The organism is Cryobacterium sp. Hh7, assembly GCF_004403155.1.
Lineage (GTDB): Bacteria > Actinomycetota > Actinomycetes > Actinomycetales > Microbacteriaceae > Cryobacterium > Cryobacterium levicorallinum.
Map to the genome: position 1 here is coordinate 114076 of NZ_SOHG01000040.1, position 56457 is coordinate 170532.

The following is a 56457-nucleotide window of genomic DNA, read 5'->3' on the forward strand; positions in this document are numbered from 1 at the left end:
CTAGGCAAATTTCCAGCTTACCGGTAAAGCGTGCCGCAAAGTGGGGGCAAGAGATTTTCTTAGGAACAGGCCGACTTTTGCCGATGCACCCCTCGATCGGGGTGCCGGACCGTGTGATTATGGACCATGACCTACGACGATGTCGACGCCACCCACAATCCCGTGCACACTCTCACGGAAGAGGAATGCTGGAATGCCCTGCTTTCGGCGAGTCTGGGCCGCCTCGCGGTCGCCGTCGGCGGCGTTGCCGACATCTTTCCGGTGAATTTCGTCGCGGCCGATCGTCGGCTGCTGTTTCGCACGGCAGCCGGCACCAAACTCGTGGAACTGACCGTGAACCACACGGTGGCCTTCGAAACGGATGGCGTGGGTCGCGACGAAGCGTGGAGCGTCGTCGTGCACGGAACGGCACGGGCGCTCGACTCCCAGCACGAGATTGACGCGGCCGCCGCCCTGCCGCTTCGGCCCCTGATTCCCACGGTCAAGCCGACCTTCGTCGAAATCATGCCAACAACGATCACCGGGCGACGGTTCACCCTCGGCCCGGAACCCACAACGGCGCTGATGTAGAGCCGGTGACCGGGCGCGCTACCGTTGAGGTGCGCCCGTTGTCATCCAACCAGGGCAAACGGGAGTGCTGTGCCCGCCATGCTCAACCTGACCGTGCACGTGAAGCCGGGCAGCCGCAAAGGCCCCCTCGTGGTCGACGATGCCGAAAGCACTCCGGAACACGCCTCCGTCACCGTCTTTCTGCAGCAGCGCGCGGTAGAGGGCGCGGCCAATGACGCCCTGGTCGCTCTGCTGGCCAAGCATTTCAAGGTGGCCAAGCGTGATGTGAGCATCATTCGCGGTCATACCTCCAAGATCAAGCATTTGCGCATCGACCGGTCGTAGTCGTAGCGCCCACCCGGCAGACGAAACGGGATGCGACTGCAGCAGCCGCATCCCGTTTCGTTTAGTTTCGAGTGGCGCTTTAGCTGACGCCGAGCAGGTCAATCACGAAGATCAGGGTCTGGCCGGAGAGACGGTGGCCGGAGCCAGCCGGGCCGTAGGCGAGATGCGGGGGCACAACGAGCTTGCGACGCCCGCCAACCTTCATGCCGGGGATGCCTTCCTGCCAGCCCGCGATGAGCGAGCGCAACGGAAAGTTGATCGACTGGCCTCGGTTCCAGGACGAATCAAACTCGTCGCCGGACTCAAACTCAACACCGAGGTAATGCACGTCGACGGTCGCGCCGGCAGCCGCCTCGGCGCCGTCTCCGACGACGATATCGGTGACCTCAAGTTGCTCGGGCGCAGCGCCCTCTGGAAAGTCGATTTCGGGCTTGGAATTCATATCAGTCATGCCCCCATCCAACCGGATTTTGTGCCCGATTGCACACCGGCGAGATCCAAAAAAAATAATGCTTGCGTCCACGGCGCCGCGGGTGCACTCTAGTCGTACACCAACTCGTCGCATCGGGAGAGTCGTCGGCATTGCCACACCACCGAAGCGGCGAGTTTCTGTTGGTGCGGACTATTCGTTTTCAGCGCGGAGGCTGCTGCCCCAGCACCTCGGCCCGGTGGTTTATGAGCAAACCGAGCAGGAGTGCCTCGCGGGCGCGTAACGCGGGGGTTCCCTGGCCGCGAACGAGGCGGTCGCGAACAAAGGCGAGGCGGGTCGCATCCGCTATGAAATGGCGCATGGCGAGCTGGCGCGAGCGAGGTTGACGCGCGCTCCAGGCCAGAGCCTGACGTCGGCCGGCCCCGGTGCCGAGCATGGAAACCTCGTCCGCGGTGAACCAGCCGGCCTGCGAATATTCGTGCAGCCGTCGCAGGGTGATGCGCGCCTCCTGGCGGCGGAAAAATACCACGATGAGAATAGCGACGATGAACAGCGGCACCTGCACGACGACGTAGTAGATCAGAACGGATGCGTCACCGGCCAGCACAAAGGTGGCACCGTTCCAGAGCGCGTGCAGGCCGATTGCGGGCAGGAGGCCGAGCAGAAAGAATCCGAACGCCCCACTCTTCGAGGCGCCGCGCCGGGCGGCCAGGCCCAAGGCCAGTCCGGTGCAGATGGTGAAGGTGACGTGCGCGAACGGCGAAAAGACTCCGCGCAGCAAGAACGTGACCCCCAGGTTCCGCGCGCCGCCGTCGGCCATGGCCAGGCCAAAGTACTGAATATTCTCGGAGAAGGCAAAGCCAGCGGCGATGGTGGCGGCATACACGACGCCGTCGAGCGGACCGTCAAAATGCCGACGCACCGCCCAGAACAAGACCAGAACGCCGAACCCCTTGGCGATTTCCTCGACCAGGGGCGCCTGAATAACAGCGGATGCGAAATCGCTCCCGGCGAGTGCCCCCGAGCTCGCCGCAATCGTGATCTGCACCCCGAGGTCGAAGACGAGCGCGCTGGCGATGGAGATGCCAGCGCCCCAGAGTAAGGCGAAGATGAGGGCCGGGCGCGGCTCCGGGTTCCAGCGGTCAATCCAGCGCACCGCCAGCAGCACGACCGCGAGCGGCAGCAACGCCAGGAGAAGTCCGAGCAGCAGCGCCCCGGTGCCGAGGAATGTGGTCAGATACAAAATGACGGCCAGCAGGGCCAGCCCGGCGAGCACGATTCCGACAACGCCGAGCACGATCGCGCCGGCACGCGAGGGTCGCACCGCCCGGTTCCAGACCGGTTGAACCGGGGCCGGGCTCGCCTGCACGGGAAGGTGTTCGGGGGACGGCTGGCCAGGCGGCTGGTCGAGACTCATTATTTGAGAATACCGGGACGACCCCGCCGGCGCTCAGGCGTCGAACATGGTGCCGGCGTTGAGTATACCCAGCGGATCGAACACCGCCTTGAGCTGACGCTGCAGGTTTAGGCTGCGGTCGCCGATCTCATCGCGCAACCACCGGCGCTTGAGTACGCCGACACCGTGTTCGCCGGTGAGGGTGCCGCCCAACGCGAGCGCTGCCCGGAACATTTCGTCGGCCGCCGCCCAGATCTCTTCGGGCACCGGCGCATCCGCTGCCGCACCGGGTTGCCGCTCGATCACGAAGTTGGGGTGCAGGTTTCCGTCGCCGGCGTGGGCGACCGTTGGGATGGGAATCCCCGTGCGGGTACTGATATCGGCGATCGCGGCGAACATGTCGGCCATGCGCGAGCGCGGCACCGACACGTCTTCAATGAGAACCTGGCCCAGCTGCTCGAGGGCCGGGTGCATGGCGCGGCGGATGGCCAGCAGGCGTTCGCCGGAAGCGGCATCCGTTGAGAGGGTGGCCTCGCCGCCGGCTGCGCGCAACACGATGAGGGCGTGCTCGGCTTCAGCGAGCGCAGCCGGTCCGTCGGTCTGCACGAGTAGAAATGCGCCGCGCCCCAGCGGCAACCCGGCCGACCCGGCCGGGCCCAGGTAGGTCGCGACGTGGGCGAGGGCGACCGGGTCGATCAGTTCCATCACGGCGGGACGGATGCGAGCGGCCGTGACGGCAGCGCTCGCTGCGGCCGCCGCGGTGACGGTCTCAAAGACCGCGCCAATCGTGGCGACCGTGCCAGCGGTCAGCGCGCGCACCCGCACCGTTGCCTCGACGATGACGCCGAGGGTTCCCTCCGAGCCGGTCAGAAGTGCGGTGAGGTCATAGCCGGTGACGCCCTTAATGGTGCGGTGGCCGGTGCGCAGCAGGCTGCCGTCGGCGAGCACGACCACGAGGCCGAGCACGGCCTCCCGGGTGACGCCGTACTTGGCGCAGAGCAGCCCGCCGGCGTTCGTGGCAATGTTGCCGCCGACCGTGGAAATGGCCTTGCTCGCCGGATCGGGCGTGAACCAGAGCTGCTTTTCGGCCAGCACGTCATTGAGGTGCTGGTTGATCACACCCGCTTCAACGACGGCGAGTTCGTCGTCGGCATTGATTTCGAGGATGCGGTTCAGGCCGGCCACGCTCAGCACGATCGAGCCGTCAGTGCCGCAGGCTCCCCCGGACAGGCCGGTGCCGGCCCCGCGGGTCACCACCGGCACCCGAAACTCGGTTGCGATGCGCAGCACCGCCTGCACCTGGCCCACCTCGGTCGCGCGCACGATGGCCAGCGGTGTGCCGTCGGCGACCCAGCCGGATTTGTCGGTGCGGCTGGCCGCAAGGTCAAGCGGGTCGATGCTGACGATGTCGCCAAGCTCGGTCTGGAGGCGCGTCAGTGCGTTCATCCGTTCAGCCTAGTGAGCGGCACGATGTCTGATTTTCGCTACCGGTGCTCGTGCTGGCGTGGCGGGCTGAGGGGGTGAACCGCTCAGCTGCCGCCGACCCGCCGATGGCCGACCGGGTCTTCGCCGAGCGCTGCGGGTGCTCGGCAGCCCGGACAATCTGCTGACCAGCGACCTGGCCCTGCGGCAGGGTGCCGGCCGGCTCGGCCTGCCAATCGAACCGCGCGCGCTCGCGGCCCGCGGCGCGGATTGGGCGCCGTGGCGCAGCTACGCGGGAATGCATCTCTGGCGGGCGGCCGGGGCAATACCTCCCATATCCCCCGTTTCCTCCAAGCGGATCGAATGAGGGTTGGCGCACCCCACAGGGCGGGCCGACGCCCGGGCCGCTAGCCTAGAAGAGTGAAATTTGCGCATCTCAGAGTTGACGGCCATTCCGTTCCCCGATTGGCCGTGGTCTTTGACGACGCGGCTCTGTTCCTCGACGACGTCATGGACGACGCGCCGCGCGACCTGCAAGACCTGCTGGAACGCGGCGATGCCGGCTACGAACACGTGCGGGCGATCAGCCTGGACGCTGTTTCAGGCGGGGCGGTACTAACCCAGGTCGACGAGCTGCGGCACTCCTCCGCCGTGCTGCGCCCGCCGCAGATTATCGCCATCGGCGCCAACTACGCCGCGCACTCCTCCGAGCTCAGCCTGCGCCTCGAAACCGCCGCGACCGTGTTTTCGCTCTGGCCCAACTCGCTCACCGGACACGGCTCGACCATCACCTGGCCGCGCGACCTGACCAAACAGGTCGACTACGAGGCGGAACTCGGCGTGATCATCGGCCGTCCGGCCCGCAACGTGACGGTCGCCAACGCCCTCGACTACGTCTTCGGTTACACCGTCGTGAACGACATCACCGCGCGCGACCTGCAATTCTCCGAAGCGCAGTGGTCGCGCTGCAAGTCATTCGACGGCTTCACCCCGACCGGCCCGCTCGTCGTCACCGCCGACGAGATCGGTGACCCGCAGGACCTGTGGCTGACCACCCACGTCGACGGGCGCATCCTGCAGGATGCCTCGAGCGGCGACATGGTGCGCACCGTCGCCGAGATCATTTCCTACCTGTCGAAGACGTCGACCCTGCTGCCGGGCACGCTCATCTCCACCGGGAGCCCGGGCGGCGCCGGGTACAGCCGCAAGCCTCCCATCTTTCTGCGCGACGGCTCGACGGTGACCATTTCGATCGACAAAATCGGCATGCTCACGACGCACTGCCGCGAGATTTAGCCGAGCGGCGGCATCCGCTCGAGAAAGCGGATGCCGCCGCTCGGTAAACCGACCGGTCAGGGGCGTGGCGCGTCACGACCGTCGCTGGCGAGGAGGTCGTCTTCGACGGTGCCGCCGTAGCCTTCCTGCTGCGGGTCGCGGTGCAACCCGCCGGACACCGCGTATTCCTCTTCCGGTGAGAGCACGAGGCGCTTGCGCCCCCACAGTGCAAAGGCCGCGAGCATGACGACGTAGACCACGGCGATGGCCACGATCGCCGGCCGAGCCGGTTCATTGATGAAGAACCCGAAGAAGATGGCCAGTGAGAGGATGCCGGCGATGACCGCTCCGGGGACACCCCACGGACTGCGGTACGGTCGGCTCGCATTGGGGAACTTCTTGCGCAACAGAACGAACGACACCATCTGCAGCACGTAGGCGATCACGGCGCCCCAGACGGCGATGTTCAGCACGATGGCCCCCGCGACGCCGCCGGAGCCGCCCAGCGCGTCGACCAGCACGAGTGCCACGAAGCCGATGATCGCACCGACCAGCAGGGCGATGGCCGGGGTTTGGCGTTTTCCGGTGAGCGAGAGGAACTTCGGATAGTAGCCCGCTCGGGAGAGCGAATACATATTGCGTCCGTAGGCGAACATGATCCCCTGCAGCGAGGCCAGCAACCCGATCAGCGCGAACAGTGCCAGCACGGCCGCCACGCCGTCACCGACGATCGCCCGGAACCCGTCGAGCAACGGCTCGCCCGAACCGGCAATTTCCGACGCACCAACCACTCCCGTGTTCAGGAACAGCACGAGCAACCCGGTCACGATCAGGGTCGAGCGAGCGATGAATCCGGCCCGGGGAATATCCCGCACCGGATTGTGCGATTCTTCGGCGGCCAACGGCAGTTCCTCGATGCCGAGGAAGAACCACATGGCATAGGGCAGGGCGAACAGGATGGGGATGATGCCGTGCGGCAGGAACGCGCTCTGGCCGGCATCCGGCACGATATTGAACAGGTTGTCCCAGCTGAACAGGCCGGAGAGGGCTGCCATGGCCGAGAACACCAGCAGGATGGCGATCGAAATGATCGCGACCACGATGGCGAATTTGAACGAGATCGCAGCTCCGGCAGCGTTCAGTGCGATGAACGCGGCGTAGAGCAGCATCCACCAGAGCCAGGGCGGCAGTGAGACGCCGAGCAGTTCCGTGGTGATGAAGTCGGCGTAGGAGGCCGAGAAGTAGACGATGACGGCGGTGGTCGCGACGTACTCGATTGTTTCCGCGAGTCCCGTGACGAATCCGCCCCAGGGCCCCATCGCCGCTCTGGCGAAGGAGTAGGCACCGCCGGTGTGCGGCATGGCTGCCGCCATCTCGCCGATGCTGAAAATCATGCCGTAATACATGACGATGAGAAGCAGGAAGGCGATGAGCATCCCGCCAAAACCGGCAAATCCGATGCCGAAGTTCCAGCCGGAGAAGTCGCCGGAGATAACGGCGGCCACCGCCAATCCCCACAGGCCCCAAATGCCAGCAGTGCGTTTGAGCTTGCGTTTCTCGAAGTATCCGACCTTCGCGGTGGTGTATTTAACGCCCGAAACTTTCAAGGTGTCTTTGGACATCAGTATTCCTTTGCGCTCGTTGCGCACCCGGTCGGTAAACAAACGCAAAACACCTTCGGCCGGTGAGCACTAGTTCAGTGAGATTGGCACGATGGTATGGCCTGGAATGGTGCGGTGTATATACCTTTGAGTAAATGAAATCTGCTCAGTGTAGGCAAATTGGCCTTCCCTGTACGGCTGGGTCTGTGGTCTAATGGTTGAAAATCGCACGATTGCCGGCTTTGACCGACTCGTTTCGTTTGACCGGCTCCGAGGAGAAGCTCAATGACCACCCGTACCGGAAACCTGACCCTGGACGAGCTGGCCGCGCGGGTTGCGCTCGGCGAGATCGATACGGTGATCGTCGCGTTCACCGACATGCAGGGGCGGCTGGTGGGCAAGCGTCTCTCAGCACGGCTGTTCCTGGAGGATGCCGCGGCGCACGGTGCTGAGTGCTGCAACTATCTGCTCGCCGTCGACGTGGAGATGAACACGGTCGAGGGTTACGCCATGTCGAGCTGGGGCCGCGGCTACGGCGATATGGCGATGCGGCCCGACCTTGACACCCTCCGTCTGGCTCCGTGGCTGCCCGGAACCGCCCTGGTCACCGCCGACCTGTACTGGCCGGACAACACCCCCGTGGTCGCCTCGCCGCGGCAGATTCTGCGCCGGCAGCTCGACCGACTGGCCGCACACGGCCTCTTCCCCTTTTGCGCGACCGAGCTGGAATTCATCGTGTTCGACGATGGCTACCGCGATGCCTGGCAGAAGGGCTATCGAGGCCTGACCCCGGCCAGCGATTACAACATCGACTACTCGCTGCAGGCATCCGCTCGAATGGAGCCGTTACTGCGGGAGATCCGTCTGGCCATGGACGGCGCCGGAATGTATTGCGAGGGCGTCAAGGGTGAGTGCAACCTCGGTCAGCAGGAGATCGGGTTTCGCTACGCCACGGCGTTGGCCACCTGCGACAACCACTCCATTTATAAGAGCGGTGCCAAAGAGATCGCCGACGCACAGGGCAAGAGCATCACCTTCATGGCCAAGTACAACGAGCGCGAGGGCAACAGCTGCCATATCCATATCAGTCTGCAGCGCCCCGGCGGGGAATCAGCGTTCTATCAAGCTGATGCTGAGAACGGCATGTCGCCCGTGTTCCGACAGTTTGTGGCCGGACAGCTCGCGGTGATGCGCGAACTCACCCTCTTTTCTGCCCCCAATATCAACTCCTATAAGCGCTACGTGCCCGGTAGTTTCGCCCCGACCGCGCTCGGCTGGGGCTTCGACAACCGCACCTGTGCCCTGCGCGTGGTCGGGCATGGCCCAGGTATCCGGGTGGAGAACCGGGTGCCCGGCGGCGACGTCAACCAGTATCTCGCCGTCGCCGCCCTGATCGCGGCCGGTCTCTACGGCATCGAGCACGAGCTCGAACTGGAGCCGGCCTTCGAAGGTAACGCCTACACCAGCGACCTGCCACGGGTTCCCTCGACCCTGCGCGAAGCGGCCGACCTGTTCACCGGGTCGGCTATCGCCCGGGAGGCCTTCGGCGACGAGGTCGTCGAGCACTACGCCAACAACGCCCGCATCGAGGTGACGGCCTTCGACGCCGCCGTGACCGATTGGGAGCGGGTGCGCGGCTTTGAACGCCTCTGAAACTCCCGGACCGATCATTGGTCTGACCACCTATCTGGAACAGGCCCAGACCGGGGTGTGGGACGTGCCGGCCGCGATCCTGCCGCGGGTGTACTTCGATGCGGTCACGCGGGCCGGCGGGATCGCCGTACTGCTGCCGCCGCAGCCGGTGAATGCCGCCGTCGCCCGGCGGGTGCTCGATGGGCTCGACGGCCTGATCATCACCGGCGGCAAAGACGTCGACCCGGCCCGGTACGGGCAGGCGCCGCACGCACAGACCGACGAACCCCGGCCCGACCGCGACACCTGGGAAGATCTGCTGCTGCACGAGGCCATCGCCCGAAAACTTCCGTTTCTGGGCATCTGTCGCGGCGCCCAAATGCTCAACGTCGCCCTCGGCGGCAGCCTGCACCAGCATCTGCCCGATCTGGTCGGCGACACCAGCTACCAGGCGGGCGGCGGCGTGTTCAACGTCGTCGACGTCGTGATCGAACCGCACACGACCCTCAGCACACTGCTCGATGGCCAGACCCTGCTGCCGGCGGTGCCGGTGTATCACCACCAGTCCATCGACCGGGTCGCCGAGGGCCTCACGGTGACGGCGAAAACGGATGCCGGCATCGTGCAGGCGATCGAACTGCCGACGGTTCCGTTCGGGGTGGCCGTGCAGTGGCATCCGGAGCAGTCGCCCGATGACCTGCGCCTGTTCAGCGGGCTCATTGCAGCCGCCACCGAATACCGGGCGGCCCACATTGAAGGAGCAACCCCGTGAGCAGTTACACCATCGTCAATCCGGCCGACGAGTCGACCGCCGAGACCATCGAGCACGTCGGTGTGGACGAAACCGACGAGGCCGTCGCCCGGGCGGTCACGGCCCAGAAGCTGTGGGCGGCCGTGGCTCCGGCCGACAAGGCCCGAATGCTGCGCCGATTCGCCGCCGCTGTCGACGGCGACCGAGAGAACCTGGCCGGCCTCGAGGTGCGCAACTCGGGGCATCCGATCACGCAGGCCCGTTGGGAGGCCGGGCACGTGCGCGACGTGCTCGAGTATTATTCGGCGGCACCCGAGCGCCTGTTCGGTCAGCAGATTCCGGTCTCCGGCGGCGTCAACCTCACCTTTCACGAGCCGCTCGGCGTGGTGGGAGTGATCACGCCGTGGAACTTTCCGATGACGATCGGTGCCTGGGGTTTCGCGCCGGCCCTCGCGGCCGGCAACGCCGTGCTGCTGAAACCGGCCGAGTGGACCCCGCTCTCCAGCCTGCGGCTCGGTGAACTGGCCCTCGAAGCCGGACTGCCCGATGGGCTGTTCCAGGTGCTGCCCGGGCGCGGTTCCGTCGTCGGAAACCGCTTCGTCACCCACCCCGACGTACGCAAAATCGTCTTCACCGGATCGACCGCAGTCGGCAAGCAGATCATGGCCGGCTGCGCGGAGCAGGTGAAACGCGTCACCCTGGAACTCGGCGGCAAGAGCGCCAATATCGTCTTCGCCGACGCCGACCTTGAACGGGCCGCCGCGAGCGCGCCATCCGGCGTGTTCGAGAACGCCGGCCAGGATTGCTGCGCCCGCAGCCGCATCCTGGTGCAGGCGAGCCAGTTCGACCGCTTCCTGGAACTGCTCGAACCGGCCGTTGACGCGGTCGCGGTCGGCGACCCGACCGACCCGGCCACCGAAATGGGACCGCTCGTATCCCGCCAGCATCACGCCGCGGTGTCCGCCTATCTGCCAGTGGATGCTCCGGTGGCGTTTCGCGGCCACGCCCCGACCGGCCCCGGATTCTGGGTCGCACCAACCGTGCTCACCCCGGCAAGCCGCACCGATCGCTGTGTCACCGACGAGATCTTCGGCCCGGTCGTGGTGGTGCTGCCCTTCGATGACGAAGCCGACGCGGTGCGACTGGCCAACGACACCCAGTACGGGCTGTCCGGCTCGATCTGGACCCGCGATGTCGGCCGGGCCCTTCGCGTGGCGCGCGGTGTCGAATCCGGCAATCTGTCGGTCAACTCGCACTCCTCGGTGCGCTACTCGACCCCGTTTGGCGGGTTCAAGCAGTCGGGGCTCGGACGTGAGCTGGGGCCGGATGCCCCGCTGAACTTCACCGATACCAAGAACGTTTTCATCGCGGTCGACTAGCGCAGCACCCGCGCGAAGCATCCGCTTGTCTGAGATTGAAGGAGAAAATCGTGAGCAGCATCGCTCGAATAGACCTGACCCAGCGTCTGGCCGGCAAGGTCGCCGTCATCACCGGCGGAGCCAGCGGTATCGGGCTGGCCACGGCGAAACGGTTTGCCGCCGAGGGGGCGACGGTCGTGATCGGCGACCTCGACGAAACCGCCGGGCAGGCGGCCGCTGCGCTGGTCGGCGGGCTGTTCGTGAAGGTCAACGTCACCGATCAGGAGGAGGTGAACCACCTGTTCGACACCGCCTTCGACACCTACGGCTCGGTCGATGTGGCGTTCAACAACGCCGGTATTTCCCCGCCCAACGACGATTCCATTGAAACAACCGAGCTGCCGGCCTGGCAGAACGTGCAGGACGTCAACCTCAAATCGGTGTATCTGTGCTGCCGGGCGGCGCTTCGCCACATGGTCAGGCAGGGCAGCGGATCGATCATCAACACGGCGAGTTTCGTCGCGGTGCTGGGTTCGGCGACGAGCCAGATCTCCTACACCGCCTCGAAGGGCGGGGTGCTGGCGATGAGCCGTGAACTCGGCGTGCAGTTCGCCCGCCAGGGCATTCGGGTGAACGCGCTCTGCCCCGGCCCGGTGAACACTCCGCTGTTGCAGGAGTTGTTCGCGAAAGACCCGGCACGTGCCGCAAGGCGGCTCGTGCATATTCCGGTCGGCCGGTTCGCCGAGCCCGAGGAACTCGCGGCAGCGGTGGCCTTTCTGGCAAGCGATGATTCTTCGTTCATGACCGGCTCGACCTTTCTGGTCGACGGCGGTATCAGCTCGGCCTACGTCACCCCAGAATAATGGCCGACCCGCCCGCCGTCAGTGGCCTCGACAGTGGTCTGCTGCTGCGCCCGGTGCCGGGCGGCAACGCCTTCGAGGAGACCGTGCAGCGGCTGCTGCAGACGGTGCGACTGGGGTTGGTCGCGCCCGGGGAACGGTTGCCGGCCGAACGGGATTTGGCCGCGCAGTTGAACGTCAGCCGGGACACGCTGCGCGACGCGATCGCCTCCCTCGCCGAGGCTGGCTATCTGGTGTCCCGGCGTGGACGCTACGGCGGCACCTTCGTCACCGCGGTGATTCCCGCTTCGCCCGGCCCCGACGGTGCCGCGCCGGCGCCCGGTTCCGCCGAAATCGACGATGTGCTGACGCTGCGCGACATTCTCGAGGTCGGCGCCGCCCGGGCCGCCGCCAGCCGGGTGCTGCCAGCGGCGGAGCGCGAGCTGCTCTGGGCCAGCCTCGGTGCGGTGCGGGAGGCCAGCGCCGAGGACTACCGAAGGCTCGATGCTCGCCTGCACCTTTATATCGGGGAGTTGGCCGGTTCGCCGTCGCTCGTGCCGCTGCTGGCCGACGTACGGATGCGGGTCAACGATCTGCTCGACGCCATCCCGTTGCTGAGCCCGAATATCGCCCACTCCGACGCGCAGCACGAACAGATTGTGCTGGCGATCCTGTCCGGTCGGGCAGGTGCCGCCGCCCAGGCAATGCGTGAGCATTTAGCCGGGACAACGCTGCTGCTGCGCGGCTTTCTCGAGTAGCCGCGCTGCGGCATCCGCTTGTCGGATAACTCAGCCGATGAGCAGCTCGACCGGGCCGCGCACGAAGTAGAGCACGAAGCCGACGGCGACGACCCAGAGCAGCGGGCTAATCTCACGCGCCTTGCCGGACAGGCTGCGCACGAGCACCCAGCTGATGAAGCCGGCGCCGATGCCGTTGGCGATCGAGTAGGTCAGCGGCATCACGATGATGGTGAGGAAGATCGGCAGGGTGCTGGAGAATTCGGTGAAGTCGAGGTGCCGAATCTGCGACACCATGAGCGCTCCGACGATGACGAGGGCGGCTGCGGCCACCTCGAGTGGCACGATCTGGGTCAGCGGCGTGAAGAACATGGCGGCCAGAAAGAGGATGCCGGTGATCACGTTGGCGACGCCGGTGCGGGCTCCCTCGCCGATGCCGGCACCGGACTCGATGAAGACGGTGTTCGAGGAGGCGCTCGACGCACCGCCGGCGACGGCCCCGATACCCTCGACGATCAGGGCGGATTTCAGCCGCGGAAACTTGCCGTCCTTGTCGGCGAGGCCGGCTTCACTGGCCAGGCCGGTCATGGTGCCCATGGCGTCGAAGAAGTTCGTGAAGACCAGGGTGAAGACCAACATCACGGCGGCGAGCATGCCGATGCGTTCGAACGCGCCGAAGGAGACCTCGCCGATCAGGCCGAGGTCGGGCACGGCGACGACGCTCGTCGGCAGCACCGGGGCGTTGAGGTTCCAGCCGGCCGGGTTCGTACCGAACGAAGGCCCGACCTTGAAGATGGCTTCCAGGATGACGGCGACGATGGTGGTCGCGACGATGCCGATCAGCAGGGCGGCCTTGACCTTCCGGGCCAGCAGCACGCCCATGATGATCAGTCCGATCACGAACACCGCGGTCGGCAGGGTGGCGATCGAGCCGGCATCGCCGAGCTGCACCGGCGGCGAGTTGGCGCCGCTGGCGCGCACGAAACCGGAGTCGACCAGTCCGATGAACGCGATAAACAGGCCGATACCGACCGTGATGGCGATTTTCAGAGGGCGCGGGATGGCGTTGAAGATGAGTTCACGCAGGCCGGTGGAGGCGAGCAGCACGATAATGAGGCCGTTGATGACGACGAGGCCCATCGCTTCGGCCCAGGTGACCTGGCCGACGACGCTCACGGCGAGGAAGGAGTTGATGCCGAGGCCGGCAGCGAAGCCGTAGGGCAGGCGGGCAATGACGCCGAACAGGATGGTCATGACGCCGGCGGTCAGCGCGGTGACGGCGGCGACCTGCTCGTTGGGCAGCCAGCCACCCTCGACGTCGACGGCGGCCTGGTCGGCGCTAAACCCGCCGAGAATCAGTGGGTTCAGAATGACGATGTAGGCCATGGTGACGAAGGTGACGACTCCCCCGCGGAATTCGCGGGACCAGGTGGAGCCGCGGCTGGTGATCTCAAAATAGGAGTCGACGCGGGCCTTGAGGCTACGCGATGCCGGCTGCGGCGAGGCAGCTTGAGTGGGTGATTCAGTGCTGCTAATGGTGTGCTCCCGGTGCCGTGGCTCTAACGCAAGGTTCCAGTCTAAGACCGGGCCGCCGCTGGCTTAGACGTGCGGCACAAACCGACCCCAGGCCAAACGTCGTTCCCGATGCGGGTCGGATTCGATCGTGTCGTCCCGATCGATAATGAGCGTCTCTCTGGCACCCTCTTCATACCGCGGCCACTCGGACGATGGCACCCCGTCGAGCACGAAGCCGAGCCACCAGCCCTGCATTCTGGTTCCAATGTCCTGAAAGGCGCGGCGCCCACCGAGGGCCGTCATGCCGCGGCCGAACCAGCCATCGAGGCGGTCGAACAACGGAAACAGTTCGAGGCCGTGCGTGGCGTCGAGGCCCATCAGCCGCAGCAGGCGTGGAGCAGCATCGAAGCGGTAGAAGTACACCGGCGCATACCGGGAATGCCGCTCGGCGACCTTCACGCTCGGATACCAGAAGGAGTAGTCACCCCCAAAATCGAGCGCGGCCCGCAACGCCGGAATGCCCGGATACTGTGCCTTGAGCGCCTTCTTCGCCTTCTTCTTGGTTTTCTTGAAGATCGTGCGGATGCGCGCCGGCGTGGTGGCGAGAATGTCAATGCGACCGCTGAACAGCGAACCCTCCCGCGCATTGGTGCCGATGATCAACGGGATGCGCGCGGCCCGGCCGTCGCGAAAGGCATCGAGCGGCCGCTCCGGCAGAAAATCGCCGTCGATGACCGGGCAGAGCGGAATCGTGCCCGGATCCTGGTCCGGCGTACGCACGGTCAGCGCGGTGGTCGCGGCGGCGAGCACGTCCGGGTCAACGGTGAGCAGCAGGCTGGCCGCTTGTTCGTCGCTGTAATCTGCGGGGCCGTGCGCCAGGCTGTCCACGAATTCGCCGGCCCAGCGCGCAGTGAGCTCACTCGGATAGACCGCGTTCGGCGGAGCGCTCTGCGCGATGGCCCGGTGGAACAAGCCGGCCGCGCTCGGCACCGTCATCAACGTGGTGACGGCATTGCCGCCGGCCGACTCGCCGAACAGGGTGACGGCATCCGGGTCCCCGCCGAACGCGCGGATGTTGTCCCGCACCCACCGCAGGGCTGCGACCTGGTCGCGCAGCCCCAAATTGCTCTCAAACGGATGCTCCGGCGTGGCAAACCGGGAAAAGTCCAGATACCCGAGGGCGCCCAGTCGGTAGTTGAGGCTGACGTAGACGATACCGCCGCGGCGCACCAGTCCCTCTCCCTGGCGCGGAACCTCGCGGCTGGATCCGACGCTGTAGGCCCCGCCGTGGATGAACACCATGACCGGTCGGAGTTGCGCGCCGGCGCGCAACCGCTCATCGGGGGCGATCACATTGAGATTGAGGCAGTCTTCGCCCTGCGGAATGCGCGGGTGGGCGCCGCGAAACTGGCCCTTGTGGCTTTGCGGGGCGATCAGGCCCCACTGGCTCGCGTCGCGCACGCCGGTCCAGGCCGAGGCTGACCGCGGGGCGCGAAAGCGCAGATCGCCCACCGGAGCCGCCGCGTAGGGAATGCCGCGCCAGGCGAGCACGCCGCGTTCACGCACGCCGCGGAGCAGTCCGGTGGCCACTCGTACCTCGAGACCCTGATTGGTGGTCTGATCAGCGAGCTGGCTCATGGGCTCGAGTCTATTGCTGCGCAGGCTACGCTCAAACCTGATCACGGAACAGAAGAAACGAGAACGACATGGCACTGCCCTGGACCCTGCACGGTGACGGAAAAACGGTTGGCGCACAGGAGGTCGTCGGCCCGGGCGAACGACTGAGCTGGCCGTTGACCATAGGAATCGGCTCGCAGCACGTCGTCGCCATGTTCGGCGCAACCTTTCTGGTGCCGCTGCTCACCGACTTTCCGCCCAGCACGACTTTGCTGTTCTCCGGTCTTGGAACCCTGCTGTTTCTGCTGATCACCGGCAATAAACTGCCGAGTTATCTCGGCTCATCGTTCGCGTTCATCGCGCCGATCACCGCGGCAACGGCCTCGGCCGGCATGGGCAGCGCCCTGTTCGGAATTTTGGTCGTCGGAGCGCTGCTCGCGCTCGTCGGGGTGATCGTGCAGCTCACCGGCACCGGCTGGATCGACCGGCTGATGCCGCCGATCGTGTCGGGCGCCATCGTCGCCCTGATCGGGTTCAACCTGGCCCCGGTCGCCAAAGCCAACTTCGACAAGGCACCGCTCACCGCGCTGATCACCCTCGTCGCGGTCATTTTGTGCACGGTGCTGTTTCGCGGCATCGTAGGTCGGCTGTCGATCTTTCTCGGCGTGCTCGTCGGCTACGTCGCGGCCGTCTTCTTCGGCGAGGTCGACTTCAGCCGGGTCGCCGAGGCAGCCTGGATCGGCCTGCCGCCGTTCACCGCCCCGGCCAACCCGTTCGAGAACCCGGCCGCCGTGTTCGGGGTGCTTCCCGCCTTCCTGCCGGTCGTGCTCGTACTCATCGCCGAGAACGTCGGCCACATCAAGGGTGTGGCCCAAATGACGGATGCGAAGGTGAACCGGCTCACCGGGCGCGCCCTGCTCGCCGACGGGCTGGCCACCATGCTCGCCGGCTTCGGCGGCGGCAGCGGAACCACGACCTACGGCGAGAACATCGGCGTGATGGCGGCGACGCGTATTTATTCCACGGCGGCCTATTGGGTCGCCGGAATCGTCGCGATCCTGCTCGGCCTCTCCCCCAAGGTCGGTGCGATCATCTTCACGATTCCCGACGGGGTGCTCGGCGGCGTCACCACCGCGCTGTACGGGCTGATCGGCGTCATCGGCGTGAAGATCTGGCTCGACAACAAGGTCGACTTCTCCAAGCCGGTCAACCAGTTCACGGCGGCGACAGCGCTCATTATCGGCATCGCCGACTTCACGCTGAACGCCGGCACCCTCAGCTTCAACGGCATCGCGCTCGGCACGGTCGCGGCCATCGTGATCTACCACCTGATGACCTGGCTAGCGCGGGTGCGCGGAACCGCCTAGCTCGCACGTGCAGGGTTAGACGTGCAGGACGGGCACGATCAGGTAGACGCCGTAGAGCACGGCGGCCGCGCACAGGGTGAAGCAGACGTAGCCGGCGTAGAGGGCCAACCGCTTCTGGGCATCCGACAGCGGGTTCGCCGCGGCAGCCTTGCGCGCTCGCTTGACCTGCTTCGCGGCCTTTTTGGGGCTCAGCACGGTAATCGCGCCGGTGAACTCGTACGGCTCGACCAGGGGGATGCGGCCGGCCGTGGTGAGCAGGCGCAGACCGAGCGAGTAGAGGCTCACCACCAGTGCCGCCGAGACGAGCGACGCAGTGGAGACGATGAGGAAAGCCGCCCAGTCGATCACAGCGATACCCTCCTGCGGTCGGAACGAGTGGGGCGACGCGGCGTTTTCCTGATCCTGACTACCCGGCCGGCATCATCGATGTCGTTGAGCAGAGTGTGGTGAGTGACCCGATTGCGCCGAGACCAGCGGAACAGGGCCATGATCACGATGGTGCCAATCACCATGTCCAGCACAATGCCGATCGGGCCGAGCAAGGCCAGCCCGGCCGCGAAAGCACCCATGATGGCCGAGGCCGGCAACGTCATAGCCCAGCCGAGCGCGATGCGTCCGGCCATGCCCCAGCGAATCGTCGAGCCACGGCGGCCGAGCCCGGAGCCGATCACCGAACCGGAGGCGACCTGGGTGGTGGAGAGTGCGAAGCCGAGGTGGCTCGAGGCCAGGATGGTCGCGGCGGTGCTGGTTTCGGCGGCAAAGCCCTGCGCTGGCTTGATCTCGGTCAATCCGGTACCCATGGTGCGGATGATGCGCCAGCCGCCGGTGTAGGTGCCGATCGCGATCGCCAGCGCGCAGGCGGCGATCACCCAGAACGTTGGCCCGCTGCCAACGGCCTGAAATCCACCGGCGATCAGGGTCAGGGTAATCACGCCCATCGTCTTCTGCGCATCGTTGGTGCCGTGGGCCAGGGCTACGAGGGAGGAGGAGAAGATTTGCGCGTAGCGAAAGCCGCCGCGCCCGTCGGGCTGACCGACGTCCCGGCGAGTGATCGTATAGGCGAGGCGGGTGGCGACGAGGGCGATGACGCCGGCGATCACGGGCGCGATCAGGGCGGGCAGAATGACCTTCGCGGCGACAACGTTGTAGTCGATGGCCTGGGTGCCGACACCGATGATGGTGGCGCCGATGAGACCGCCGAACAGGGCATGGCTGGAGCTCGACGGCAGCCCCATTAGCCAGGTGACCAGGTTCCAGACAATTGCGCCGATCAGACCGGCGAAGATCAGCTCGGGGGTGATCAGCACCCCGCCGTCGCCCTCCTTGATGATGCCGCCCGAGATTGTGCGGGCGACCTCGGTCGACAGGAATGCCCCGACCAGGTTGAGAATCGCAGCGACACCGACGGCGACCTTGGGTTTCATGGCGCCGGTCGCGATCGGGGTTGCCATGGCGTTCGCCGTGTCGTGAAAGCCGTTGGTGAAGTCGAAGATGAGGGCCAGGGCGATGACCAGCACGATAATGAGGCTGAAATCAGGCACGGAACACCACGCTCTCCAGGTCGGCGCCGAAGGTGAAGGTGGCGCGCACGGACACACCATTAAGAACACCGGGCAGCCAATGGCGGGCGTCGTCCCACATCTCATCGACCGGCAGGGTCGCCACATCGAACCAGAGGGGGTTCAGCTCGTTGGATTCCCGCGGTGTTCCCGACCACTGGTCGCAGACGAAGACGGTCGACTCCTGGCTCCACTCCTCGCGGTGGGGAAACAGGTAGGTGAGCAGCCCCAGTTCGGTAAGAGCGGATGCCGCCACCACGAGAGACGACTCCTCCTCGATTTCGCGCACCGCAGCATCCACTGCGGTTTCGCCGCTTTCGAGTTTGCCACCCAGCCCGACGATGTTTCCCATGCCGAGGCCTTTCTTCTTGCGCCCCAGCAGGACCTGTCGGTTGCCTTCGGGAGATAGTCGAGTGAGGTAGCACACGCATACCTGGGGCAAAGTCATTGCCTCATCTTAATGCTTGTTGAACAGAAGGCGCGTGGAGCTGGTTGGGAGGCAGCTCGGATAAGCTCCGAACATGGACTTTTTACCAGCTACCGGAACCATCACCATGTTCACGACCGACTGGTGTGGTTACTGCAAACGATTGAAGAAGCAGCTCGACAGCGTTGGAATCGGCTACACCGAGGTGAATATCGAACGGGTTGACGGCACGTCGGAGCTCGTTATGAGCCTCAATAACGGCAACCAAACCGTGCCGACGATTTTGTACCCCGACGGCTCAGCGGCGACGAATCCGTCGCTGGCACAGGTTCAGGCCAAACTCGCCTGATCTGACCTGACCGCCCTGCGCGAGCCCGCGCGGCTAACCGAACAGTACGGCGGCCTCGTCGTAGCGGGCCGGTGAGACGCGCTTGAGACCGATGGTGGCGGCGGCGATGCTCACGACGACGATCTCGGTGCCGCGCAGTGACACCATCGAGCCCCACTGCGAATTGTGGATCGCGTCGACGGCGGCCATGCCGAGTCGGGTGGCGAGCACGCGGTCGTATGCCGAGGGGGCGCCGCCGCGCTGGGTGTGACCGAGCACGGTCGCTCGGCTCTCGATGCCGGTGCGTTCTTCGATCAGCGGCGCGATGACCTCACTGATTCCGCCGAGGCGGGGACGGCTGAAGGCGTCCAGCCCCTTGGTGGAGTGCGCCTCCTCCATACCGGAGAGCAGGAAGCCCTCGGAGACCACGATGACGGGGGCCCGGCCGCGGTCGCGCACGTGCTCGACCCAGTTGCAAATCTGTTCGATCGACTTCGGCTGTTCCGGGATGAGGATGGCGTGGGCGCCGCCGGCCATGCCGGAGTGCAGGGCGATCCACCCGACGTGGCGTCCCATCACCTCGACCACCATGCAGCGGCCGTGGGATTCGGCGGTGGTGCGCAGCCGGTCGATGGCTTCGGTGGCGATTTCGACGGCCGTGTTGAAGCCGAAGGAATAGTCGGTGGCTTCGAGGTCGTTGTCGATGGTCTTGGGCACGCCGACGATATTGAGGCCGGCCTCGGTCAGGCGATGCGCGGCGGTGAGCGTGCCCTCTCCACCGATGGCGATCACGGCGTCGATGCCGTTCTCATCGAGCGTGCGCTGGATGTTCTCCGGTCCGCCGTTCTCCCCCTCGAACGGGTTCGTGCGGGAACTACCCAAAATGGTGCCGCCCTGGCGAGAGAGCCCGCGAACGCTGTGCCGGTCGAGCGGCATGAATTCGCTCTGCACCAGGCCGCGCCACCCGTTGCGAATTCCGACGAACTCGAAATCGTGCGTGCGCACGCCCTTGAGCACAGCGCCGCGAATGACCGCGTTGAGTCCGGGGCAGTCGCCGCCGCTGGTAAGGATGCCGATCTTCATTGCTGGCCGATCTTGGTAGCTGGGCGAATCCGGTCGATTGATCATGACGCAACGCGCGCCACCAATCAATGTCAGAACAAGCGCATCAACGATGCACGCTTGACAATCATGCTGCCTGACCGGGCACGGCTCAAATCGCATCCGGCCCGGTCGGTCGCGCAGGGCCTTATAGTTTTCCGTCGAGGGCCTGGGTGAGCAAGTAGATCAGAGCACTCTCCTGCACCGAATCGGCCGCCGCGTACTCTTCCTGCGAACCATCCAGTGCTCGAGCCGCCAGGCCCTGCTTGCTTCCGATCAAGTCGGCAATGCGGGCGTCGATGGTGTGCGCGGCGATGATGCGCCAGGCGGTGACCGGCTCATCCTGCCCGATGCGGTGCACCCGGTCGATGGCCTGGGTCTGCTCGGCTGCGGTCCAGCTCAGCTCGGCCAGCACAACGTTCGACGCGGCCTGGAGGTTGACGCCGACGCCGGCCGCGGTGAGGGAACAGACCGCGATCGCAACGTCGGGGTCATTGTTGAAGGAGTCGATCGCTGCCTGCCGGGCAAGCGCGCTCTGGTCGCCGCGCAGCGACACCGTTTTCAGGTCACGCTTGGCGAAGATCTCCTCAGCGGTGTCCATGACATCGATGTGCTTGGCGAAGAACACGACCTTACCGACCGACCGGGCCAGCTGGGCCGCGTAGTCGGCTGCGAGACCGGCCTTGGCCTGACCGATTTTGCGCACCATCGTGAATACGTTTTCACCGGTGCTCTGGCCCTTGGAATCTTCGAGTTCGGCGTGCGCGACGGCGCGAATGTAGGCATCCCGCTGGTCCTCATCGGGAGCGGCCGGGCCGCCAGAGCCGGTGTGCCGGGCGGCGACGAGTGCGCGGTACCGGATGACCAGCCGGGCACCGAGTTCCCGTTCGGCCTGGCGGATGGAGCGGCCGAGGTCGTCGTCGAGCTCGACCGGGAGGTCGGCGATGCGCTTGGCCGGCAGGTCGGCGGCGACGTCGATCTTGCGGCGACGCACGATGCCCATGTCGATCACGGCGGCGCGAGCTTCCTTGTAAAAGCCCATGTCGGCGGGCGTGAGGCCCGTCTCTTCGAGGCGTTTCAGCAGTGCGGGGGCCGGCTTGTCGCCGTCGATCCAGCCGAGGAACTGCCAGATGGCCCGAAAGTCGTCGACGTCGTTGATCAGGGGCGTTCCGGTCAGGGCCATCAGCAGCGGGTTGCCACCCGGGGTACGGCGGCGAATCTGGTCGGCCAGCGAGAGTACGTGCTTGGAGCGCTGGGAGGCGAGGTTCTTGATGAAGTGGGCCTCGTCGACGACCATGCCCTTGAAACCGAGGGTGCCCAGCCAGGCCAGGTGCCGGTCGAGCACGTCGTAGTTGACGACGACCACGTCGGCGAAGGCGTCCAGGCTGTCACCATCGCCGTGGATGACGGTGGCACGCCGGTTCGGCGTCCACATTTCCACTTCACGGGCCCAGTTCATTTTGACGACGTTGGGCACGATGGCCAGCAGCGGGTAGGCGTTGGCAACGGATGCTGCCAGCAGGCTCTGCGCCGTCTTGCCGAGGCCCGGCTCATCGGCGAGCAGATAGCTGCGGTGGCCCAGACGAGCGCTCTCGATGAACCGGGCCTGGTGCCGCATGAGCTCCATACCGTTCGGCGACAGTCGGTCAAGCCTGGGGGCTTCCGGCATGTCCATGCTGGCGGCCTGGCCGCCCGAACCGTACTCGAACGATTTGAACAGGGGACCGAGCAGTTCCCAATTGGCCAGCCGCCGCGGGTGCACGATCGGCTGGGCTGCTGCACTGAAGTCGGGGGCGAGGAACGGGTTGGCCAGCTGCCGGGCCTTGACCGACTGCGGGACGACCTGGTTCTGCAGCACGACCGGTTTGGCTTCGGGTTCGCGGGTGATGATGAGTTCGTCCGGACTCAGTTCGGCACCGGATTCAAGCAGCCAGTCCCGGCGAAAACGCTGCGCGACGGTGGAGACGCCGGCATCGGGTTCGAGCAGGGTGATCAGGCTGGTATCGCGAGCCGCGGTCTTGGCCAGAATCTGCGCAATGCCGTCGAGGCGTTTGAGCAGCTCGGCCCGATTGGCGTCGGAGAGCTCCTTATCGCCCTTGACCCTGGCGCGTTCCTCGCGCATGAGCAGGGCGATGACCTGATACTTGGTGCGGTTGGTCGGCCCGAGCTTGGTACCGGACTGCGCCTTCGCCTCGACCTCGCGCACCTTGCGGGCGAGAATCGGGATGATCGGCGCGTCGTCGTCACGCGAACGCGGGTGGGCCCGATTGCGGGTGACACCGCCGCGGCCGAGGTTGTTCCGGCTGCCCGAGGCATCGGTGCGGGTATAAGCCATTGTTCTCCACTCAAAAGCAGCACGGTACGGGTACCGGCTGTATCCGTCCACGCGAGCCGGCCACGGCATCCAGGTGTTGCCGGAACGCTGCAGCCCGCCAATCGTTCTGATGAGTTCTCAGGAACAAACGATTCACGAAACACAGCACGGGTCGCGATCTTCACACAAAACTCGCGGTCAAGCGGATGCTGTCGCAGCGGTGGTTCCGTCGAATCACGCGCCTCTACAGGTACTGATTCAACGAGTACGGCCATCGCCAGCGAGCGCACAGTAGAGACCTGACCCGGTTCTCTCAACGCGCTAGTAGTCTACGCCCCCGTTCAATTCTTGCGAACCGGCACCTTGGTGCGCAGGCCGACGGCGATGAAAATGATCGCGGCGATGAACTGGGCCGAGACCCAGCCCTGACCGCTGAGGTCGAGAATCACGACAGGGTTCCACAGAATCGCCATCGGCACGAGGCCGATCAGCCAATACCAAGACCGCGCCTGCAGCACGAAGACGCAGATGACGAGCGCGAGGATGCTGACGGCGTAGCGGATGATGATGAAGCTCTCGCTGTCCAGCAGGGCTAGGCCGGCGAGCAGGACGATGGCCCCCAGCAGACCAGGTGCGAGGGCAGAGCGGGTGAAGGTCGGTTCGACTGGCGTGCCCATCAGACGCCCCCTCCGCCGCCGCCGCCGGAGAACCCGCCGCCACCGCCGCCCGAGGTCGACGAGCTGGTGGCACTGCCCGACCACGACGCGGCAGAGGACGCCGAGAAGCTGCTGATAGCACCGGCGAACAGCGCGGCCTGGAACATTCCCGTTCCCAGATACCAGTCGGGCTGGGTGCCGCTCTCCCCGTAATACCCGCCCAGTACCTTCGACCATTCCTTCTCCTGGCCGAACAGTATGGCCAGCGGCAGTGCGCGCTCGTAGAGTTTCACGATCTGAACGGAGGGAGCATCCGCTGTGGTGGTGGTTCTGGTCAGATCGGGACGACCGTTCTCCGGCCGGTAGACCGACCGCACGGCCCCCTCCGGACTCTGCAGAACACGAAGTCGATCGGCTTCGGCAAGACCTATATACAACTTGACGCCTTTCAAATAGTCACGCAGTTCAGCGCCGCTGTCGGTGAGCGGTCGCAGATTTCCGGCACAAACGAAGGTGACCACCGCGGTGGTGATGCCCAGCACGATGAACAGCAGCGGCCAGAAACCGCCCACGACGGTGATGACGGCCCCGAGACTCGCCACTCCGGCGGCCAGGGCGCTCACGCTGGCCAGCAGGAACAGCCAGACCCGCAGCCCATCGTTTTGTTTTTTCCTGACGCCCAGCCGCAGCGATTCGGCGCGGGTCGCCAGCCGTTCCTTCTGCAGGGCCTTACTGAGCGAAACGCTCTTCTTCTTCAGGTCGCGCTGGTCGCCGGGCCGCAAGCCGGGAAAAAGTTTGCCGAGAATGCGGCTTTCGGTCTCATCGACGCCGTCGGCGTGCACGAATTCCAGCAGAAAGTGATTCTTTTTGTCGTCGGCATCGAGAATGCGCACGTTACCGCGCACGGCGAAGCTGATGAATTGTGCGGCCATCGCCTTAGCGCCGGCACCGACGACCAGCCCGCCGAGGGTCAGGACACGTGCGGGGCGAACCGATCGGAGCATGAGTCCACTCTACCGAGCCGCACTGAGCCGCCCGCCGCGCGGGTCAGGCCCAAACAGTTCAGTCCCGAACAGCTCAGTCCCGAAAAGTTCAGGCGTGCTGAATCGGAATCGACGTCGTCGACGGCGGTCGCTCGAACAGCATCTCCAGCCCCGGCCGCAACTCGGCCAGCCACGCGGCATAGCCGGCCTCGTTCAGGTGTAGCCGGTCGATGCCGAAGGTCGGGTCGAGTTCACCGTCTGGCAGGGCCAGGGCCGGCCACAGGTCGAGGTATTGCACGTGCTGGGTGGGGGCGTACTGCCAGACGTGCCGGTTGATCGAGCGGATGGTGCCGGCGAAGTCCCGGTCGCGCGGCAGCACCGATTGCACCATGATGCGGGTCTCCGGCAGGGCACGGCGCAGCGTGTGCAGGATGGTTTCGAGGTTGCGCACGACATATTCGTCGGATTTGCGCCAGCCGAGATCGTTGGTGCCGACCCCGATCACAATGGCGTCGGGCCGCAACTCAATCACCTGATCAAGCTGTGAAATAATCTCATCGGTGGTATTGCCGCTGGCAGCGAGATTGTGCACCACGTACTCGGGAAACCACTCTTCCCACTGACCATTCGCGGTGAGGCCGTCGCCCAGAAAGGCGAGTGAAACTGTCATAGTAGGCCTCCTATCTGTTACCCATCATGCCCCGAACCGGGCCGAGTCGCCAGAATTCCCAGAGTATACGCACGATTTATCGACACATCTACCCGCCGGATCAGTCGTGGTGGGAGCGAGAAACCACCGCCAGGGAAAGCCGCTCCTAGGCCTCGTCTTTCGCCACGCGTTCGGCCGCGGCCGTCGCCGTGATGCGGGTCGCCATGCCCTCGAAGATGATGCCGTGGAACGGGAAGATCGACGCCCAGTACAGCCGTCCACCGAGTCCGCGGGGAAAGAAGACCGCGCGCTGGCGGTAGAGCGAGCCGCCGGTATCCGTTGGTATGACGCTCATTTCGAGCCAGGCCCGACCGGGTACGCGCATTTCGGCGCGCAACCGCAGAAAGCTGCCGTGGTCGATCTGCTCCACCCGCCAGAAATCGAGCACCTCGCCGGTGTGCAGGTGGTCGGGATTGCGGCGGCCACGGCGCAGGCCAACACCGCCGACGGCCTTGTCCATCAGGCCGCGGACGGCCCAGGCCAGCGGGAAGGAATACCAGCCGTTCTCGCCGCCGATGCTTTCGATGACTCGCCAGAGCGCTGCCGGATCGGCCGGGGTGGTTTTCTCCCGCAGGTCGGTGTAGACGGCGTGGCCGGCCCAGTTCGGGTCGCTCGGCAGCGGGTTGCTGGAAGCGCCCTCGATCGAGGAGTTGCGCCAGCTGGTCTCCACGTCTCCGTCGCGCATGCGGCCCAGGGCGAGGCGCACGGCCCGCCGGTAGCCGGTGAGGCCGCCGTCCGGCTGCGGAATGTACTGATCGATGTCGCTCTCGTGCACGACGCAGTCATACTGCAGCGACGCGATGATGGGAATGGCGAGGTTGCGCGGAATCGGTGTGACCAGGTTCACCCATTGTGAGGCCAGCCACGGGGTGAGCACCGGCAGAGCGATAATCGCCCGATGTTTGAGGCCGGCCTCGAGGGCGTAACCGTTCATCATCTGGTCGTAGCGCAGCACGTCGGGGCCGCCGATGTCGAAGGTACGGTTCACCTCACTGGGCAGATCAGCCGCCGCCTGCAGGTAGTAGAGCACATCGCGCACGGCGATCGGCTGGATACGGTTACGCACCCACTTGGGCGCCGGCATGCAGGGAAGCACGTCGGTGAGGTGACGGATCATCTCGAACGAGGTCGAGCCGGAGCCGATAACGACGCCGGCCTGGAAGGCCGTGGTCGGTACACCGCTGTCGAGCAGGATGCGGCCGACCTCCATGCGGGAGCGCAGATGGGCCGAGAGCGTCTGTGTGTCTGGATGCAACCCGCCGAGGTAGACGATGCGCGACACCTGCGCTGCAGCGGCGGCCTTGGCAACGTTTTCGGCTGCGATGTGCTCAGTCTTCTCGAAATCACCGGCCGCACCCATCGAGTGCACGAGGTAGTAGAACACGTCAATGTCGGCGCAGGCGGACTGCACCGATTTGGCGTCGCCGAGGTCGCCCTGCACGATTTCCACCTGGTCAGACCAGGGCACATCGCGCAGCTTCGACGGGGTGCGCACGAGCACGCGCACCGTGAAACCGGCTTCGAGGAGTTTGGGTACGAGGCGTCCGCCGATGTAACCGGTCGCACCGGTGACAAGTGCTCTGCGTGAGGTCATGCGGCGGAGTTTATCCCGTCCACTTGACCCCCCGCTGAGTGCCCCGGAACCGAATCAGAGAATAGCTTTGGTGTGCCAGACCGTCTTCAGTTCGGTGAAGGCGAGGATGCGGGACAACGCCGGTGCTGCGGCATCCGTTCCCGTCTCGGGCGGGAGCACCCGCTTGAGCGTGTCGGCGGCGCTGATCTGCAGCTCGACCCAATCCAGGTCGCCGGCTCCGACGAGGTCGAGGGCGTTGACGTCGGCGTGGCTGGCCAGCCAGGGCGCGATCTCAGCTGGCGAACCGGTCACGATGTTGACCACTCCACCAGGCACATCACTCGTGGCGAGCACCTCGCCGAGGCTGATCGCAGACAGCGGCGCAGTCTCGTTGGCGACGACGACGACGGTGTTCCCAGCGACGAGGGCCGGTGCGATGGCGCTGACCAGTCCGAGGAGCGATTCGGTGCCCTGCGGCGCGATGATCGCCACGACGCCGGTGGGTTCGGGCACCGAGAGGTTGAAGAACGGGCCGGAGACCGGGTTGGCGTTGCCGGCGACCTGCACGTACTTGTCGGCCCAGCCCGCGTACCAAACCCAGCGGTCAATGGCTTCGTCGACCTGGGCGCTCGCCACGGCGGCATTGACGCCCTCGCTGCTCATGATCTCGTCGATGAACTGCGCCCGACGGCCCTCGAGCAGTTCGGCGATGCGGTACAGCACCTGGCCGCGGTTGTAGGCCGTGGCGCCGGCCCAGCCGCCGAGCGCGCTGCGAGCGGCAACGACAGCGTCGCGGGCATCCTTGCGGCTGCCCTTCGCTGCGTTGGCCAGAAACTCGCCCTTGTGCGAGAGCACCTCATAGACGCGGCCGGATTCGCTGCGCGGAAACTTGCCGCCGATGTACAGCTTGTAGGTCTTGGGGATGGCGAGGCGGTTCACTTGGCGGCCTTCTTTGCAGATGCTGATTTCTTGGTGGCGGGACTCTGCTGCACAACGGCGGCGGCGGACCGCGAGCCGGTGCGCACGGCGGGCTTGAGATAGGCAGCGAGGCCGTGGCGGCCGCCCTCACGGCCGTAGCCGCTCTCCTTGTAGCCGCCGAACGGGCTCGACGGATCGAACTGGTTGAAGGTGTTCGCCCAGATCACGCCGGCGCGTAGCTTGTCGGCGACGGCCAGGATGCGGCTGCCCTTGTCACTCCAGATTCCGGCGGAGAGACCGTACGGGGTGTTGTTCGCCTTGGCGATGGCCTCGGCCGGGGTGCGGAAGGTGAGCACCGAGAGCACCGGGCCGAAGATCTCGTCACGGGCGATGCGGTGGCTGGTCGACACGTTGGTGAAGATGGTCGGCGCGAACCAGAAGCCGTTCTCGGGGATGACGCAGTCGGCGCTCCAGCGTTCGGCGCCCTCCTGCTGACCCAGCTCGGACAGTTCGCGAATGCGGGCGAGCTGCTCTGCACTGTTGATGGCGCCGATGTCGGTGTTCTTGTCGAGCGGGTCGCCCAGGCGCAGCGTCTGCATGCGGCGCTTGAGCCGGTCGATGACGTCGTCGTGGATGCTTTCCTGTACGAGCAGGCGACTGCCGGCGCAGCAGACGTGGCCCTGGTTGAAGAAGATGCCGCGCACGATGCCCTCGACCGCCTGGTCGATTGGGGCGTCATCGAAGACGATGTTGGCGCCCTTCCCGCCGAGCTCGAGGCTGAGCTTCTTGTCGGTTCCGGCGACCGAACGGGCGATGGCCCGCCCGACCGAGGTCGACCCGGTGAAGGCGACCTTGTTGACGCCGGGGTGGTTGACCAGCGTCTGCCCGGTGCTGCCATCACCGGTGATGATGTTCACGACACCGGCGGGCAGGTCGGCCTGCTGCAGAATCTCAGCGAACAACAGCGCGGTCAGCGAGGTGGTTTCGGCGGGCTTGAGCACGACGGTGTTACCCGCGGCGAGGGCGGGGGCGATCTTCCAGGCGAGCATCATGAGCGGAAAGTTCCACGGGATGACCTGGGCGGCAACGCCGAGCGAGGCCGGGTTCGGACCTACTCCGGCGTGATCGAGCTTGTCGGCCCATCCGGCGTAGTAGAAGAACCAGGCGGCGACGAGGGGAATGTCGACGTCGCGGGTCTCTTTGATCGGCTTGCCGTTGTCGAGGGTTTCGGCGACGGCGAGTTCGCGGGCGCGTTCCTGCACCAGGCGGGCGATGCGAAACAGGTACTTGCCCCGGTCGCTGCCGGACAGGCGGGACCAGACCCCGTCGTAGGCGTGCCGGGCGGCCGAGACGGCGGCGTCGACATCCGCTTCGTTGGCGGTCGCGATCATGGCGATCTGCTGTTCGGTGGCCGGGTTGATGGTCTGAAACGGGGTGCCGCGGCCAGCCGTGAAGTCACCGTTGATGAACAGGCCATAGTCGGTTTTGAGGCCCAGCAGTGCCTGCGACTCGGGGGCCGGAGCGTAGTCAAGAAATTTCATGGTCGTTCCTAATCAATCGTCACGTAGTCGGGGCCGGAGTAGTGCCCGGTCGTCATCTTCTGGCGCTGCAACAGCACGTCGTTCAGCAGGCTGGAGGCACCGAAGCGGAACAGGTGCGGCACGAGCCACTCCTCTCCCACCGTTTCGGCGACGGTCACGAGGTACTTGATGGCGTCCTTCGAGGTGCGGATGCCGCCGGCCGGCTTCACGCCGATGCGCACGCCGGTGAGGCGGTGCCAGTCACGCACGACCTCGAGCATGGACAGCGTCACCGGCAGCGTTGCGGCCGGGGCGACCTTGCCGGTGGAGGTCTTTATGAAGTCGCCGCCGGCCAGAATGGCCAGCCAGGAGGCGCGGCGCACGTTGTCGTAGGTGTTCAGCTCGCCGGTCTCGAGGATCACCTTGAGGTGGGCCACCGATCCGTCGGCGCGGCGGCAGGCGTCTTTCACCGCGACGATCTCGTCGTAGACCTGGCCGAAGCGGCCGGCCAGAAAGGCGCCACGGTCGATGACCATGTCGATTTCGTCGGCGCCGGCGGCGACCGAGTCGCGCACATCGGCGAGCTTGATGGCGAGCGAGGCGCGGCCGCTGGGGAAAGCGGTGGCGACGGCGGCCACATGTACCCGCTGAACACCGGCTCCCTCGGTGCCGCCGGCGGCGTGGGCGGAGCCGAGCGCAGTGACGGCCGTGCCGACCATGTCGCCGTAGACGCAGACCGCGGCGACGCGCGGGCAGCCGGGGTCGCCCGGGTCGGGTACCAGCGCCTTGGCGACGAGTGAACGCACCTTGCCGGGGGTATCGGCGCCCTCGAGGGTGGTGAGGTCGATCAGTCCGATGATGGTGTCGATCGCCCAGCGCTTGGAGCTGGTCTTGATCGAGCGGGTGCCGAGGTCGGCGGCGCGGGCTTCGAGGCCGACGGCGTCGATTCCGGGGATGCCGTGCAGGTACCGGCGCAGGTTGGCGTCGGTGGCCTCCCCGCCGATCAACGCGGCGGCGCGCTGATCGGGTTGGTAGGTGGCCAAGGGGCTACTGGTCATGGGGTGTCCTTCTGGGCATATACGTGCTGTGCGGTGGCACTGGTGTTATGGGTCACAGATGTTCAGTCTTGGAGGAGGGCATTCGCGGTGTCTTCGTCGGTCACCAGAACGGTGCACAGCCCGTTGCGCACGACGGCGCGGGCGATAGCGTGTTTGGAGCGTCCGGAGATGACGGCGATGGTGAGCGGAGCGCGGCGCAACTGGTCGAGTTGGATGCCGACCGTGCGTTCGTTGAGTTCGGGGTCGACGATTCGGCCGTTGTGGTCGATGTAGCGGCCGACGACGTCGCCGACGGCGCCGCGCGCCACGAGGTCGTCGATCTGGGCGACCGTCAGGTAGCCGCTGTCGACCAGGGCGGAATTCGCATCCGCCTGCCCCGCACTGAAGACGTAGGCCTGGGCGTTGCGGGCCAGGGCGAGCACCCCGGCAACCGTGCGGTCGGCTTCCATCGCCTGTTTGGTTTCGAGACGTTCGAAGATGGCGGGGCTCGGCAGCAGGGTGGCCGAGCCGTCGGCCTTGTGCGCGATGGTCACCGCAGTGGATGCCGCGGTGCCGGTGCGCTGATTCAGGCTGACGCCGCCGTTGATCTGCACCACGTTCACCCCCGGCGCCCAGCCCTGTTTGAGGTGCAGGGACACGTCGTGCAGGGTGCGACCCCAGCTGATGCCGAGGGTGCGCGGAATCGGGCGGAGGCTCGTGAGATAGTCGGCGGCGGCCTGTGCGGTGCGCGACTGCAGCTCGGCGTCGCTCGACACCCCGGCGGAGGACACCACGATGGCATCGGTCAGGCCGGTCGATTCGCGCAGCCGTCGTTCGATCGGCAGCCGGCGGGCGCGCGGGTGCACGATTTCGATGCGGATGAAGCCGTTCGCCTTAGCGCTCGCGAGCAGCCGGCCGACCTTCCAGCGGGTGAGGCGCAGAATCACGCCGATCTCATCCTGGGTCTGGTTTTCCTCGTAGTACAGCTCGGCCGCGCGGATGGAGAGGAGTTCGTCGGTGTCGCTCATATACGGTTCGCGGTCCAATCGGTTGAGCTCAGCCTACGTGGGCCCGACGCGCGAATCAACAGCTGTAGACGATCTTGCTCTTTTGAGCAGGAGCCTCCGCTGGGCACGGTGACGAACCCATCCCATACGATCAGAGCATGCGCGCCAATGAAGCCCTCGAGTACGTTCTCGCCGTCGACGTTGGAGGAACCAAGGTCGAAGCTGCACTCGTGGACGACCGAGGTAAGGTGCTTCCAAGCAGTCGGCACCGCGCACCGACCGGGGCCAGCGCGACCAGTGAGCAGCTCGCATCCGCTGTCAGAACTGTCATTCTGGCAACGCTCGCGAGCGTGCCGCCGGGCTATCCGCTGATCGGCGTCGGCATTGGCTGCGCCGGGCCGATTCACCTGAACTCGGGGGCGGTATCGCCGCTCAATCTGCCGGTGTGGCGCGAGTTCGGGCTCCAGGAGCTCGTGGCCGAGCTGGTTCCCGGTCTGGATGTGCGGCTGCGCATGGACGGCCTGTGCATCACCCTGGCCGAACACTGGGTGGGCGCGGGCCGCGGCGTCGACAACCTGATGGGCATGATCGTGTCGACCGGTGTCGGTGGCGGCCTGATTCTTGGCGGCGTCACGGTGTCCGGTCCCACCGGAAATGCCGGTCATATCGGCCACATCGAGGTCGGCGGCTTCCTGGATGCCTGCGCCTGCGGCGGCACCGGCTGCATCGAGGCGATCGCCTCCGGGCCGAAAACCGTCGCCTGGGCCAGATCTCAGGGCTTCACCGGCGAGTCTGGCGAGGACCTGGCGGCGGCCTACGCGGCCGCCGACCCGATCGCGATTCTGGCCGTAAAGCGCAGCGGCCGGGCCCTCGGCCAGGCAATCGCCTCAGCAGCGACGCTGCTCGACCTCGACGTGGTCGCCATCGGTGGTGGCTTCTCGAATGTCACCCCCGACCTGCTGGATTTCGCTCGCGCAGCGATCCTGGAACGCGTGCAATTCGCCTACGCCACCCGGGTGCGCGTGGTGCACTCGACCCTCTCGGGCGACGGCCCGCTGATCGGCGCCGCAGCGCTGATTCACCGCGGGGAATTGGTGCCGTAGCCCGCTGGCTCAGCGGGAGCGTGCCAGGTCGTCTTCGAGCATGTGCGGTCGACCGATCACCGCTCCAGCGACAAGCGCGACCAGCGCCGTTACGAGGAGGAAGACCATTGGCCAGGTCCACCCACCGCTCAGTTCGTGCAACAGTCCGAAAACCAGCGGGCCCAGTGCACCGAGGGTGTAACCGATGCCCTGCACGAAACTGCTGAGCGCGACCGCACCGGCGTGGGTGCGGGTGCGCAGATTAATGAGCACGAGAGCCAGCGGGAAAAACATGGGCCCCAGGCCGGCGAGCGACACCCAGAGCCAGGTCAGGGTCGCCGGCAGCAACAGTAGCCCCAGATCGCCGATCACGAACGCGAATACGCCCACGTAGACGAGCGGGCCGATATTTTTCAGGCGGGCGGTGAGGATCGGAATGATCAAGGCGCACGGGATTCCCATGCCGGCGTAGACCGCGAGAAGCGTCCCCGCCTCGCCCGGAGTCGCCCCCGCGGTCTCGACGAGGAGCTGAGGCAGCCAGGCGAACATGGCGTAGGCGTTGAGCGACGAGGTCGCGAACACGCCGGCGATGGCCCAGGCGATCGAGGATCGCCACAGTCGACCGAGAATGGCCGCATCGGCCTCATCGACCACGGGGCTCGGCGATTGCTCGGCGCGGTGCCGCACGAGCATCGTGATCCACGGCACCAGCGCCAGCAGAGCCAGCAGCATCCACATGCCGAGCGAGATTCGCCAGCCCGCGGCATCCGCTACCGGAACGGCGATGAGCGGAGGAACGAGGGTGCTCAGCGACATCACTGTGGCGTAGAGGGACGTGACGAGGCCGATCCGGTCCGGAAAGTACTTCTTGACCAGCGGCGGCAGGAGCACATTGCCAACGCCGAGGCCGGCGAAGGCGATGACACTGCCGATAATGAGCATGGTGATCGAGCCGGATGACCCGCGAGTGAAATGACCGACCAGAATCGCCAGGAGAGCGAGCACGAGGGGCAGTTCGAGGCCATGGCGGCGGGTGATCATGGGGGTGAAGATACCGAACACGGCAAAGCAGACCGGCGGAAGCATGCCGAGCACGCCGAGACCTACCACCCCGAGCGGAATATCGACGTTGATCTCGGCGACGATGGGCGAGAGGGCGGTCACCGCGTTGCGGAGATTGGCAGCGACCAGAATGATGCCCAGCAGGGCCAGGCCGCGTCCCGGCCAGAGGGGGCTGGGGGTTGCGGTAGTCACTCGGTCAGTCTAGGGGGCGAGGTTCAGCCGGGCGGATGCGACGGTTACAGCCCCGCGCGCTCCCGCCGGATGCGCTCCGGTAGGTCTTTCAGGTCCTCCCAGCGGCCGGGAGCCACGAGGGCCGGCAGCAGCATGGCCCACATTTCGGTGAGACGATGGTCGATGTCGGCCCGCTTGGTCAATACGTCGGAGACGACCTGCACGCCGGTGAAGGCCGCGGTGCAGAAGTGCGCGGCCGCGCCCACGTCCAGCGCGGGGTTGACGTCGCCGGAGGCGATCCCCCGGCGGAGGAATTCCTCGCAGGCGACCATCCAGTCAAGGTACGGACCGGCCACCGGGGTGGAGAAATTCACCGCTTCGATGGTTAAACGGACACCGGCGCTCACGACGAGGTCGTCGCGGAGCTGCCGGGCGAGCTCGTAGGACATCGAGACGAGGGCGTGCAAACCGGGATAGTTGTCATCGAGGAGCTTTTGGCCGGCCGCCGCCGACGCCACGTGCTGCGCGTCGATGATGGCGACGGCAAGGGCTTCCTTCGAATCGAAATGGAAATACAGGGCGCCCTTGGTGACGCCAGCAGCGCTGCTGACCTGGGCCAGGGACGTACTCCCGTAACCGCGCTGCTCAAAGGCCGCTGCTGCGCCGCGAATGATCGAGGCACGCGTTTCGATCGCTCGTACTTGTTGTGACATTAGATCCCCCGGGAAATGCGCGAGTTTCCAGAATACCCGGGGGCAACGACCCGCATCGACTCCCGCCGAGGGCCTTGACGGCACCCCCTTTTGGGGCTATGCCCCGCGTGCCAGTGCCCAGATACCGTTACCCCATTGTGCGAAACAATAAACATACTGTTTGGTATGGTTTGAGGCATGGAAAACATCGGCGGTCACGACTGGGTAGGCATCATGGTGGCAGTGCTTGCTGGGCTGGTCGTGCTCACCCTCTCCCTCGTCGCCATGGTGCAGATCGGGCGGGCAGCACACCTGTGTCCGACCAAGCGCACCAACTGGGTCCTGGCGGTGCTGCTCGCCCCGGTGTTTGGCGCGACCGCCTGGTTCGCCGTCGGTAACCGGCTCCGACTGGACTAAACCAGGCCCGGAAATTACGGGCCCAGGATCGTGCGCACCCGCGCCACGTCGTCGCGAATCTGCTCGATCAGCGGGTCGATGCCGGCGTACGCGATCATGCCGCGAATCCGTTCAACGAACGCGACGTCGACCACACGGTCGTACAGGTCCAGCTCGGTCTCATCGAGCACGTAGGCCTCTACCTGCTTCTGCGCCACCCCGTCGAAGGTGGGATTGTTGCCAACCGAAATCGCCGCCGGGTAGCGAGCACCGGCATCCGTCAGCCAACCGGCATACACGCCATCGGCCGGAATCAGACCCTCGGAATCGGTGGACAGGTTCGCGGTGGGAAAGCCTAGTTCGCGACCGCGGGCTGCGCCGTGCACCACCATTCCGCGCACGGTCGGCAGATGCCCGAGCAAGTCTCCGGCGTCGCGCACCGCACCGGCGCCGAGCAATTCGCGAATCCAGGTGGACGAGACCCGGCGTTCCCCGTCTGGTTTCACATCGTCAATCAGTCCGACGGTGTAGCCGAATTCGAGGCCGAGTTGCCTCAGCAGGGCGACCTCGCCGGCCCCCTTGGCTCCGAACCGAAAGTCACGACCGACGAGCACGAAACGGGCGTGCAGGGCGGTGACCAGAATGTTTTCGATGAATTCGCGCGGCGGAAGGCTGGACAGGGCGTGGTTGAACTCGAGCAGCAGGGTCGCGTCGATCCCGGTCTCGGCGATCAGATTGAGTTTCTGCTCCGCGCTGACCAGCGGGCTCGGGCAGTTTTGCGGCGAGAGCAGGGCGAGCGGATGCCGGTCGAACGTCACGACGACGGCGGCCAGCTGTTCGCGCTCGGCGACGGTCTGGAGCTCGGTGATGACCGCCCGGTGTCCGGCATGGACGCCGTCGAACTTGCCGATGCTCACGGCCGAGTCGGGCCAGTCGCTCGGCACGGACTCGACGCCGTTCAGAATCTTCATGCGCGACCCTCGCTCACCGACGCGACGCGGTGGCGGGCGAGCCACCACATGCCCAGCAGGGGCAGCACGAGGGGAATGAAGAGGTATCCGCTGCCGTAGATCGACCAGACGGTCGCGTGCTCGAACAGCGCCGGATCAACCAGACTCAGGGTACCGACGACGAGTACGCCCAGCAGCTCAAAGCTGATCGTGATCCAGGCGATGCGATACCAGCGGATGCTGCGCCGCATCAGGGCCACCGTGGCCACGATATAGACCACCGCGGCGAGAGCAGACAAGGAATACGCGAGCGGGGCTTCATCGAAGGCCCGCACGATTTGTACGAAGGAGCGGCCGGTGGCGGCAAGGGCCAGCACGCCGTAGACGGCGATGAGGAGTCGACCGATGCCGCTCACCCGCTCGGCGGCGGCGGCGGGCTTCTCGGTCGGGGATTCTGTCATCGCTCTGTTTTCATTGCTAGATAATTATTGCAGCTTCCGCGGGGCTACCGGAACCGGGTCAGCTCCCCTGCACGTTCCAGATCTGGTTCATGCGGTAGAGCATGACCGCGACCGACAGGCAGGTCACGCCGAGAATGACGGTGCTCCAGCGGCTGCGTTCGACCAGCGCCCAGAATCCGGCCGAGACCGGCAGCGCAATGGCACTGACCAGGTAGGTGTAGAACTCGAGCAGACTGCCGGTGGCGTTGTTGCCGGCCAGTGGCGCCGCGATCGCGGCAGCGAGCTGCACGATAAGCAGCAGCTCGACGAGGGCGGCCGCGCCCATCGTGAGGTCGGTGGGTTTGCGGCCGAGCAAGCCGAGGATGACACAGAGCACTCCGCCGGGCACAGCGATGCCGAGCTGCAGCCAGGTAAACCATTCGATCATGAGCTCTGTTCCGGTTCGGTGACGGTCGGGAGATCTGGCGGAAAGTTGAGCAGCGACTTGGCCTGGTCGCCGCGATACTCGACCAATCCGACCAGGCGCCCGTCCGGCGCAATGGCGGCGACCGGACCGGTGCGGGTCGCGTCTCTCTCCACGGTGATGCGTTTTCCATGACCGAGGTCGATGGCTTGCTCTGCGGACAGGTCGAGGCGCGCCAGCAGCCGAGTGGCGGCATCCGCTGGAGAAATGAGGTTGGCGACGACATCGACCTGCTCGAGCGTGGCCGCGTTCTCGATGCGGAACGGGCCGATTCTCGTGCGACGCAGCACGGTGAGGTGGCCGCCGACGCCGAGTGCCACACCGAGGTCACGGGCGAGGGCACGAATATAGGTACCGGAGCTGCACTCGACCCGCACCTCGAGGTCGAGAAAACCGTCGCCAGGCGTGCTCGCGAGCAGGTCAAACCCGCTCACCGTGACCGGTCGGGACGGCAGCTGCACGTCTTCGCCGGCACGCACCCGGGCGTAAGCCCGTTTTCCGTCGACTTTGATGGCGCTGACCGCGCTCGGCTGCTGGCTGATATCGCCGGTGAGGTTGTCAATGCCGGCCAGGACTGCTTCGGCGGTGATCGCGGCGACCTGTTCGCCCGGTGCGCGAGTGAGTACATCGCCCTCGGCGTCATCGGTCGTGGTGGACTGCCCCAGACGAATGGTCGCAAGGTATTCCTTGCCCTGCCCGACCACGTAGGTGAGCAGCCGAGTTGCACTGTCGATGCCGAGCACGAGCAGGCCGGTGGCCATCGGATCGAGGGTGCCGGCGTGGCCGACCTTACGGGACCCGGCCAGGCGCCGGGTTCGGGCGACAGCGTCATGGCTGGTCCAGCCCTGCGCCTTGTCAATGAGGAGGAGGCCGCTAGTCACTCCATGAGGGTACCAGCGTGGAACGCTCCCGCCCGAAACGCGATCTAGGCTGGGGCTATGCGAATTGCTGTGATCGGCGCCGGCGCCCTGGGCGGACTCTTCGCGACCCTGCTCGCGCGGGCCGGCCACGATCTCACCATCACGGCCCGCGAGGTCGCCAGGTCGCTGATTCAAGAGAACGGAATCCGACTCACCGGAGGTTACGGGGATGCGCAATGCCGCGTATTGGTGCGGGAGATTCTGACCGAAACGCCGGATCTGACCCTCATCTGCACGAAAGCGCAGGATGCCGCGGCCGCCATCACCGAGAATGCCGAGCTGCTCGACGGCTCACCGGTGATCGTCGTGCAGAACGGGCTGGACGGGGTGCGAATCGCCCAGGATCTGCTGCCCAACTCGGAATGCTTCGGCCTGCTCACCCTCATTGCCGCGCACTACATCGGGCCGGGCCGCGTCCGGGTGACCACCGCAGGATCAAGCTACCTCGGTCGCGGCAATGGCAAAGCGGATGCTGCCACCCAGCACTGGCAGGCGGTGCTGGACGAGGCGTTCCCCACCCTCGCCGCCGAAGACTTCGTGGGCGCCCAGTGGACCAAGCTCGTGGTGAACATGCTCAACGCCCTGCCGGCCATCACCGGGCTGAGCGTGCAGGCGGTCATCGCCGATGCACCGCTGCGCCGAATCCTGACCGAAAGCATGCAGGAGACCGTGCAGGTGGGGATGGCCCGCCACGTCACCTTTGGGTCACTGCAGGGGATGAGCGATCGCAGCCTGCGCGTGTTCGCGCGGCTGCCGGTGGCTCTCGGACAGACCCTGCCGCTGCGCATGGGCGCAAAAATGGGTCCGGTCGCCAATCTGGGGTCGACCCTGCAGAGCATCAAGCGGGCCCATCTGACCGAAATCGACCACCTCAATGGCGCTGTCGTGCGCCAGGCCGAACTGGCCGGACGACGGGCACCGGTCAACGCGCTCCTGACAGCGCTGGTGCACGAGGTGGAGATCAGCCGGGAATTCCTGAAACCGGCGCAAGTCATGGCCCGGTTCGATCAGCTCACCACCACCAGCCACTAGCAGCGGTCGGTCAAGACCCGCCGCGGAAGGGTGGCGTCGGTGTTGTCGACGACCGCCGAAACCAGGTCCCGCGGGCGCACATCGGCGAGGTACTGCCGGTCGGAGTCGCTCCCTGGCTCCGATTCAAGCAGCACGCTGAACAGCCACAGCCCGTGTAATTCCGGTCGGTTGCTGTAGGCTCCGTCGACGATGAGAATGGCGTCAGCCGGGGCGGTCTGCCAGGTCGGTTGGATCCAGGCATCGCGGTCGGGGTCGAATTCCTCGGTGACGAACCCGGTACTGCCACCCAGGCGAAAGGGTTCGACCAGTACGCGGCGCAGCGCCGAGTAGTCGTACCCGACCCGGTACAACCGCTCGGAAACATCGAGGCGGTCTCCGCCGAGTCGCTGTTGCTCGGCGCGTGAGTGCTGAAAATTGCGCAGGCTGGCTCTAAACGTGGGGTGTTCGCTCTCGCGGAACACCGCCGCGAGGTCGTCGGCGAAGCCAACGCGGCCGGCTTTCTCGCTGCCGTCGATCTCGCTGCCGTCTACGGCAATGATCGTACGACCTCGGCCATAATTGTGCAGAATCTCGGCGGCCAGGGTGCGTAGAAATTCGATCCGGGGTGTGGAAACCAGCTTCATGAAACGAGCCTAGATTAGAACGGATGAACATCGCGCCCTCGAATGATCCCGCTGCGCCGCCGGACGCGCCCGGTGTGCCCGTCGCAACAGCTGCCGGCACCGGAGACAACGCCGCTCGTGCGGCCGTTCCGGGCGCGGTGGCGGGCAGCAGGACGGCTGATGTCAGCACCACGCTCAACGCCTGGTTCCTGGCCAACGCCCGCGACCTGCCCTGGCGCCGCGAGGGATTCGGCGCCTGGGGCATTCTGGTGAGCGAATTCATGCTGCAGCAGACCCCGGTGAAGCGGGTCATTCCCCGGCTACAGGAGTGGCTCGCGCGGTGGCCGACACCCGCCGACCTCGCCGCGGTGCCGCCGAGCGAAGCGGTGCGTGCCTGGTCCAGCCTCGGGTACCCGCGGCGCGCCCTGTGGCTCCACGCTGCGGCCGTGCAGATCACCGAGCAACACGGCGGCGTCGTCCCCTCCGACATCGATGCGCTGCTCGCCCTGACCGGGATCGGGGACTACACCGCGCGTGCGGTGGCAGCGTTCGCGTATGGCCACCGGCATCCGGTCGTCGATACCAACACCCGGCGGGTGATTGCCCGCGCCGTCGCGGGCGCTGGAGAACCGGCACCGCCCAGCCGCGGGCGTGACCTCGAGGCGATGGGTGCCCTGCTGCCGGACAGCGCGCTCGAAGCCGCCCTGTTCAACGCAGCGATCATGGAGCTCGGCGCGGTCGTCTGCACCAGCCGCAGCCCGCACTGCGATATCTGCCCGATTCGGGACGACTGTGCCTGGCGCGCCGCCGACTACCCCGAGTTCACCGGAACGCGCAAGTCCGTTCAGAAGAAGTTCGCGGGCAGCGACCGGCAGGTACGCGGCCTGATCATGGCCGAGCTGCGCTCCACCCACCGCGCCGTAACGGAAGCCGAGATTGCCTCGCTCTGGCCAGAGGCGGCCCAGTTACAGCGGGCGCTGCACAGCCTCGTGGCCGACGGCCTGGCGGTCGACTCCCCCGACGGTTACACCCTGCCCGACGGGATGTCATGAGCATCGGTCTGATCTGGGCGCAAAGCCGCAATGGTGTGATCGGTTTCGACGGCCGCCTCCCCTGGCACCTGCCCGAGGACCTCGCCCATTTTCGTGCGATCACCGGTGGCGGTGTCGTCATTATGGGCCGGCTCACCTGGGACTCGATTCCCGAACGCTTCCGTCCCCTGCCGGGCCGCCACAACGTCGTGATCACGCGCCAACGGGGCTGGGCCGCGCCCGGGGCATCCGTTGTGCACAGCTTCGACGACGCAATCGTGATTGCCGCTGGGCCGGTCTGGGTGATCGGCGGCGCCGAGATCTTTCGCCTCGCCCTCCCGCACGCCGACACCCTCGAGCTGACCGAGATAGACGAACAGTTCGCCGGCGATACCCTCGCCCCAGCGCTTACGCCCGACTGGACCCGTGTAAACACCAATCCAGCCAGCGGATGGCTCCACTCCAGCACCGGCCTGCCCTACCGTTTCGCGCGCTACCAGCGCGCCCCCGCCATCCACTAGCCGCACCCTGCCGCCCCACCAGCACCAGCACCAGCACCAGCACCAGCACCGTAAACCCGCCGCCATAAACTGACCGGGCCCGGGCCCGGAAAGCAGGCCCATGATCTATCATGGGCCCAGTTTCCGGGCCCGGGCCCGGTCGAAGGTGGCGCTAGTGCTTCGCGGTGCTCGCAGCGTCGGAGTCGTCGGAGTCAGCCGACACGTCGTCGGCCTCGTCGTCTTCGAGGTCGTAGTCGCGCGGCTTCTTGTACGGGTCGGCGTCGCCGGCATAGGTCGCCGTGCCCTTGCTGTCCTCGGTCGCGGTGTCGCGATCGTGCGCCTCACGCAGCAGATCATCGATCAACGCTGCGTTCTCCGGAATACCGTCGGCGATGAACTCGATCGACGGGGTGAGCCTCGCGGTGATGTTCTTGCCGACCTCGCTGCGCATCAGGCCGGTGGCGGCCTTGAGTGCGGCTGCACTGTCCGTGCGCTCTTCGATCGAGCCGTAGACGGTGTAGAACACCGAGGCGTGCTGCAGATCCCCGGTGACCTTCACGTCTGTGATGGTCACAAACCCGAGCCTCGGGTCGCGCAAGCCGCGTTCCAGCCGCTTGGCGATGATGACCTTAATGCGGTCCGCCATCTTTCTGGCGCGTTCCGGATCTGCCATTGCACTACTCCTTGTTTGCCAGCGCCGAAGCGCCGGATCATTCTGTGTTTTCAACACCGTATTAAACGGATGCCGCGAACCCAACTGAGGGTCGGAGCAAATTTCCCCTTGAAAAGGGAATCGGGGTAGGGACCCCGCTCTCTTTCCTTTTCAAGGGGAAATTTGCGGAGACCCCACCCACGGTCGGGTCTCAATGAAAAGACCGACCCAATGCAGAAGTCGGGCTTCGCGAGAAGCCCGACCCCCAAACCAACGCTAGACGCGCGGCTTCTCCTTCATTTCGATGGTCTCGATCTCATCGCCAATTCGGATGTCGTTGAACTTGCCCAGTCCGATACCACACTCGAAGTCCGTACGGACCTCGGTGACATCGTCCTTGAAGCGGCGCAGCGACTCGATGCCCAGGTTGTCCCCCACCACGATGCCCTCGCGGATAACGCGAGCCTTGGCATTTCGGGTGATGGTACCGGAGCGAACGATGACACCGGCGACGTTTCCGAACTTCGACGAGCTGAAGACCTCGCGAATTTCGGCGATACCACTCTGGATCTCTTCGTACTCGGGCTTGAGCATTCCCTTGAGGGAACTTTCGATGTCCTCGAGCGCGGAGTAGATGACGGAGTAGAAGCGCACGTCGACGCCTTCGCGAGCAGCACGCTCGCGGGCCTTCGTGTCCGGGCGAACGTTGAACCCGATAATGATGGCGTTGTCGACGGTAGCGAGGTTGACGTCGCTCTCCGTGACCGCACCGACACCACGGTGGATGATGCGCAGCTGCACCGAATCGTCGACCTCGATCTTGAGGAGCGACTCTTCCAGGGCCTCAACGGCACCGGAGACGTCACCCTTGATGATGAGGTTGAGCGACTCGACCTTGCCCTCTTCGAGCGCACGGGTGAAGTCTTCGAGGCTGATGCGCTTGCGGGCCTTGGCCAGCAGTGCGTTGCGCTCGGCGGCTTCACGCTTCTCGGCGATCTGACGTGCGGTGCGGTCTTCCTCGATGACGAGGAAGGTGTCGCCGGCGCGGGGAACGCTCGACAGACCCTGCACCTGGACCGCGCGGGACGGCGTGGCGGCGAGAACGGCAACGCCGTTTTCGTCGGCCATCGCACGAACGCGGCCGTAGGCCGTTCCGGCGACGATGGAGTCTCCGACGTGCAGCGTTCCGGACTGGATGAGCACGGTTGCCACCGCGCCGCGGCCCTTGTCCAGGCGAGCCTCGATGGCGACACCGCGGGCGTCCTTGTTCGGGTTGGAGCGCATGTCGAGTGCGGCATCGGCGACCAGGAGCACGGCGTCAAGAATTTCCTTGATACCGGTCTTGTTCTTGGCCGACACGTCCACGAACATGACGTCTCCGCCGTACTCTTCGGCGACGAGGCCGAATTCGGTCAGCTGCTGACGCACCTTCTGCGGGTTGGCGCCGGGCTTGTCGATCTTGTTCACTGCAACCACGATCGGCACGTTGGCGGCCTGGGCGTGGTTGAGCGCCTCAATCGTCTGCGGCATGATGCCGTCGTCGGCGGCAACCACGAGGATCGCGATGTCGGTGACCTGCGCACCACGAGCACGCATGGCGGTGAACGCCTCATGGCCCGGTGTGTCAATGAAGGTCATGGCACGGTCGATGCCCTCGTGCTCGGTGATGATCTGGTAAGCACCGATGTGCTGCGTGATACCACCGGCCTCGCCCTCGGCAACCTTGGCGTTACGGATCGCGTCAAGCAGCGCGGTCTTACCGTGGTCTACGTGGCCCATGACGGTGACGACGGGAGGACGAATCGCAAGGTCCTCGTCGGTTTCGTCTTCGAGTTCCTGATCGATGTCGATATCGAACGCGAGCAGCAGCTCACGGTCTTCGTCATCGGGCGAGACCATCTGAATCTTGTAGCCGAGTTCGCTGCCGAGTACGTCGAACGTAGCCTCGTCGAGGGACTCCGTTGCCGTGGCCATTTCACCGAGGTGGAACAGCACGGTAACGAGGTTTCCGGGGCTCGCGTCAATCTTGTCGGCGAAGTCCGTGATGGATGCTCCGCGGCGCAGACGAACAACGGTGCCACCGTCGCCGCGGGGTACGGATACTCCACCCAGCGACGGGGCCTCGCGCAGCTCGAACTCTGCTCTCTTCGTACGCTTCGACTTGCGCGCCTTGTTCTTGCCGCCACCGCGACCGAAGGCACCAGCGGTGCCACCGCCCGGACCGCGACCGCGACCGGCTCCGCCTCCTCCACCGGCAGGACGGGGCGGGCCGAAGCCGGGGGCTCCGGCAGGAGCTCCGGGGCGAGTGAATCCGGGGCGTGCGGCGCCGGCTCCACCCGGGGCGCCGCCGGGGCGCTGGAAGGCGCCTGGGCGCTGACCGAAACCGGTCGGGCGTGCCGCCTGGCCGGGTCCACCGGGGCGAGGGGCACCGGGGCGCGGCGCCGGAGGGCGCGGAATGTTGCTCGGGGTGGGTGTTGCGGGGCGCTGGCCCATGCCCTGCGCGCTCGCGAACGGGTTGTTCCCCGGACGCGGCGGCTGAGCTGGGCGCTGGCCCATGCCCTGGTTGCTGGCAAACGGGTTGTTGCCGGGGCGCGCAGCTCCCGGGCGAGGCATGCCCGGCTTGACCGGCGTAGCCGATCCTTCCGTGGCCTTCGCTTCAGGGGTGTCCGTGCTGGGCTTGTCACCCGCGGCGGCAGCAGCCTTCTCGGCAGCAGCAACCTTCTCCGCAGCAGCAGCCTTCTCCGCGGCCTGAGCCTGGCGCTCGGCGACGGTGAGCGGTGCGACCGGAACGGGCGCAGCATCCGCTGCCGGGGCCTCCACGACGACCGGAGCAACCGGCTCGGCGGCGGGCTTGGGGCCGGGACGAGCACCGGGCTTGGCGCCGTGGCTCGGACGAGCGGGTGTTGCCTTGACAGCTTCTCCGGCGGCGGACGCTGGCGTTGCAGCCTTAGCGGCCTTGCTTTCGGCCTCGAGAGCGGCGCGAAGGCGACGTGCTACGGGCGGTTCAACACTGGAAGACGGTCCTTTTACGAACTCGCCCATTTCTTTCAATTTAGCAAGGGCTACCTTGCTGTCGACTCCGAGCTCGGTAGCGATCTCGTGTACGCGTGGTTTCGCAGCCACAATTCTCCTGTTCCGGGTCTGCACCCGGAAAGGGGCAGACCGTTAATAACGGACGGGTCTCATTTCGAGCCGCTCATTAGTTATCCATAAGCCAATTCAGCCTGTTCTCTAGTTGTTTCGCGTCCAGTGACCTGGTCACGCGAAAAGCACGCCCGAAAGCGTGGCGCCTTACGGCATCCTGAAAGCACGATTCAAGGGCGTGCAGCCACGCACCTCTACCGGGGATTGTGGCGGTTTCATCCACCACAACTTCTGATTTCCCAGCAACGATCCGCAAAAGTGAGGATCGAGGGGCGCGCGAACGGCAGCCAATACACGTTCTAACGGAATCCATCGTACCCCCTATTCGGCATCCTCCAGAATGCTGTCGGGCTGAATGTCGATTTTCGCACCGGTCAACTTGGCGGCGAGGCGCGCATTCTGGCCCTCTTTGCCGATCGCGAGCGACAGCTGGTAGTCGGGCACGAGGGCACGCACAGCCTTGATCGACTCGTCGATCACGTAGGCGCTCGTCACCTTGGCCGGCGACAGAGCGCTCGCGACGAAGGTCGCGAGGTCGGGCGAGAAGTCGACGATGTCGATCTTCTCGTTGTTGAGCTCGACGGTCACGGCGCGCACGCGCTGGCCGAGTTCGCCGATGCAGGCACCCTTGGCGTTCACGCCGGGCTCGGTGGCGCGCACGGCGATCTTGGTGCGGTGGCCGGCTTCGCGGGCGAGCGAGACGATCTCGACGACTCCGCTGGCGATCTCGGGAACCTCGAGCGCAAACAGCTTGCGCACGAGCGAAGGGTGGGTGCGCGATACGGTGATCTGCGGGCCCTTGAGCCCACGACCGACGGCCGTCACGAACACGCGAATGCGCGCGCCGTGAACGTAGCTCTCGGTGGGAACCTGCTCCTCGGGCGGCATGATCGCTTCGATGGTGCCGAGGTCGACGTGAATCATGCGGGGGTTAGGGCCCTGCTGAATGATTCCGGCGATGATGTCACCTTCGCGACCCTTGAACTGACCGAGCACGGCGTCATCGGCCAGGTCGCGCAGACGCTGGTTGATGACCTGCTTGGCGGCGAAAGCGGCGATGCGACCGAAGTCGGTGGGGTTGTCCACGGCTTCGCCGATGACGTTGCCCTCGTCGTCGTGCTCGGGAATGTAGATGTCCACGTGCCCGGACTTGCGGTCGAGAACGACGCGCGCTTCGGGCACTTCCTGGATATCGTGCTTGGCTTCAGCAATCTTCGAAGCTTCCAGCTTCGACACGTCTTGCTGGATGTGCTTGACATAGGCGGTCAGAATCGCCTGTTCGATGATTTGCACGAGTTCCTCGAAGGGAATCTCTTTTTCGCGCTCCAATAGCCGCAAAACACTGAGGTCGATGTCCATGGCCGGCCTCCTCTACGTACGATCTAGTCGCATGATCTTGCCGCCGCGAAACCGCGCAGCGGGCTGAATACTACGGTACCCGAATCTGCGGCGTCCCGTCACCCATTCTCCCCGCGGTGGGTCGGTCCAGCGCTGGTTCGCTGCAGAACGGATGCTGCCGGTTCAGTTGGCTTGCAGCATCCGTTCTCGATAAAACGATTCTTAGATGAAGTGCCTGGCAACGTCGGCGACGTCGACCTGCTCGCGGTCGCCGGTGCGGCGGTTCCACAGCTCGACGATGCCGTCGGCGGCTCCCCGGCCGACGATGACGATCCACGGCACTCCGATGAGCTCGGCGTCACCGAATTTGACGCCCGGCGAGACCTTGCGGCGGTCGTCGTAGAGCACCTCGCGGCCGGTGGCTTCGATCGCGGCGACGACGGCTTCCGAGGTGTCGAAGACGATTTCGTCCCGGCCGGTGGCGATCACGTGCACGTCGAACGGGGTGACCGATTCGGGCCAGATCAGACCCTTGGCGTCGTTGTTGAGTTCGGCGATGACCGCGAGGATGCGGGTGACGCCGATGCCGTATGAACCCATCGTGACCGTGACCAGCTTGCCGTTCTCGTCGAGAACCTTGAGACCGAGTACCTCGGCGTACTTGCGACCGAGCTGGAACACGTGCCCGATTTCCATGCCACGAATAAGTTCGACCGGGCCGGAGCCGTCGGGCGCCGGGTCGCCGGCGCGCACGTCGGAGGCTTCGACCACGTCGTCGATGGCGAAGTCACGGCCGGCGACGAGGCCGAACACGTGCCGGCCCGCTTCGTTGGCGCCGGTGATCCACTCGGTTCCGGCGACCACGCGCGGGTCGACCAGAAAACGGATGCCGGTGGTCGACTTGGTACCGAGCACGGCGCCAGCTGCTCCCCACGGGCCGATATATCCCTTGACCATGCCGGGGTTCTTGGCGAAGTCGCTCTCGTTGGCGGCCTCGACCTCGGCGGGGGCGAAGGCGACCTCGACGCGTTTGAGGTCGACTTCGCGGTCGCCGGGAACGCCGATCGCGATGAGTTCACGGGTGCCGTCAAGGTTCGTGAGCGCGAGCACGACGTTCTTGAGGGTGTCAGCTGCGGTCCACTCGCGACCGTCGAGGCGCGGGTGCTCGGCGTTGGCCTTGTCGACGAGCGTCTGAATGGTCGGGGTGTTCGGGGTGTCGAAGACCTGCGCGGCGGGCAGGGTGCTGAAATCTTTGTCGGCCGGAACGAGGGTGCGAAAGGCCTCGATGTTGGCCGCGTAGCCACCAACGCTGCGCACGAAGGTGTCTTCACCCACCGGGGTGGGGTGCAAAAACTCTTCGCTTTTGGAGCCACCCATGGCGCCGGCATCCGCTTGGACGATCTCGTATTCGAGGCCGAACCGGTTGAAAATGCGCTCGTAGGCGTCGCGCTGCAGCTGGTAGCTCAGGTCGAGGCCGGCGTCGGTGTAGTCGAAGGAGTACGCGTCTTTCATGGTGAATTCGCGGCCGCGCAGCAGTCCGCCGCGTGAGCGTGCCTCGTCGCGGTACTTGTCCTGAATCTGGTAGATCGACAGCGGCAGGTCCTTGTAGCTGCTGTACAGGTCTTTGACGAGCAGCGCGAAGACCTCTTCATGGGTCGGCGCGAGCAGCATGTCGGAGCCCTTGCGGTCTTTCAGGCGGAACAGGCCCTCACCGTATTCGTCCCAGCGGCCGGTCAACTCGTAGGGCTCGCGCGGCAGCAGGGCCGGAAAGTGCACCTCGTGCGCGCCGGCCGCGGTCATCTCTTCACGGATGATGCGCTCCACTTTGGCCTTCACCCGCAAGCCGAGCGGCAGCCAGGCAAAAATGCCCGGGGCCTGACGACGGATGTAGCCGGCCCGCACGAGCAGGCGGTGGCTGGTCACCTCGGCGTCGGAGGGGTCTTCGCGGAGTGTACGGAGGAAGTAGTTGGAGAGACGTGTAGGCACCCGTCTACCTTACGCGCGCGCCGGCTCTACGGCCCCCGCAGCCGCAGGGCTCAGCCGACCTCGCTCAGGGTGCGCTCGATAGCCCTCAGCCGCGAGTCCAGTGCGGTCAATTTCTCCAGCAGCGCGGTATTGGTCTCGTTGCTCTGCGTCAGCGCTTCGCGCAACGCTGAAGTGCCCTCGGCCTCAGCCAGGCGACGGCGGGTTTTGAAATATTGGTCGATGATTGCATAGACGATACCGCCGATGATCGCGACGACGGGGACCAGATTGACCCAGTCAATTTCCATGGTGATTCTGCGAGACCAGTCTCCGCGAAAGCCGTACTTCAGCGCTTCGGGTGTGCCGATTCCGTCGTTGCCATTCCGTCGAATGTCACCGCTTCTACGAACCGTTCCCGGTCGTGGAACATGTCATCTTGGTGGCTCGTTCTTGAACTACTGCGAGCCGACGGACACCGTGGGGCTGCCGAGTTCGGCGGCGGGCATCTCGGCGGCGAGACGATTGGCTTCTTCGATCAGGGTCTTCACGATCTCAGACTCCGGCACGGTCTTGATGACCTCGCCGCGCACAAAGATCTGGCCGCGACCGTTTCCGCTCGCGACGCCGAGGTCGGCCTCGCGAGCCTCGCCCGGTCCGTTGACGACGCAACCCATGACGGCGACGCGCAGCGGCACGGTCATTCCTTCAAGCCCGTCGGTGACGTCGTTGGCGAGCTTGTAGACATCCACTTGGGCCCGGCCGCAGCTGGGGCAGGAGACGATCTCAAGCTTGCGCTCGCGCAGGTTGAGCGACTGCAGAATCTGCAGACCCACCTTGATTTCTTCGACCGGCGGGGCGCTGAGCGACACGCGGATGGTGTCGCCGATGCCCTCACCGAGCAGCAGTCCGAACGCCGTGGCGCTCTTGATGGTGCCCTGAAAACTCGGACCGGCCTCGGTCACACCGAGGTGCAACGGCCAGTCGCCGCGCTCGGCCAGCAGACGATAGGCCTTGACCATGATCACCGGGTCGTTGTGCTTGACCGAGATCTTGAAGTCGTGAAAGTCGTGCTCCTCGAACAGGCTCGCCTCCCAGACGGCGCTCTCAACGAGCGCCTCAGGGGTGGCCTTGCCGTACTTCTGCATCAGGCTTGGCTCGAGCGAGCCAGCGTTGACGCCGATGCGGATGCTCACCCCGGCGGCCTTCGCCGCAGCGGCAATCTTGCCCACCTGGTCGTCGAACTTGCGAATATTGCCCGGGTTCACGCGCACCGCCGCGCAGCCGGCGTCGATCGCGGCGAACACGTAGTTGGGCTGGAAGTGGATGTCCGCGATCACGGGGATCTGGCTCTTCTTGGCGATGATCGGCAGCGCCTCAGCGTCGTCGCGGGTCGGCACCGCCACACGCACGATGTCACAGCCGGTCGCCGTGAGTTCGGCGATCTGCTGAAGCGTCGCGTTGATATTGGTGGTCGGGGTGGTCGTCATCGATTGCACGCTCACTTGAGCATCGCCACCGACCAAAACCTTTCCGACCTTGATCTGACGGGATTTACGTCTGGGAGCGAGTACCTCAGGTACTTTGGGCATCCCCAAGTTGATTGCAGCCACCTGCTTAGCTTAGTTGTCGCCGCAGCGGGCAAGCTGAATGCCGCCCGAGATCTGCGCTCAATCCGTGCTGGCAGCGTCTCCCGGAACGCGGCTGCGTGCACGAGGTCGGCGAACGTATCCGCACTGGGCCCCCATATGCTGGGTGGATTACCTCGATCAAACATGCACGACAAAGGAGTCCCGATGACCGAAATCGACGTCGTAATCCTGGCCGGATCGCGCACCCCGCAGGGTCGCGTGAACGGGCAACTCGCATCCCTCACCGCCGTTGACCTCGGCGCGGCGGCCATTGCCGGCGCCCTCGCCCGGGCCGGAGTAGCACCGGAGCAGGTGGACTTCGTGCTGATGGGGCAGGTTTTGCAGGCCGGCTGCGGGCAGAACCCGGCCCGGCAGTCCAGCGTCGCGGCGGGCATCCCGTGGAATGTACCGGCTATGACGCTCAACAAGGTGTGTCTCTCCGGCCTGGCCGCTGTCATCGATGCCGCCCGGCTGGTGCGGCTCGGCGAAGCGGATGTCGTCGTGGCCGGTGGTCAGGAGTCCATGTCCCGCGCGCCCCACCTGCTGCCCGGTTCCCGCCAGGGCTGGAACTACGGAACCGTGTCCGCGCTCGACCATGCCGCGCACGACGGACTCACCGACGCCTTCGATGGGCTCTCCATGGGGCTCTCCACCGAACGCGCCAACGCCCGGCTCGGCCAAACCCGCCTCGAGCAGGACGAAATCGCCGCTGCCTCACACCAGCGTGCCGCCGCAGCCGCAGCCGCCGACGTCTTCCACGACGAGATCACCCCGATCAGCGTGCCGCAGCGTAAGGGTGAGCCGCTCGTGATCAGCACCGATGAAGGCGTACGCGCCGAGAGCACGACCGAGACGCTCGGCCGGCTGCGTCCGGCGTTCGACCCAGCAGGGAGCATCACCGCCGGAAACGCCGCCCCGCTAAGCGATGGCGCGAGCGCCGTCGTCGTGACCAGCCGCGCCTGGGCCGAGAAGCACGGCCTGCCCTGGCTCGCCGTGATCAAGGCGAGCGGCCAGGTCGCCGGCCCCGACAACTCCCTGCACTCCCAGCCGGCCAATGCCATCGCGCACGCCCTGAAGCGCGAGGGCTGGACCGCCGCGGACCTCGACCTGGTCGAGATCAACGAGGCATTCGCCTCCGTCGTGCACCAGTCATCGAAGGTGCTCGGCGTCAGTGCCGACGTCGTGAACATTCACGGCGGCGGCATCGCGATCGGCCACCCGATCGGGTCGAGCGGCGGACGTATCGCGCTGCACGCTGCCCTCGAACTGGCCCGGCGCGGCTCCGGCAAGGCCGCGGTGGCTCTATGCGGCGGTGGCGGCCAGGGTGAAGCGCTGCTGCTGACGCGGTAGCTGCTAGCCGAAGAAGTTGATCGGCTTGACGATGTCGGCGTAGATCAGCAGCAGGCTCATGCCGCCGAGCAGAATGATGACCACGAGAGTGAGCGGCATGAGCTTGGCCATGTCAACCGGCCCCGGGTCAGGCCGCTTGAACAGCTTTGCGAAGAATCGACGGATGCCTTCCCACAGCGCACCAGCCACGTGGCCGCCGTCCAGCGGAAGCAGGGGCACCAGGTTGAACACGAACAGGGCGATATTGAGGGATCCGAGCAGGCCGAGCATGCTCGCGACCTTGTCGGCGACCGGAATGGTGTCGATGCTGGCGAGTTCGCCGGCCACCCGGCCGACGCCGACCACGCTGATCGGTCCGTTCAGGTCGCGCTCCCCGGGCCCGAACGCCGCGTTGGCCACGGCCACGAGCCGGTCGGGCAGGTTGATGATCAGGTGGGCAACATTGGCAATGTTGTCGCCGACCATGGGAAGCACGGCGGTCGCGGGCTGCGGCACCATTTCGGCGGCCGCTCCGATGCCGACGAAGCCGACCTGCTCGGTGATCGCATCGCCGGCGGCATCCGTTTTGATTTCGTTGTCGTCGGTATAGACGTAGCGTTCGGTTAGTTTGGGGGTCAGCGAGAGGTCAAGCTCGGCACCGTCACGTTCAACGACGACCGCGACGGTGCGTCCGGCTGAAGCACGAATGATGTCGGTGGACTGTTCCCAGGTCGAGATGGCGGTTCCGCCGATACTGACCAGTCGGTCACCCGGTTGCAGGCCGGCGGCGGCTCCGGGGGAGGCTTCGTCGGTTGCCGCGCAGGTCTGGCGGTCGCTCGATGCCGGCAGCACGCACTCGCTCACGCTGCCGACGGTGGTGCTGATCTGCGGGGAGCCAAATCCCATCAGCAAAATCGAGAACATCACGATCGCGATGAGCAGGTTCATGGTCGGCCCACCGAGCATGATGATCACACGCTGGTAGACCGGCAGCTGGTAGAAGGCGCGGTGGTCTTCACCCTCGCCAATGGTCTCGGCGCTCGCCTGGCGGGCGTCGTCGACCAGGGTCGACAGGGCACTCGTTTTCTTCTCCGGCGCGCCCTCCTGCACCATCTGATCGAAGAACCCGGTGGTCGTGCTGCGCGGCGCTCCGCCCTTCTTCGACGGCGGGAACATGCCGATCATGGCAATATAGCCGCCCATGGGGATGGCCTTGACTCCATACTCCGTTTCGCCCTTGGTGCGGGACCAGAGCGTCGGGCCGAAGCCGATCATGTACTGGGTGACCTTGACGCCAAACAGCTTGGCGGGCACCAGGTGGCCGATTTCGTGCAGGCCAATGGATAGGGCGAGGCCGACGACGACAATGGCGACGCCCAGTATGAACAGCAGTACGGTTTCCACTGTTGTAGAGTAACCGCATCAAGCTGCCAAGCGGCTGGCTGTGCCGACCAATCTCCCCCCTGAGCGGATGCATGTGGTTGGCTAGAGGTCGGACGCACCAGGAGGTCCCCCTTGGCTCACGAAACCATGCCCACGCAGAAGCTCTCAGCACCCGCTCCAGCCGTACCGCCGACTCTCGGCCCCGTCGGCAGCCTGTTGGCCGACCGTTTCAGCATCATGAGCCTGATCGGCACCGGGGGGATGGCATCCGTTTATCGGGCCACCGACACCGCCCTGGGCCGCTCTGTAGCCGTCAAGCTGTTTCGCGCCGACGGCGGTGGCACTGAGCCCGAGCGCCAGAGCGGCGAGATCGCCCTCTTGGCGAGCCTGAACCACTTCGCGCTGGTCACCCTGTTCGATGCCGGAACCACCACGGTGGACGGCATCCCACGCACCTTCATCGTGATGGAACTCGTCGACGGCCCGGATCTGCGCACCCGCATCGAAGACGGCCCGGTGCCGAGCGTCGACGTGGCCGGCATGGGTGCCGACCTCGCTGAGGCGCTGCACTACGTTCACGAGCGGGGCATCATCCACCGGGATGTCAAGCCGGCCAACGTACTGCTGGCACCCTCCGGGTTTCCGGGCCGCGGAATGCACGCCAAGCTGGCCGACTTCGGCATCGCCCGGCTGCTCGATGAAACCAGGCTGACGGCGACCGGGTCGCTGCTCGGCACGGCGAGCTACCTCAGCCCGGAGCAGGCGCTTGGCGGCGCTATCGGCGCGCCGACGGATGTCTATTCGCTCGGCCTGGTGCTGCTCGAATGCCTCACCGGAACGCGCGCCTATCCGGGAACCGCGGTGGAATCGGCCATGGCCCGGCTGCAGCGCCAGCCGGAGATCCCGAACGATCTCGGAACCGACTGGATCGACATTCTGCGCACGATGACCGCCCGCGACCCCGCCGACCGGCCGACCGCGGCCGACGCCGCCGGGTTGCTGCGGGCGCTTGCCGCCGGTGGCGGCACCACCGATGCGCCCACCATGCTGTTGCCGGCTCCGGCGCCCGCTGCGACTCTGTTGTTGCCGGTCGCCGCGCCCGACCCGGCCCCGTTGCTGCCGGGTGCCGAAGCCGCGGCCGCGGCCGCTCCGACCGAGATCCTGAAAGCGGATGCTCCCGCCAGCGCTCCCGCAGCTGGCACCGCCGCTGCGCGCCCGGCCAGGCCGCGTCGTCTCGCGCACCGGCGAGTGCTCGTCCTGGTCGTAAGCGGGCTCACCCTTATCGCCCTCGCCGTCGTGGCCCTGTTCCTGATCAATCCAGCCGAGGCGCCCGCCGTGGCGCCACCGAACTATCCGACCGTCGACGGCACTCTCGGCACCCATCTTCAAGAGCTTCAGGAGAGCGTGAACCCGTGAATCGACGCAAGCGACTGCCCCTAGCCCTGGCCCTGGCCGTCGGGCTGCTCCTGCCACTGTCCGGCTGCACGGCCGACCCGGTCGACCTGCAGGCCGCAACGGCCGAGAATTTGCAGACCGAGATTCTGGCGATCACCGAGGCCTCCGCCGCCGGAGACTTCAGCAACGCCCAGACCCTGCTCACCGCCATGCAGGCGAATCTGCGCACGGCCGCCGCCTCCGGCCAGGTCAGCGCCGAGCGTTCGGCCTCGATTCAGTCCGCGATCAATCTGGTGCAGGGCGACTTGACCGTTGAGATCGACGCCGCCGCCGTTGCCGCCGAGGCGGCAGCTCAGGCAGCGGCCGAGGCAGCAGCAGCTGCCCAGCAGCATAACGACGAAAACGCCAAGGACCGCGCCGAACAGGCCGAAGAAGCCGCCAAGAAGGCCGCGGAAGCCGCCAAGGAACGGGCCAAAGATCAACGTGAGGACCGGGACGACTGACTGGTAGCTAGCGCTGGTCGATCAGCCGATCCGCGGCGGCACGCGCCCACCGTTCGGCCTCGGCGAGCGACTCCCGACTGAGTTCGCCGCCCTGTTCGTGGGATTCGACCACGCGCAGCACCGTGTCGACGATGTCCAGAAATCCGATGCGCCCGGCGTGAAAAGCGGCCACGGCCTGCTCATTGGCCGCGTTGAACACCGCGGGATAAGTGCCGCCCTTACGGCCGACCCGCTTAGCCAGCTCGACCGCCGGAAAAGCGGCATCGTCGAGCGGTTCGAAGGTCCAGCTGTGCTGAACGGTCCAGTCGATCGGGGCGCCGACGGCGGCGACCCGGTTCGGCCAGTCCAGTCCCAGCGAAATCGGCAGCCGCATGTCCGGGGGTGAGGCCTGAGCGATCGTCGAGCCATCGACGAATTCGACCATGGAATGCACCACGGATTGCGGGTGCACGACGGCGTCGATGCGGTCGTACTCCACGTCGAACAGCAGGTGCGCCTCGATGATCTCCAGACCCTTATTGACCAGTGTCGCCGAGTTCGTGGTCACCACGAGCCCCATGTTCCAGGTCGGGTGCGCGAGCGCCTGCGCCGGGGTCACCCGGGCGAGCTGGTCTCGACTGAAACCGCGAAAAGGTCCACCGGATGCCGTCAGCACGAGGCGACGCACCTCATCCGCTGTTCCTGAAAGCAGTGCCTGCGCGATCGCCGAGTGCTCGGAGTCCACCGGCACGATCTGCCCCGGCGCAGCAAGATTCTTCACGAGGTCGCCGCCGACAATCAGCGACTCCTTATTGGCCAGGGCCAGGGTGCGCCCGGCCTTCAGCGCGGCCAAGGTCGGGCCGAGACCGACCGAGCCGGTGATGCCGTTCAGCACGACATCGGCCTCGACGTCCCGAACGAGCTGCTCGGCCTCGTCGGCGCCGAGCGCGGTATCGTCGACACCGAAGTCGGCCGCCTGTTGCTCGAGCAGTTCGCGGTTGCGCCCGGCCGACAGACCCACCACCTCGAACCGCTCTGGGTTGGCGCGAATGACGTCCAGGGCCTGGGTTCCGATCGAGCCGGTAGACCCGAGAATGATTACTCTGCGCATACCTCCATGCTAGGTGCCGGGCGCGGCGTATGTTCGTTGCTGGCCAGTCGTGGCGTAGTGTCAACGGGTGACCGGTGCCGATGCAGAACTCAATGACAACGCTGAAACCATCACGATCGACAGTGACGAGCAAGCCGCACCTGACGACGTGCAGGACGGACCGGAGCGGGTCAAGCGCCCGGGATTCGTCTATTTTCTCGGCTACGGCATCATGGCGCCCGTCGCCCGAATCGTGTTTCGGCCGAAGATCATCGGCCGTGAGAACATCCCGGCGACCGGTCGCGTCATTCTCGCGAGCAACCATCTGTCATTCATCGACAGCATCGTCATTCCGCTCGTCGCCACCCGCCGCGTGCAGTTTCTGGCGAAATCGACCTACTTCACCGGAACCGGTTTCAAGGGCTGGGTGTCCCGCACCTTCTTCACCGCGATCGGCGCCATCGGAGTGGAACGCGGAGCCGGGCAGGCTGCCCAGGTCGCACTCGACGCCGGCCGTTCCGTGCTCGATGCCGAGGGTGCCTTCGCGATCTACCCGGAGGGTACCCGCTCGCTCGATGGACGTCTCTATAAGGGACGCACCGGCGTAGCCTGGCTGGCACTGACCACGGGCGCCGTTGTCGTTCCGGTCGGACTGATCGGTACTCAGGAGATTCAGCCAGTCGGCACCACGGTGCCGCGCATCCGCAAGGTCACCGTCACCTTCGGCGAACCGCTCGACCTCAGCCACCACGGCCCGGCCACCTCCGGCAAGGCCCGCCGGCAGGCAACGGATGAGATCATGGCGGCCATTCACCAGCTGTCGGGTCAGGAATTGGCCAACGCCTACAACGAATCCCCGCCGGTCGGTACCCTCAATCGCCTCGCTCATCGGGTGTTTCCGCGCGAACGCCTGTAGCGGCGGTCTGCCTGATGCTCTGACGGTCATAGGCTGGACGAATGACTGCAACGTATTCGGTGCCCCAGCAACGCAAACTCGTCACGGCTCTTCCCGGCCCCAAGTCGGTTGAACTGCAGGCCAGGCGTGAGAAGACCGTCGCCCGCGGCGCCGGCACCCTCGCCAATATCTACATGGACCACGGCGCCGGAGCCATCCTGGTCGACGTCGACGGCAACCAGATCATCGACCTCGGCTGCGGTATCGGGGTGACCACGATCGGTCACGCGCATCCGGATGTCGCGGCGGCAGCATCCGCTCAGGCAGCGAAGCTGACCCACACCCTGTTCACGGTCACGCCGTACGAGAATTATGTGGCGGTGGCGGAGAAGCTCGCGGAGATCACCCCCGGCGACTTTGAAAAGCACTCGATTCTGGTCAACACCGGTGCCGAGGCCGTGGAGAACGCGGTGAAGATCGCCCGCAAGTTCACCGGTCGCCGCGCCATCGTGGCTCTCGACCACGCCTTCCACGGCCGCACCAACCTGACCATGGCGATGACCTATCGGCCCTGGCCGGAGCGCGCCGGCATGGGCCCGTTCCCCGGTGAGATCTACAGCGTACCGACGAGCTACCCGTTCCGCGACGGCCTGAGCGGGCTCGAAGCGGCCGAGAAGACCATCGACTACATCACCACTCACATCGGCGCGACCGAGATCGCGGCGTTCTTCGTCGAGCCGATCCAGGGCGACGGTGGCATCGTCATTCCCGCGCCCGGCTACTTCAAGCGCATCCGCGAATTCTGCACCGAGAACGGCATCGTCTTCG

55 protein-coding genes and 1 pseudogene (1 of these 56 only partly in view) are annotated in these 56457 nt (G+C 65.9%); 20 read left to right on the forward strand and 36 right to left on the reverse strand.

What is annotated here, in order from left to right; genetic code table 11:
- Positions 1-126 precede the first annotated feature (126 nt).
- Positions 127-570, forward strand: a complete 444-nt coding sequence (locus tag E3T43_RS12050) for a pyridoxamine 5'-phosphate oxidase family protein (RefSeq protein WP_092449984.1) — start codon at positions 127-129, stop codon at positions 568-570.
- Positions 571-648: 78 nt separating this feature from the next.
- Complete coding sequence (locus E3T43_RS12055) at positions 649-894, forward strand: DUF167 domain-containing protein (protein ID WP_092449986.1); 246 nt, start codon at positions 649-651, stop codon at positions 892-894.
- 79 nt (positions 895-973) lie between these two features.
- On the opposite strand, the gene E3T43_RS12060 is transcribed toward E3T43_RS12055, so the two are convergent.
- The 3 genes from E3T43_RS12060 to E3T43_RS12070 form a co-directional block, all read right to left on the reverse strand.
- On the reverse strand, positions 974-1345 hold the full coding sequence (locus tag E3T43_RS12060; RefSeq protein WP_198414357.1) for an FKBP-type peptidyl-prolyl cis-trans isomerase: 372 nt from the start codon (positions 1343-1345) through the stop codon (positions 974-976).
- A 181-nt stretch (positions 1346-1526) separates the two neighbouring features.
- The gene (locus E3T43_RS12065) at positions 1527-2741 is read right to left on the reverse strand and encodes a PrsW family intramembrane metalloprotease (RefSeq protein WP_134472595.1); all 1215 of its coding nucleotides are present in this window, start codon (positions 2739-2741) and stop codon (positions 1527-1529) included.
- A gap of 33 nt (positions 2742-2774) precedes the next feature.
- The gene (locus tag E3T43_RS12070; RefSeq protein ID WP_134472596.1) at positions 2775-4166 is read right to left on the reverse strand and encodes an FAD-binding oxidoreductase; all 1392 of its coding nucleotides are present in this window, start codon (positions 4164-4166) and stop codon (positions 2775-2777) included.
- Positions 4167-4562: 396 nt separating this feature from the next.
- Between E3T43_RS12070 and E3T43_RS12080 the strand changes: the two genes are divergently transcribed.
- Positions 4563-5438: a fumarylacetoacetate hydrolase family protein gene (locus E3T43_RS12080; protein ID WP_241978955.1), complete on the forward strand. Its 876-nt coding sequence runs from the start codon at positions 4563-4565 to the stop codon at positions 5436-5438.
- A gap of 56 nt (positions 5439-5494) precedes the next feature.
- On the opposite strand, the gene E3T43_RS12085 is transcribed toward E3T43_RS12080, so the two are convergent.
- Positions 5495-7039: an amino acid permease gene (locus tag E3T43_RS12085; protein ID WP_134444381.1), complete on the reverse strand. Its 1545-nt coding sequence runs from the start codon at positions 7037-7039 to the stop codon at positions 5495-5497.
- A 264-nt stretch (positions 7040-7303) separates the two neighbouring features.
- On the opposite strand from E3T43_RS12085, the gene E3T43_RS12090 reads away from it, so the two are divergent.
- The 5 genes from E3T43_RS12090 (at position 7304) to E3T43_RS12110 (ending at position 12356) form a co-directional block, all read left to right on the forward strand.
- Positions 7304-8671, forward strand: a complete 1368-nt coding sequence (locus E3T43_RS12090; RefSeq protein ID WP_134472597.1) for a glutamine synthetase family protein — start codon at positions 7304-7306, stop codon at positions 8669-8671.
- Positions 8658-9422: a gamma-glutamyl-gamma-aminobutyrate hydrolase family protein gene (locus tag E3T43_RS12095; protein WP_134472598.1), complete on the forward strand. Its 765-nt coding sequence runs from the start codon at positions 8658-8660 to the stop codon at positions 9420-9422. Before E3T43_RS12090 ends, E3T43_RS12095 begins: the two co-directional genes overlap by 14 nt.
- Positions 9419-10780, forward strand: a complete 1362-nt coding sequence (locus tag E3T43_RS12100) for an aldehyde dehydrogenase (RefSeq protein WP_134472599.1) — start codon at positions 9419-9421, stop codon at positions 10778-10780. The genes E3T43_RS12095 and E3T43_RS12100 overlap by 4 nt, the downstream gene beginning before the upstream one ends.
- A 74-nt stretch (positions 10781-10854) precedes the next feature.
- Positions 10855-11622 (forward strand): 3-oxoacyl-ACP reductase, encoded by a 768-nt coding sequence (locus tag E3T43_RS12105; protein WP_304466174.1) that lies wholly within the window; start codon positions 10855-10857, stop codon positions 11620-11622.
- Positions 11622-12356 (forward strand): FadR/GntR family transcriptional regulator, encoded by a 735-nt coding sequence (locus E3T43_RS12110; RefSeq protein ID WP_134472600.1) that lies wholly within the window; start codon positions 11622-11624, stop codon positions 12354-12356. The genes E3T43_RS12105 and E3T43_RS12110 overlap by 1 nt, the downstream gene beginning before the upstream one ends.
- Before the next feature lie 30 nt (positions 12357-12386).
- Here the strand turns inward: E3T43_RS12110 and E3T43_RS12115 are convergent, their stop codons facing one another.
- Together E3T43_RS12115 and E3T43_RS12120 are read right to left on the reverse strand one after the other, a co-directional pair.
- Positions 12387-13871, reverse strand: a complete 1485-nt coding sequence (locus tag E3T43_RS12115; RefSeq protein ID WP_092450004.1) for an NCS2 family permease — start codon at positions 13869-13871, stop codon at positions 12387-12389.
- Positions 13872-13934: 63 nt separating this feature from the next.
- Complete coding sequence (locus tag E3T43_RS12120; RefSeq protein ID WP_134472601.1) at positions 13935-15488, reverse strand: carboxylesterase/lipase family protein; 1554 nt, start codon at positions 15486-15488, stop codon at positions 13935-13937.
- A 68-nt stretch (positions 15489-15556) separates the two neighbouring features.
- Here E3T43_RS12120 and E3T43_RS12125 point away from each other — a divergent pair, with 68 nt between their 5' ends.
- Positions 15557-16834 carry a uracil-xanthine permease family protein gene (locus E3T43_RS12125; RefSeq protein WP_134472602.1) on the forward strand — a complete coding sequence of 426 codons (1278 nt, stop codon included), beginning with the start codon at positions 15557-15559 and terminating at the stop codon, positions 16832-16834.
- Between the two features lie 15 nt (positions 16835-16849).
- Here E3T43_RS12125 and E3T43_RS12130 read toward each other — a convergent pair whose 3' ends face one another.
- The 3 genes from E3T43_RS12130 to E3T43_RS12140 are packed head-to-tail and all read right to left on the reverse strand — an operon-like array spanning position 16850 to position 18841.
- Positions 16850-17182: a peptidase gene (locus tag E3T43_RS12130; protein ID WP_092450010.1), complete on the reverse strand. Its 333-nt coding sequence runs from the start codon at positions 17180-17182 to the stop codon at positions 16850-16852.
- Complete coding sequence (locus E3T43_RS12135; RefSeq protein ID WP_241978956.1) at positions 17179-18375, reverse strand: inorganic phosphate transporter; 1197 nt, start codon at positions 18373-18375, stop codon at positions 17179-17181. The genes E3T43_RS12130 and E3T43_RS12135 overlap by 4 nt, the downstream gene beginning before the upstream one ends.
- A complete protein-coding gene (locus E3T43_RS12140; protein ID WP_134444367.1) occupies positions 18368-18841 on the reverse strand; it encodes an 8-oxo-dGTP diphosphatase in 474 nt (157 codons plus the stop codon). The genes E3T43_RS12135 and E3T43_RS12140 overlap by 8 nt, the downstream gene beginning before the upstream one ends.
- Before the next feature lie 73 nt (positions 18842-18914).
- Here E3T43_RS12140 and E3T43_RS12145 point away from each other — a divergent pair, with 73 nt between their 5' ends.
- Positions 18915-19169: a mycoredoxin gene (locus E3T43_RS12145; protein ID WP_092450016.1), complete on the forward strand. Its 255-nt coding sequence runs from the start codon at positions 18915-18917 to the stop codon at positions 19167-19169.
- Between the two features lie 33 nt (positions 19170-19202).
- Here E3T43_RS12145 and E3T43_RS12150 read toward each other — a convergent pair whose 3' ends face one another.
- The 10 genes from E3T43_RS12150 to E3T43_RS12195 form a co-directional block, all read right to left on the reverse strand.
- Positions 19203-20231, reverse strand: a complete 1029-nt coding sequence (locus tag E3T43_RS12150) for a 6-phosphofructokinase (RefSeq protein ID WP_092450022.1) — start codon at positions 20229-20231, stop codon at positions 19203-19205.
- A 166-nt stretch (positions 20232-20397) separates the two neighbouring features.
- Complete coding sequence (locus tag E3T43_RS12155) at positions 20398-22584, reverse strand: DEAD/DEAH box helicase (protein ID WP_134472603.1); 2187 nt, start codon at positions 22582-22584, stop codon at positions 20398-20400.
- 320 nt (positions 22585-22904) lie between these two features.
- Positions 22905-23240 carry a DUF6804 family protein gene (locus E3T43_RS12160; protein WP_241978957.1) on the reverse strand — a complete coding sequence of 112 codons (336 nt, stop codon included), beginning with the start codon at positions 23238-23240 and terminating at the stop codon, positions 22905-22907.
- On the reverse strand, positions 23240-24223 hold the full coding sequence (locus tag E3T43_RS12165; RefSeq protein WP_134472604.1) for a DUF2207 domain-containing protein: 984 nt from the start codon (positions 24221-24223) through the stop codon (positions 23240-23242). The genes E3T43_RS12160 and E3T43_RS12165 overlap by 1 nt, the downstream gene beginning before the upstream one ends.
- Positions 24224-24311: 88 nt before the next feature.
- A complete protein-coding gene (locus E3T43_RS12170) occupies positions 24312-24872 on the reverse strand; it encodes a GDSL-type esterase/lipase family protein (protein WP_134444363.1) in 561 nt (186 codons plus the stop codon).
- A gap of 145 nt (positions 24873-25017) precedes the next feature.
- Positions 25018-26505 (reverse strand): SDR family oxidoreductase, encoded by a 1488-nt coding sequence (locus tag E3T43_RS12175; protein WP_134472605.1) that lies wholly within the window; start codon positions 26503-26505, stop codon positions 25018-25020.
- Between the two features lie 54 nt (positions 26506-26559).
- Positions 26560-27423 carry an aldehyde dehydrogenase gene (locus E3T43_RS12180; protein ID WP_092450032.1) on the reverse strand — a complete coding sequence of 288 codons (864 nt, stop codon included), beginning with the start codon at positions 27421-27423 and terminating at the stop codon, positions 26560-26562.
- Positions 27420-28943: an aldehyde dehydrogenase family protein gene (locus E3T43_RS12185; RefSeq protein ID WP_134472606.1), complete on the reverse strand. Its 1524-nt coding sequence runs from the start codon at positions 28941-28943 to the stop codon at positions 27420-27422. Before E3T43_RS12185 ends, E3T43_RS12180 begins: the two co-directional genes overlap by 4 nt.
- An 8-nt stretch (positions 28944-28951) precedes the next feature.
- Positions 28952-29980, reverse strand: a complete 1029-nt coding sequence (gene deoC, locus E3T43_RS12190; RefSeq protein ID WP_134444357.1) for a deoxyribose-phosphate aldolase — start codon at positions 29978-29980, stop codon at positions 28952-28954.
- A gap of 62 nt (positions 29981-30042) precedes the next feature.
- On the reverse strand, positions 30043-30987 hold the full coding sequence (locus E3T43_RS12195) for a sugar-binding transcriptional regulator (protein ID WP_092450038.1): 945 nt from the start codon (positions 30985-30987) through the stop codon (positions 30043-30045).
- A 137-nt stretch (positions 30988-31124) separates the two neighbouring features.
- Here E3T43_RS12195 and E3T43_RS12200 point away from each other — a divergent pair, with 137 nt between their 5' ends.
- A complete protein-coding gene (locus E3T43_RS12200; RefSeq protein WP_134472607.1) occupies positions 31125-32069 on the forward strand; it encodes an ROK family protein in 945 nt (314 codons plus the stop codon).
- Positions 32070-32078: 9 nt separating this feature from the next.
- Here E3T43_RS12200 and E3T43_RS12205 read toward each other — a convergent pair whose 3' ends face one another.
- Both E3T43_RS12205 and E3T43_RS18995 read right to left on the reverse strand, forming a co-directional pair.
- A complete protein-coding gene (locus E3T43_RS12205) occupies positions 32079-33302 on the reverse strand; it encodes a CynX/NimT family MFS transporter (protein WP_134472608.1) in 1224 nt (407 codons plus the stop codon).
- Between the two features lie 44 nt (positions 33303-33346).
- On the reverse strand, positions 33347-33994 hold the full coding sequence (locus E3T43_RS18995) for a ScbR family autoregulator-binding transcription factor (RefSeq protein WP_134472609.1): 648 nt from the start codon (positions 33992-33994) through the stop codon (positions 33347-33349).
- A gap of 177 nt (positions 33995-34171) precedes the next feature.
- Between E3T43_RS18995 and E3T43_RS12215 the strand changes: the two genes are divergently transcribed.
- A complete protein-coding gene (locus tag E3T43_RS12215) occupies positions 34172-34390 on the forward strand; it encodes a hypothetical protein (protein WP_104132370.1) in 219 nt (72 codons plus the stop codon).
- A gap of 14 nt (positions 34391-34404) precedes the next feature.
- On the opposite strand, the gene E3T43_RS12220 is transcribed toward E3T43_RS12215, so the two are convergent.
- From E3T43_RS12220 to truB, 4 genes are read right to left on the reverse strand one after another with little or no spacing between them, the layout of a single operon-like run.
- Positions 34405-35340 (reverse strand): bifunctional riboflavin kinase/FAD synthetase, encoded by a 936-nt coding sequence (locus E3T43_RS12220; protein WP_134472610.1) that lies wholly within the window; start codon positions 35338-35340, stop codon positions 34405-34407.
- The gene (locus E3T43_RS12225) at positions 35337-35780 is read right to left on the reverse strand and encodes a hypothetical protein (RefSeq protein ID WP_134472611.1); all 444 of its coding nucleotides are present in this window, start codon (positions 35778-35780) and stop codon (positions 35337-35339) included. Before E3T43_RS12225 ends, E3T43_RS12220 begins: the two co-directional genes overlap by 4 nt.
- 58 nt (positions 35781-35838) lie before the next feature.
- Positions 35839-36207 carry a hypothetical protein gene (locus E3T43_RS12230; protein WP_134472612.1) on the reverse strand — a complete coding sequence of 123 codons (369 nt, stop codon included), beginning with the start codon at positions 36205-36207 and terminating at the stop codon, positions 35839-35841.
- Complete coding sequence (truB, locus tag E3T43_RS12235) at positions 36204-37124, reverse strand: tRNA pseudouridine(55) synthase TruB (RefSeq protein WP_134472613.1); 921 nt, start codon at positions 37122-37124, stop codon at positions 36204-36206. Before truB ends, E3T43_RS12230 begins: the two co-directional genes overlap by 4 nt.
- A gap of 57 nt (positions 37125-37181) precedes the next feature.
- On the opposite strand from truB, the gene E3T43_RS12240 reads away from it, so the two are divergent.
- A complete protein-coding gene (locus E3T43_RS12240) occupies positions 37182-38195 on the forward strand; it encodes a ketopantoate reductase family protein (RefSeq protein WP_134472614.1) in 1014 nt (337 codons plus the stop codon).
- Here E3T43_RS12240 and E3T43_RS12245 read toward each other — a convergent pair.
- Positions 38192-38818, reverse strand: a complete 627-nt coding sequence (locus E3T43_RS12245; protein ID WP_134472615.1) for a hypothetical protein — start codon at positions 38816-38818, stop codon at positions 38192-38194. The genes E3T43_RS12240 and E3T43_RS12245 overlap by 4 nt on opposite strands.
- A gap of 23 nt (positions 38819-38841) precedes the next feature.
- Here E3T43_RS12245 and E3T43_RS12250 point away from each other — a divergent pair, with 23 nt between their 5' ends.
- A complete protein-coding gene (locus E3T43_RS12250) occupies positions 38842-39849 on the forward strand; it encodes an A/G-specific adenine glycosylase (RefSeq protein ID WP_134472616.1) in 1008 nt (335 codons plus the stop codon).
- Positions 39846-40349 carry a dihydrofolate reductase gene (locus E3T43_RS12255; protein ID WP_134472617.1) on the forward strand — a complete coding sequence of 168 codons (504 nt, stop codon included), beginning with the start codon at positions 39846-39848 and terminating at the stop codon, positions 40347-40349. The genes E3T43_RS12250 and E3T43_RS12255 overlap by 4 nt, the downstream gene beginning before the upstream one ends.
- A 151-nt stretch (positions 40350-40500) precedes the next feature.
- Here the strand turns inward: E3T43_RS12255 and rbfA are convergent, their stop codons facing one another.
- The 8 genes and pseudogenes from rbfA to ispG form a co-directional block, all read right to left on the reverse strand.
- A complete protein-coding gene (rbfA, locus tag E3T43_RS12260) occupies positions 40501-41001 on the reverse strand; it encodes a 30S ribosome-binding factor RbfA (protein ID WP_134472618.1) in 501 nt (166 codons plus the stop codon).
- 255 nt (positions 41002-41256) lie between these two features.
- On the reverse strand, positions 41257-44103 hold the full coding sequence (infB, locus tag E3T43_RS12265; protein ID WP_134472619.1) for a translation initiation factor IF-2: 2847 nt from the start codon (positions 44101-44103) through the stop codon (positions 41257-41259).
- A 76-nt stretch (positions 44104-44179) separates the two neighbouring features.
- Entirely contained in the window at positions 44180-44437 is a 258-nt protein-coding gene (locus E3T43_RS12270; protein ID WP_134472620.1) for a YlxR family protein, read from the reverse strand.
- An 8-nt stretch (positions 44438-44445) separates the two neighbouring features.
- Positions 44446-45483 carry a transcription termination factor NusA gene (gene nusA / locus E3T43_RS12275; RefSeq protein WP_092450070.1) on the reverse strand — a complete coding sequence of 346 codons (1038 nt, stop codon included), beginning with the start codon at positions 45481-45483 and terminating at the stop codon, positions 44446-44448.
- 201 nt (positions 45484-45684) lie between these two features.
- Positions 45685-47448, reverse strand: coding sequence for a proline--tRNA ligase (locus E3T43_RS12280; RefSeq protein WP_134472621.1), 1764 nt, complete (start codon positions 47446-47448; stop codon positions 45685-45687).
- Positions 47449-47498: 50 nt separating this feature from the next.
- On the reverse strand, positions 47499-47735 hold the full coding sequence (locus tag E3T43_RS12285) for a hypothetical protein (protein WP_241978958.1): 237 nt from the start codon (positions 47733-47735) through the stop codon (positions 47499-47501).
- Positions 47736-47819, reverse strand: a pseudogene (locus tag E3T43_RS19530) (type II toxin-antitoxin system YoeB family toxin); the annotation flags it as partial. It lies immediately after the preceding gene.
- A 63-nt stretch (positions 47820-47882) separates the two neighbouring features.
- A complete protein-coding gene (gene ispG, locus E3T43_RS12290) occupies positions 47883-49037 on the reverse strand; it encodes a flavodoxin-dependent (E)-4-hydroxy-3-methylbut-2-enyl-diphosphate synthase (protein ID WP_170851566.1) in 1155 nt (384 codons plus the stop codon).
- 183 nt (positions 49038-49220) lie between these two features.
- On the opposite strand from ispG, the gene E3T43_RS12295 reads away from it, so the two are divergent.
- Positions 49221-50405, forward strand: coding sequence for an acetyl-CoA C-acetyltransferase (locus E3T43_RS12295; protein ID WP_134472623.1), 1185 nt, complete (start codon positions 49221-49223; stop codon positions 50403-50405).
- A 3-nt stretch (positions 50406-50408) separates the two neighbouring features.
- Here E3T43_RS12295 and E3T43_RS12300 read toward each other — a convergent pair whose 3' ends face one another.
- Positions 50409-51788 carry an RIP metalloprotease gene (locus tag E3T43_RS12300; RefSeq protein WP_134472624.1) on the reverse strand — a complete coding sequence of 460 codons (1380 nt, stop codon included), beginning with the start codon at positions 51786-51788 and terminating at the stop codon, positions 50409-50411.
- A gap of 111 nt (positions 51789-51899) precedes the next feature.
- On the opposite strand from E3T43_RS12300, the gene E3T43_RS12305 reads away from it, so the two are divergent.
- Positions 51900-53183, forward strand: a complete 1284-nt coding sequence (locus E3T43_RS12305) for a serine/threonine-protein kinase (RefSeq protein ID WP_241978959.1) — start codon at positions 51900-51902, stop codon at positions 53181-53183.
- Positions 53180-53665 carry a mucin-associated surface protein gene (locus tag E3T43_RS12310; protein ID WP_134472625.1) on the forward strand — a complete coding sequence of 162 codons (486 nt, stop codon included), beginning with the start codon at positions 53180-53182 and terminating at the stop codon, positions 53663-53665. Before E3T43_RS12305 ends, E3T43_RS12310 begins: the two co-directional genes overlap by 4 nt.
- Positions 53666-53672: 7 nt before the next feature.
- Here the strand turns inward: E3T43_RS12310 and dxr are convergent, their stop codons facing one another.
- Positions 53673-54755: a 1-deoxy-D-xylulose-5-phosphate reductoisomerase gene (gene dxr, locus E3T43_RS12315; protein ID WP_134472626.1), complete on the reverse strand. Its 1083-nt coding sequence runs from the start codon at positions 54753-54755 to the stop codon at positions 53673-53675.
- A 67-nt stretch (positions 54756-54822) separates the two neighbouring features.
- On the opposite strand from dxr, the gene E3T43_RS12320 reads away from it, so the two are divergent.
- Entirely contained in the window at positions 54823-55650 is an 828-nt protein-coding gene (locus E3T43_RS12320) for a lysophospholipid acyltransferase family protein (RefSeq protein WP_370449952.1), read from the forward strand.
- Positions 55651-55691: 41 nt separating this feature from the next.
- A protein-coding gene (locus tag E3T43_RS12325; RefSeq protein ID WP_134472627.1) for an aminotransferase class III-fold pyridoxal phosphate-dependent enzyme crosses the window boundary here: on the forward strand, positions 55692-56457 show its 5' portion. The gene runs 581 nt beyond the window's last position; only the first 766 of its 1347 coding nucleotides appear in the window; the start codon lies at positions 55692-55694; its stop codon lies beyond the right edge, outside the window.

What these genes read in the sequence shown, in the direction of transcription:
- E3T43_RS12050 (WP_092449984.1), top strand. Translation starts at nt 127, where the DNA reads ATGACCTACGACGATGTCGACGCCACCCACAATCCCGTGCACACTCTC.
- E3T43_RS12055 (WP_092449986.1), top strand. Translation starts at nt 649, where the DNA reads ATGCTCAACCTGACCGTGCACGTGAAGCCGGGCAGCCGCAAAGGCCCC.
- E3T43_RS12060 (WP_198414357.1), bottom strand. Translation starts at nt 1,345, where the DNA reads ATGACTGATATGAATTCCAAGCCCGAAATCGACTTTCCAGAGGGCGCT.
- E3T43_RS12065 (WP_134472595.1), bottom strand. Translation starts at nt 2,741, where the DNA reads ATGAGTCTCGACCAGCCGCCTGGCCAGCCGTCCCCCGAACACCTTCCC.
- E3T43_RS12070 (WP_134472596.1), bottom strand. Translation starts at nt 4,166, where the DNA reads ATGAACGCACTGACGCGCCTCCAGACCGAGCTTGGCGACATCGTCAGC.
- E3T43_RS12085 (WP_134444381.1), bottom strand. Translation starts at nt 7,039, where the DNA reads ATGTCCAAAGACACCTTGAAAGTTTCGGGCGTTAAATACACCACCGCG.
- E3T43_RS12090 (WP_134472597.1), top strand. Translation starts at nt 7,304, where the DNA reads ATGACCACCCGTACCGGAAACCTGACCCTGGACGAGCTGGCCGCGCGG.
- E3T43_RS12110 (WP_134472600.1), top strand. Translation starts at nt 11,622, where the DNA reads ATGGCCGACCCGCCCGCCGTCAGTGGCCTCGACAGTGGTCTGCTGCTG.
- E3T43_RS12120 (WP_134472601.1), bottom strand. Translation starts at nt 15,488, where the DNA reads ATGAGCCAGCTCGCTGATCAGACCACCAATCAGGGTCTCGAGGTACGA.
- E3T43_RS12125 (WP_134472602.1), top strand. Translation starts at nt 15,557, where the DNA reads ATGGCACTGCCCTGGACCCTGCACGGTGACGGAAAAACGGTTGGCGCA.
- E3T43_RS12140 (WP_134444367.1), bottom strand. Translation starts at nt 18,841, where the DNA reads ATGACTTTGCCCCAGGTATGCGTGTGCTACCTCACTCGACTATCTCCC.
- E3T43_RS12145 (WP_092450016.1), top strand. Translation starts at nt 18,915, where the DNA reads ATGGACTTTTTACCAGCTACCGGAACCATCACCATGTTCACGACCGAC.
- E3T43_RS12150 (WP_092450022.1), bottom strand. Translation starts at nt 20,231, where the DNA reads ATGAAGATCGGCATCCTTACCAGCGGCGGCGACTGCCCCGGACTCAAC.
- E3T43_RS12155 (WP_134472603.1), bottom strand. Translation starts at nt 22,584, where the DNA reads ATGGCTTATACCCGCACCGATGCCTCGGGCAGCCGGAACAACCTCGGC.
- E3T43_RS12160 (WP_241978957.1), bottom strand. Translation starts at nt 23,240, where the DNA reads ATGGGCACGCCAGTCGAACCGACCTTCACCCGCTCTGCCCTCGCACCT.
- E3T43_RS12165 (WP_134472604.1), bottom strand. Translation starts at nt 24,223, where the DNA reads ATGCTCCGATCGGTTCGCCCCGCACGTGTCCTGACCCTCGGCGGGCTG.
- E3T43_RS12170 (WP_134444363.1), bottom strand. Translation starts at nt 24,872, where the DNA reads ATGACAGTTTCACTCGCCTTTCTGGGCGACGGCCTCACCGCGAATGGT.
- E3T43_RS12175 (WP_134472605.1), bottom strand. Translation starts at nt 26,505, where the DNA reads ATGACCTCACGCAGAGCACTTGTCACCGGTGCGACCGGTTACATCGGC.
- E3T43_RS12185 (WP_134472606.1), bottom strand. Translation starts at nt 28,943, where the DNA reads ATGAAATTTCTTGACTACGCTCCGGCCCCCGAGTCGCAGGCACTGCTG.
- deoC (WP_134444357.1), bottom strand. Translation starts at nt 29,980, where the DNA reads ATGACCAGTAGCCCCTTGGCCACCTACCAACCCGATCAGCGCGCCGCC.
- E3T43_RS12195 (WP_092450038.1), bottom strand. Translation starts at nt 30,987, where the DNA reads ATGAGCGACACCGACGAACTCCTCTCCATCCGCGCGGCCGAGCTGTAC.
- E3T43_RS12200 (WP_134472607.1), top strand. Translation starts at nt 31,125, where the DNA reads ATGCGCGCCAATGAAGCCCTCGAGTACGTTCTCGCCGTCGACGTTGGA.
- E3T43_RS18995 (WP_134472609.1), bottom strand. Translation starts at nt 33,994, where the DNA reads ATGTCACAACAAGTACGAGCGATCGAAACGCGTGCCTCGATCATTCGC.
- E3T43_RS12215 (WP_104132370.1), top strand. Translation starts at nt 34,172, where the DNA reads ATGGAAAACATCGGCGGTCACGACTGGGTAGGCATCATGGTGGCAGTG.
- E3T43_RS12220 (WP_134472610.1), bottom strand. Translation starts at nt 35,340, where the DNA reads ATGAAGATTCTGAACGGCGTCGAGTCCGTGCCGAGCGACTGGCCCGAC.
- E3T43_RS12225 (WP_134472611.1), bottom strand. Translation starts at nt 35,780, where the DNA reads ATGACAGAATCCCCGACCGAGAAGCCCGCCGCCGCCGCCGAGCGGGTG.
- E3T43_RS12230 (WP_134472612.1), bottom strand. Translation starts at nt 36,207, where the DNA reads ATGATCGAATGGTTTACCTGGCTGCAGCTCGGCATCGCTGTGCCCGGC.
- E3T43_RS12240 (WP_134472614.1), top strand. Translation starts at nt 37,182, where the DNA reads ATGCGAATTGCTGTGATCGGCGCCGGCGCCCTGGGCGGACTCTTCGCG.
- E3T43_RS12245 (WP_134472615.1), bottom strand. Translation starts at nt 38,818, where the DNA reads ATGAAGCTGGTTTCCACACCCCGGATCGAATTTCTACGCACCCTGGCC.
- E3T43_RS12250 (WP_134472616.1), top strand. Translation starts at nt 38,842, where the DNA reads ATGAACATCGCGCCCTCGAATGATCCCGCTGCGCCGCCGGACGCGCCC.
- E3T43_RS12255 (WP_134472617.1), top strand. Translation starts at nt 39,846, where the DNA reads ATGAGCATCGGTCTGATCTGGGCGCAAAGCCGCAATGGTGTGATCGGT.
- rbfA (WP_134472618.1), bottom strand. Translation starts at nt 41,001, where the DNA reads ATGGCAGATCCGGAACGCGCCAGAAAGATGGCGGACCGCATTAAGGTC.
- E3T43_RS12270 (WP_134472620.1), bottom strand. Translation starts at nt 44,437, where the DNA reads ATGGATTCCGTTAGAACGTGTATTGGCTGCCGTTCGCGCGCCCCTCGA.
- nusA (WP_092450070.1), bottom strand. Translation starts at nt 45,483, where the DNA reads ATGGACATCGACCTCAGTGTTTTGCGGCTATTGGAGCGCGAAAAAGAG.
- E3T43_RS12285 (WP_241978958.1), bottom strand. Translation starts at nt 47,735, where the DNA reads ATGGAAATTGACTGGGTCAATCTGGTCCCCGTCGTCGCGATCATCGGC.
- E3T43_RS12295 (WP_134472623.1), top strand. Translation starts at nt 49,221, where the DNA reads ATGACCGAAATCGACGTCGTAATCCTGGCCGGATCGCGCACCCCGCAG.
- dxr (WP_134472626.1), bottom strand. Translation starts at nt 54,755, where the DNA reads ATGCGCAGAGTAATCATTCTCGGGTCTACCGGCTCGATCGGAACCCAG.